At 68.5% G+C, this 56045-nt stretch carries 54 protein-coding genes (1 of these 54 running past the window's edge); 27 read left to right on the forward strand and 27 right to left on the reverse strand.

Going from position 1 to position 56045, the window contains the following annotated elements:
- The 14 genes from ACZ6SF_RS02135 to ACZ6SF_RS02200 form a co-directional block, all read left to right on the forward strand.
- Positions 1 to 548 carry the 3' portion of a helix-turn-helix transcriptional regulator gene (locus tag ACZ6SF_RS02135; protein WP_466059942.1) on the forward strand. The gene continues 319 nt to the left of window position 1, outside the view, so 548 of the gene's 867 nt are visible here — the last part of the coding sequence; the start codon falls outside the window, past its left edge; it ends in the stop codon at positions 546 to 548.
- Complete coding sequence (sufB, locus tag ACZ6SF_RS02140) at positions 545 to 1981, forward strand: Fe-S cluster assembly protein SufB (RefSeq protein WP_466059944.1); 1437 nt, start codon at positions 545 to 547, stop codon at positions 1979 to 1981. Before ACZ6SF_RS02135 ends, sufB begins: the two co-directional genes overlap by 4 nt.
- Positions 1981 to 3192 carry a Fe-S cluster assembly protein SufD gene (gene sufD, locus ACZ6SF_RS02145; RefSeq protein ID WP_466059946.1) on the forward strand — a complete coding sequence of 404 codons (1212 nt, stop codon included), beginning with the start codon at positions 1981 to 1983 and terminating at the stop codon, positions 3190 to 3192. Before sufB ends, sufD begins: the two co-directional genes overlap by 1 nt.
- Before the next feature lie 43 nt (positions 3193 to 3235).
- Entirely contained in the window at positions 3236 to 4006 is a 771-nt protein-coding gene (gene sufC, locus ACZ6SF_RS02150) for a Fe-S cluster assembly ATPase SufC (protein WP_449999997.1), read from the forward strand.
- A 1-nt stretch (position 4007) separates the two neighbouring features.
- Positions 4008 to 5261 carry a cysteine desulfurase gene (locus ACZ6SF_RS02155; protein ID WP_466059948.1) on the forward strand — a complete coding sequence of 418 codons (1254 nt, stop codon included), beginning with the start codon at positions 4008 to 4010 and terminating at the stop codon, positions 5259 to 5261.
- 3 nt (positions 5262 to 5264) lie between these two features.
- Positions 5265 to 5768: a Fe-S cluster assembly sulfur transfer protein SufU gene (gene sufU / locus ACZ6SF_RS02160; RefSeq protein WP_466059950.1), complete on the forward strand. Its 504-nt coding sequence runs from the start codon at positions 5265 to 5267 to the stop codon at positions 5766 to 5768.
- Positions 5765 to 6163 (forward strand): metal-sulfur cluster assembly factor, encoded by a 399-nt coding sequence (locus tag ACZ6SF_RS02165; RefSeq protein WP_466059952.1) that lies wholly within the window; start codon positions 5765 to 5767, stop codon positions 6161 to 6163. The genes sufU and ACZ6SF_RS02165 overlap by 4 nt, the downstream gene beginning before the upstream one ends.
- A gap of 820 nt (positions 6164 to 6983) precedes the next feature.
- The gene (locus tag ACZ6SF_RS02170) at positions 6984 to 8561 is read left to right on the forward strand and encodes an ATP-binding protein (RefSeq protein WP_466059954.1); all 1578 of its coding nucleotides are present in this window, start codon (positions 6984 to 6986) and stop codon (positions 8559 to 8561) included.
- A complete protein-coding gene (locus ACZ6SF_RS02175; protein WP_466059956.1) occupies positions 8561 to 8995 on the forward strand; it encodes a roadblock/LC7 domain-containing protein in 435 nt (144 codons plus the stop codon). The genes ACZ6SF_RS02170 and ACZ6SF_RS02175 overlap by 1 nt, the downstream gene beginning before the upstream one ends.
- Positions 8992 to 9339: a DUF742 domain-containing protein gene (locus tag ACZ6SF_RS02180; protein ID WP_466059958.1), complete on the forward strand. Its 348-nt coding sequence runs from the start codon at positions 8992 to 8994 to the stop codon at positions 9337 to 9339. Before ACZ6SF_RS02175 ends, ACZ6SF_RS02180 begins: the two co-directional genes overlap by 4 nt.
- The gene (locus ACZ6SF_RS02185) at positions 9314 to 9937 is read left to right on the forward strand and encodes a GTP-binding protein (RefSeq protein ID WP_449998283.1); all 624 of its coding nucleotides are present in this window, start codon (positions 9314 to 9316) and stop codon (positions 9935 to 9937) included. The genes ACZ6SF_RS02180 and ACZ6SF_RS02185 overlap by 26 nt, the downstream gene beginning before the upstream one ends.
- The gene (locus ACZ6SF_RS02190) at positions 9934 to 11202 is read left to right on the forward strand and encodes a cytochrome P450 (protein WP_466059960.1); all 1269 of its coding nucleotides are present in this window, start codon (positions 9934 to 9936) and stop codon (positions 11200 to 11202) included. Before ACZ6SF_RS02185 ends, ACZ6SF_RS02190 begins: the two co-directional genes overlap by 4 nt.
- An 11-nt stretch (positions 11203 to 11213) precedes the next feature.
- Entirely contained in the window at positions 11214 to 12434 is a 1221-nt protein-coding gene (locus tag ACZ6SF_RS02195; protein WP_466059962.1) for a cytochrome P450 family protein, read from the forward strand.
- A gap of 147 nt (positions 12435 to 12581) precedes the next feature.
- The gene (locus ACZ6SF_RS02200; RefSeq protein ID WP_466059964.1) at positions 12582 to 13847 is read left to right on the forward strand and encodes a cytochrome P450 family protein; all 1266 of its coding nucleotides are present in this window, start codon (positions 12582 to 12584) and stop codon (positions 13845 to 13847) included.
- 215 nt (positions 13848 to 14062) lie between these two features.
- On the opposite strand, the gene ACZ6SF_RS02205 is transcribed toward ACZ6SF_RS02200, so the two are convergent.
- From ACZ6SF_RS02205 to ACZ6SF_RS02240, 8 genes are all read right to left on the reverse strand, one after another.
- Positions 14063 to 15676 carry an ABC transporter permease gene (locus ACZ6SF_RS02205; RefSeq protein WP_466059966.1) on the reverse strand — a complete coding sequence of 538 codons (1614 nt, stop codon included), beginning with the start codon at positions 15674 to 15676 and terminating at the stop codon, positions 14063 to 14065.
- Complete coding sequence (locus ACZ6SF_RS02210; protein ID WP_466059968.1) at positions 15673 to 16584, reverse strand: ABC transporter ATP-binding protein; 912 nt, start codon at positions 16582 to 16584, stop codon at positions 15673 to 15675. The genes ACZ6SF_RS02205 and ACZ6SF_RS02210 overlap by 4 nt, the downstream gene beginning before the upstream one ends.
- Positions 16585 to 16656: 72 nt before the next feature.
- Positions 16657 to 17649, reverse strand: coding sequence for an Acg family FMN-binding oxidoreductase (locus tag ACZ6SF_RS02215; protein ID WP_466059970.1), 993 nt, complete (start codon positions 17647 to 17649; stop codon positions 16657 to 16659).
- Between the two features lie 68 nt (positions 17650 to 17717).
- A complete protein-coding gene (locus ACZ6SF_RS02220; RefSeq protein WP_466059972.1) occupies positions 17718 to 18758 on the reverse strand; it encodes a DUF8176 domain-containing protein in 1041 nt (346 codons plus the stop codon).
- 92 nt (positions 18759 to 18850) lie between these two features.
- Complete coding sequence (locus ACZ6SF_RS02225; protein ID WP_466059974.1) at positions 18851 to 19603, reverse strand: L,D-transpeptidase; 753 nt, start codon at positions 19601 to 19603, stop codon at positions 18851 to 18853.
- A gap of 118 nt (positions 19604 to 19721) precedes the next feature.
- Positions 19722 to 21836, reverse strand: coding sequence for an amylo-alpha-1,6-glucosidase (locus ACZ6SF_RS02230; RefSeq protein WP_466059976.1), 2115 nt, complete (start codon positions 21834 to 21836; stop codon positions 19722 to 19724).
- Positions 21833 to 22978 (reverse strand): glycosyltransferase family 4 protein, encoded by a 1146-nt coding sequence (locus ACZ6SF_RS02235; RefSeq protein ID WP_466061311.1) that lies wholly within the window; start codon positions 22976 to 22978, stop codon positions 21833 to 21835. The genes ACZ6SF_RS02230 and ACZ6SF_RS02235 overlap by 4 nt, the downstream gene beginning before the upstream one ends.
- A gap of 782 nt (positions 22979 to 23760) precedes the next feature.
- The gene (locus ACZ6SF_RS02240) at positions 23761 to 24420 is read right to left on the reverse strand and encodes a cyclodeaminase/cyclohydrolase family protein (protein WP_466059978.1); all 660 of its coding nucleotides are present in this window, start codon (positions 24418 to 24420) and stop codon (positions 23761 to 23763) included.
- 130 nt (positions 24421 to 24550) lie between these two features.
- On the opposite strand from ACZ6SF_RS02240, the gene ACZ6SF_RS02245 reads away from it, so the two are divergent.
- A complete protein-coding gene (locus tag ACZ6SF_RS02245) occupies positions 24551 to 25591 on the forward strand; it encodes an LLM class F420-dependent oxidoreductase (RefSeq protein WP_466059980.1) in 1041 nt (346 codons plus the stop codon).
- 73 nt (positions 25592 to 25664) lie between these two features.
- On the opposite strand, the gene ACZ6SF_RS02250 is transcribed toward ACZ6SF_RS02245, so the two are convergent.
- From ACZ6SF_RS02250 to mftR, 7 genes are all read right to left on the reverse strand, one after another.
- Positions 25665 to 26003 (reverse strand): STAS domain-containing protein, encoded by a 339-nt coding sequence (locus ACZ6SF_RS02250; protein ID WP_466059982.1) that lies wholly within the window; start codon positions 26001 to 26003, stop codon positions 25665 to 25667.
- 46 nt (positions 26004 to 26049) lie between these two features.
- Complete coding sequence (locus tag ACZ6SF_RS02255) at positions 26050 to 28389, reverse strand: SpoIIE family protein phosphatase (protein ID WP_466059984.1); 2340 nt, start codon at positions 28387 to 28389, stop codon at positions 26050 to 26052.
- Complete coding sequence (locus ACZ6SF_RS02260) at positions 28386 to 29057, reverse strand: SpoIIE family protein phosphatase (RefSeq protein WP_466059986.1); 672 nt, start codon at positions 29055 to 29057, stop codon at positions 28386 to 28388. Before ACZ6SF_RS02260 ends, ACZ6SF_RS02255 begins: the two co-directional genes overlap by 4 nt.
- Positions 29050 to 29475, reverse strand: coding sequence for an anti-sigma regulatory factor (locus ACZ6SF_RS02265; RefSeq protein WP_450002164.1), 426 nt, complete (start codon positions 29473 to 29475; stop codon positions 29050 to 29052). The genes ACZ6SF_RS02260 and ACZ6SF_RS02265 overlap by 8 nt, the downstream gene beginning before the upstream one ends.
- A complete protein-coding gene (locus ACZ6SF_RS02270; RefSeq protein WP_466059988.1) occupies positions 29453 to 29845 on the reverse strand; it encodes an STAS domain-containing protein in 393 nt (130 codons plus the stop codon). Before ACZ6SF_RS02270 ends, ACZ6SF_RS02265 begins: the two co-directional genes overlap by 23 nt.
- 11 nt (positions 29846 to 29856) lie before the next feature.
- Complete coding sequence (locus ACZ6SF_RS02275) at positions 29857 to 30756, reverse strand: STAS domain-containing protein (protein WP_466059990.1); 900 nt, start codon at positions 30754 to 30756, stop codon at positions 29857 to 29859.
- Between the two features lie 74 nt (positions 30757 to 30830).
- On the reverse strand, positions 30831 to 31490 hold the full coding sequence (gene mftR / locus ACZ6SF_RS02280) for a mycofactocin system transcriptional regulator (protein ID WP_466059992.1): 660 nt from the start codon (positions 31488 to 31490) through the stop codon (positions 30831 to 30833).
- Positions 31491 to 31557: 67 nt separating this feature from the next.
- Here mftR and mftE point away from each other — a divergent pair, with 67 nt between their 5' ends.
- The 3 genes from mftE (at position 31558) to ACZ6SF_RS02295 (ending at position 35421) form a co-directional block, all read left to right on the forward strand.
- Positions 31558 to 32256: a mycofactocin biosynthesis peptidyl-dipeptidase MftE gene (gene mftE, locus ACZ6SF_RS02285; protein ID WP_466061312.1), complete on the forward strand. Its 699-nt coding sequence runs from the start codon at positions 31558 to 31560 to the stop codon at positions 32254 to 32256.
- Positions 32253 to 33470, forward strand: a complete 1218-nt coding sequence (mftD, locus tag ACZ6SF_RS02290) for a pre-mycofactocin synthase MftD (RefSeq protein WP_466059994.1) — start codon at positions 32253 to 32255, stop codon at positions 33468 to 33470. The genes mftE and mftD overlap by 4 nt, the downstream gene beginning before the upstream one ends.
- A 274-nt stretch (positions 33471 to 33744) precedes the next feature.
- Positions 33745 to 35421: a fumarate hydratase gene (locus tag ACZ6SF_RS02295; RefSeq protein ID WP_466059996.1), complete on the forward strand. Its 1677-nt coding sequence runs from the start codon at positions 33745 to 33747 to the stop codon at positions 35419 to 35421.
- 49 nt (positions 35422 to 35470) lie between these two features.
- On the opposite strand, the gene rph is transcribed toward ACZ6SF_RS02295, so the two are convergent.
- Complete coding sequence (gene rph / locus ACZ6SF_RS02300) at positions 35471 to 38086, reverse strand: rifamycin-inactivating phosphotransferase (protein WP_466059998.1); 2616 nt, start codon at positions 38084 to 38086, stop codon at positions 35471 to 35473.
- A 163-nt stretch (positions 38087 to 38249) separates the two neighbouring features.
- Here rph and ACZ6SF_RS02305 point away from each other — a divergent pair, with 163 nt between their 5' ends.
- Together ACZ6SF_RS02305 and ACZ6SF_RS02310 are read left to right on the forward strand one after the other, a co-directional pair.
- The gene (locus ACZ6SF_RS02305) at positions 38250 to 38801 is read left to right on the forward strand and encodes a cysteine hydrolase family protein (protein ID WP_466060000.1); all 552 of its coding nucleotides are present in this window, start codon (positions 38250 to 38252) and stop codon (positions 38799 to 38801) included.
- 140 nt (positions 38802 to 38941) lie between these two features.
- Positions 38942 to 39379 (forward strand): hypothetical protein, encoded by a 438-nt coding sequence (locus tag ACZ6SF_RS02310; protein ID WP_466060002.1) that lies wholly within the window; start codon positions 38942 to 38944, stop codon positions 39377 to 39379.
- A gap of 15 nt (positions 39380 to 39394) precedes the next feature.
- Here ACZ6SF_RS02310 and ACZ6SF_RS02315 read toward each other — a convergent pair whose 3' ends face one another.
- From ACZ6SF_RS02315 to ACZ6SF_RS02325, 3 genes are read right to left on the reverse strand one after another with little or no spacing between them, the layout of a single operon-like run.
- A complete protein-coding gene (locus ACZ6SF_RS02315) occupies positions 39395 to 40084 on the reverse strand; it encodes an ATP-binding cassette domain-containing protein (protein ID WP_466060004.1) in 690 nt (229 codons plus the stop codon).
- Between the two features lie 57 nt (positions 40085 to 40141).
- Complete coding sequence (locus ACZ6SF_RS02320) at positions 40142 to 40528, reverse strand: ArsR/SmtB family transcription factor (RefSeq protein WP_466060006.1); 387 nt, start codon at positions 40526 to 40528, stop codon at positions 40142 to 40144.
- Positions 40525 to 41784 (reverse strand): MFS transporter, encoded by a 1260-nt coding sequence (locus tag ACZ6SF_RS02325; protein ID WP_466060008.1) that lies wholly within the window; start codon positions 41782 to 41784, stop codon positions 40525 to 40527. Before ACZ6SF_RS02325 ends, ACZ6SF_RS02320 begins: the two co-directional genes overlap by 4 nt.
- Positions 41785 to 41957: 173 nt before the next feature.
- Between ACZ6SF_RS02325 and ACZ6SF_RS02330 the strand changes: the two genes are divergently transcribed.
- Entirely contained in the window at positions 41958 to 42395 is a 438-nt protein-coding gene (locus ACZ6SF_RS02330) for a DoxX family protein (RefSeq protein WP_466060010.1), read from the forward strand.
- A gap of 345 nt (positions 42396 to 42740) precedes the next feature.
- A complete protein-coding gene (locus ACZ6SF_RS02335) occupies positions 42741 to 43184 on the forward strand; it encodes a hypothetical protein (protein WP_466060012.1) in 444 nt (147 codons plus the stop codon).
- A gap of 57 nt (positions 43185 to 43241) precedes the next feature.
- On the opposite strand, the gene ACZ6SF_RS02340 is transcribed toward ACZ6SF_RS02335, so the two are convergent.
- The 3 genes from ACZ6SF_RS02340 to ACZ6SF_RS02350 form a co-directional block, all read right to left on the reverse strand.
- The gene (locus ACZ6SF_RS02340; protein ID WP_466060014.1) at positions 43242 to 43844 is read right to left on the reverse strand and encodes a hypothetical protein; all 603 of its coding nucleotides are present in this window, start codon (positions 43842 to 43844) and stop codon (positions 43242 to 43244) included.
- Between the two features lie 75 nt (positions 43845 to 43919).
- A complete protein-coding gene (locus tag ACZ6SF_RS02345) occupies positions 43920 to 44570 on the reverse strand; it encodes a TetR/AcrR family transcriptional regulator (protein WP_466060016.1) in 651 nt (216 codons plus the stop codon).
- 77 nt (positions 44571 to 44647) lie between these two features.
- On the reverse strand, positions 44648 to 45181 hold the full coding sequence (locus ACZ6SF_RS02350; protein ID WP_466060018.1) for a DUF402 domain-containing protein: 534 nt from the start codon (positions 45179 to 45181) through the stop codon (positions 44648 to 44650).
- Between the two features lie 166 nt (positions 45182 to 45347).
- Here ACZ6SF_RS02350 and ACZ6SF_RS02355 point away from each other — a divergent pair, with 166 nt between their 5' ends.
- From ACZ6SF_RS02355 to ACZ6SF_RS02365, 3 genes are all read left to right on the forward strand, one after another.
- Entirely contained in the window at positions 45348 to 46553 is a 1206-nt protein-coding gene (locus ACZ6SF_RS02355; RefSeq protein WP_466060020.1) for a molybdopterin-binding protein, read from the forward strand.
- Positions 46554 to 46776: 223 nt separating this feature from the next.
- The gene (locus ACZ6SF_RS02360) at positions 46777 to 48234 is read left to right on the forward strand and encodes an aldehyde dehydrogenase family protein (protein WP_466060022.1); all 1458 of its coding nucleotides are present in this window, start codon (positions 46777 to 46779) and stop codon (positions 48232 to 48234) included.
- Between the two features lie 76 nt (positions 48235 to 48310).
- The gene (locus tag ACZ6SF_RS02365) at positions 48311 to 48655 is read left to right on the forward strand and encodes a hypothetical protein (RefSeq protein WP_466060024.1); all 345 of its coding nucleotides are present in this window, start codon (positions 48311 to 48313) and stop codon (positions 48653 to 48655) included.
- 36 nt (positions 48656 to 48691) lie between these two features.
- Here the strand turns inward: ACZ6SF_RS02365 and ACZ6SF_RS02370 are convergent, their stop codons facing one another.
- The 4 genes from ACZ6SF_RS02370 to ACZ6SF_RS02385 form a co-directional block, all read right to left on the reverse strand.
- Positions 48692 to 49423 carry a cation efflux transmembrane domain-containing protein gene (locus ACZ6SF_RS02370; RefSeq protein WP_466061313.1) on the reverse strand — a complete coding sequence of 244 codons (732 nt, stop codon included), beginning with the start codon at positions 49421 to 49423 and terminating at the stop codon, positions 48692 to 48694.
- The gene (locus tag ACZ6SF_RS02375) at positions 49423 to 49752 is read right to left on the reverse strand and encodes an ArsR/SmtB family transcription factor (protein WP_466060026.1); all 330 of its coding nucleotides are present in this window, start codon (positions 49750 to 49752) and stop codon (positions 49423 to 49425) included. The genes ACZ6SF_RS02370 and ACZ6SF_RS02375 overlap by 1 nt, the downstream gene beginning before the upstream one ends.
- Before the next feature lie 155 nt (positions 49753 to 49907).
- A complete protein-coding gene (gene hisD, locus ACZ6SF_RS02380) occupies positions 49908 to 51236 on the reverse strand; it encodes a histidinol dehydrogenase (RefSeq protein WP_466060028.1) in 1329 nt (442 codons plus the stop codon).
- 92 nt (positions 51237 to 51328) lie between these two features.
- Positions 51329 to 51907, reverse strand: a complete 579-nt coding sequence (locus ACZ6SF_RS02385) for a pyridoxamine 5'-phosphate oxidase family protein (protein ID WP_466060030.1) — start codon at positions 51905 to 51907, stop codon at positions 51329 to 51331.
- 215 nt (positions 51908 to 52122) lie between these two features.
- Between ACZ6SF_RS02385 and ACZ6SF_RS02390 the strand changes: the two genes are divergently transcribed.
- Entirely contained in the window at positions 52123 to 52530 is a 408-nt protein-coding gene (locus ACZ6SF_RS02390; RefSeq protein ID WP_466060032.1) for a YciI family protein, read from the forward strand.
- Entirely contained in the window at positions 52527 to 53672 is a 1146-nt protein-coding gene (locus ACZ6SF_RS02395; protein ID WP_466060034.1) for an RNA polymerase sigma factor, read from the forward strand. The genes ACZ6SF_RS02390 and ACZ6SF_RS02395 overlap by 4 nt, the downstream gene beginning before the upstream one ends.
- A gap of 42 nt (positions 53673 to 53714) precedes the next feature.
- Here ACZ6SF_RS02395 and ACZ6SF_RS02400 read toward each other — a convergent pair whose 3' ends face one another.
- A complete protein-coding gene (locus ACZ6SF_RS02400; RefSeq protein WP_466061314.1) occupies positions 53715 to 55976 on the reverse strand; it encodes a glycoside hydrolase family 3 C-terminal domain-containing protein in 2262 nt (753 codons plus the stop codon).
- Positions 55977 to 56045 lie beyond the last annotated feature (69 nt).

A 56045-nucleotide genomic window follows, 5' to 3' on the forward strand; every position in this document is an offset into this window, starting at 1 on the left:
GCCACGCCTACGACGATCTGGCGGGCGCGGCCATCCGGCAACTGCGGGAGATCGGCGGCGAGGACGCCGTCACCGCGTTCGCGCGGAAGCGGGCCCGGACACTGGTCGAGGGGATCGAGGCCTTGCCCGGCCGGAGCGACGAGCCCTCGGCCGACACCCCCGCGACGCGGGACGATACCGTTCGGTCCGAAACGGTGGCCAAGGCCGACGAGATCGCCACGGCGCTGTCGGACGCCGGATTCGCCGCGACCACCCGCCGGGTGGGCGCGGGCGTGCAGATCTGTCAGCATCACTGCCCGGTCTCGCATGTGGCCGAGGAATTCCCCGAGCTGTGCGAAGCCGAGCTCGAGGCCTTCCGGGAAGTGCTCGGCACCCATGTGCAGCGGCTGGCGACCATCGCCAACGGCGACTGTGCCTGCACCACCCATGTACCGCTGACCGTGCTCCCGACCCCGGAGCCCGGCACCCAACCGAACAACGCGTCACCCACCACCGCTGTGCAGCCCGCAGCGGACGTAACGAACGACTCCGGAAGGAGCGCCGAATGACGACCACCACCGACCAGGTGCCACAGCTGTCCCAGGAAGAGGCCATCGCCTCGCTGGGCAAGTACGGCTACGGCTGGGCCGACTCGGACGTGGCGGGAGCCAGCGCGCAGCGTGGTCTGTCCGAAGAGGTCGTTCGCGATATCTCGGACAAGAAGAACGAGCCGACCTGGATGCTGGAGAACCGGCTCAAGGCGCTGCGGATCTTCGATCGCAAGCCCATGCCCAACTGGGGTTCCAACCTCGAGGGCATCGATTTCGACAACATCAAGTACTTCGTGCGCTCCACCGAGAAGCAGGCCGCGAGCTGGGAAGACCTGCCCGAGGACATCAAGAACACCTACGACCGGCTGGGTATCCCGGAAGCGGAGAAGCAGCGGCTGGTCGCCGGTGTCGCCGCCCAGTACGAGTCGGAGGTCGTCTACCACCAGATCCGCGAGGATCTGGAGGCCCAGGGCGTGATCTTCCTCGATACCGATACCGGCCTGCGGGAGCACCCGGAGATCTTCCAGGAGTACTTCGGCAGCGTCATCCCGGCCGGGGACAACAAGTTCTCCGCGCTGAACACCGCCGTGTGGTCGGGTGGATCGTTCATCTACGTGCCGCCCGGGGTGCAGGTGGACATTCCGCTGCAGGCCTACTTCCGGATCAACACCGAGAACATGGGCCAGTTCGAGCGGACCCTGATCATCGTCGACGAGGATGCCTACGTGCACTACGTCGAGGGCTGCACCGCGCCGATCTACCAGTCCGATTCGCTGCATTCGGCCGTGGTCGAGATCATCGTGAAGAAGGGCGGCCGCTGCCGCTACACCACCATCCAGAACTGGTCGAACAACGTCTACAACCTGGTCACCAAGCGGGCCAAGGCCGAGGCGGGCGCGACCATGGAGTGGATCGACGGCAATATCGGCTCCAAGGTCACCATGAAGTACCCGGCCGTCTGGATGACCGGTGAGCATGCCAAGGGCGAAGTGCTCTCGGTGGCCTTCGCCGGCGAGGGGCAGCACCAGGACACCGGCGCCAAGATGGTGCACCTGGCTCCGCACACCTCCTCGACCATCGTGTCGAAATCGGTGGCGCGCGGCGGCGGCCGGGCCTCCTACCGCGGCCTGGTCCAGGTGAACAAGGGCGCGCACGGGTCCAAGTCGACGGTGAAATGCGATGCGCTGCTGGTCGACACCATCAGCCGCTCCGATACCTACCCCTACGTCGATATCCGCGAGGACGACGTGACTATGGGGCACGAGGCCACCGTCTCCAAGGTTTCCGAGGACCAGCTGTTCTACCTGATGAGCCGCGGCCTCACCGAGGACGAGGCGATGGCGATGGTGGTGCGCGGCTTCGTCGAGCCCATCGCCAAGGAACTCCCCATGGAGTACGCGCTGGAACTCAACCGCCTGATCGAACTGCAAATGGAAGGAGCCGTCGGCTAGTGAGCGGGCTTACGAGCGAACAGACGAGCACAGCCGCCGGGTCGAATATCGCCGAGGCCGCGGAGGCCCGTACCCCGGCGCTGAACAAGGGCGAGGTGTTCACCTCCTTCGATGTGAACGCCTTCGAGATCCCCTCCGGTAAGGACGAGGCGTGGCGGTTCACCCCGCTGCGCCGGCTGCGCGGCCTGCACAACGGCACCGCCACCGCCGACGGGCGGGCGGGTGTCGAGGTCGGGCGGGTCGACGGAGTCACCGTGGAGACGGTGGGCCGCGACGATTCCCGTCTGGGCGAAGGCGGCACCCCGTCCGATCGGGTGGCCGCCCAGGCCTATTCCGGGTTCGAGCAGGCGACGGTGATCTCGGTCGGCAAGGAGACCGAGGTGGCCGAACCGGTCGTCGTCCGGATCACCGGGCCGGGCGAGGGGAAGACCGCCTACGGTCATCTGCAGGTGCGACTGGCCGAATTCGCCGTCGCCACCGTGGTGATCGACCAGCGCGGGAGCGGAACCTACGCCGAGAACCTCGAATTCGTACTCGGCGACAGCGCCAAGCTGACCGTCGTGGCGGTACAGGACTGGGCCGACGATGTCGTGCACGCCACCGCCCACCACGCGCTCGTGGGCCGCGACGCGGTGCTGCGGCATACCGCGGTCACCCTCGGCGGCGATCTGGTCCGGCTCACCGGCAATGTCCGCTACGCGGGACCGGGCGGCGACGCCGAACTGCTCGGCCTGTACTTCGCCGACGCGGGCCAGCATTTCGAACAGCGCCTGCTGGTCGATCACGCGGTCCCGCACTGCAAGTCGAATGTTCTCTACAAGGGCGCGCTGCAGGGCGATCCGGATTCGCACAAGGGTGACGCCCGCACGGTCTGGGTCGGCGATGTGCTGATCCGGGCCGCGGCCGAGGGCACCGATACATTCGAGATCAACCGCAACCTGGTGCTCACCGACGGCGCCCGCGCCGATTCGGTGCCGAACCTGGAGATCGAGACCGGCGAGATCGTCGGCGCCGGCCACGCGTCGGCGACCGGCCGGTTCGACGACGAGCAGCTGTTCTATCTGCGCGCCCGCGGAATTCCGGAAGACGCCGCCCGCCGCCTGGTGGTGCGCGGGTTCTTCCACGAGATCATCCAGAAGATCGCGGTCCAAGAGGTCGCCGAGCGGTTGGAGGCGGCCATCGAGGCCGAACTCGCCGCCATCGGCGCCTGACCGAATCCACAGCCTCACAGCCACCGAAGGAATCCATCACGCCATGACCACCCTGGAAATCAAGGACCTGCACGCCGAGGTCAACACTCCGGACGGGGATACCGTCAAGATCCTCAACGGGGTGAACCTCACCGTGAAATCCGGCGAGACGCACGCCATCATGGGCCCCAACGGCTCCGGTAAGTCGACGCTGTCCTATGCCATCGCCGGACATCCCAAGTACACCGTCACCTCGGGTTCGATCACCCTCGACGGCGAGGACGTCTTGGAGATGTCGGTGGACGAGCGGGCGCGGGCGGGTCTGTTCCTGGCCATGCAGTACCCGATCGAGGTTCCCGGTGTCTCGATGTCGAACTTCCTGCGCACGGCCGCGACCGCGGTGCGTGGCGAGGCGCCCAAACTGCGGCACTGGGTCAAGGAGGTGAAGGAGTCGATGAACGAACTCGATATCGACGCCGCCTTCGCCGATCGCAGTGTGAACGAGGGTTTCTCCGGCGGTGAGAAGAAGCGCCACGAGATCCTGCAGCTGGGCCTGCTGAAGCCGAAGATCGCCATTCTCGACGAAACCGACTCCGGCCTCGACGTGGACGCGCTGCGCATCGTCTCCGAGGGCGTCAACCGCTACAAGGAGCGGGAGAACGGCGGGGTTCTGCTGATCACGCACTACACGCGCATCCTGCGCTATATCCAGCCGGAGTTCGTGCACGTGTTCGTGGGCGGGCGCATCGTCGCCGAGGGCGGCGCCGAACTCGCCGAGGAACTGGACGCGAACGGCTATGTGAAATTCACCCAGACGGCCGGAGCCGGAGCCTGAGATGACCGCGACCCTTCCCGCCTTCGATGTCGCCCGGATCCGGGCCGACTTCCCGATCCTGAACCGTACGGTCCGGGACGGGAAGCCGCTGGTGTACCTGGATTCCGGGGCCACCTCGCAGCGGCCGCTGGCGGTGCTGGACGCCGAACGTGAATTCCTGACCGAACGGAATTCGGCGGTGCACCGCGGCGCGCACCAGCTGGCCGAGGAGGCGACCGACGCCTACGAGGACGCCCGCGCCGAGATCGCCCGGTTCGTCGGTGTCGCCGCCGACGAGATCGTGTTCACCAAGAACGCCACCGAATCGCTGAACGTGGTGACCTACGCGTTCGCCGACGACCGGTTCCCGTATCACCTGGGTCCGGGCGACGAGATCGTCATCACCGAACTGGAACATCACGCGAATCTGGTGCCGTGGCAGGAACTGGCCCGCCGTACCGGGGCGACCCTGCGGTGGTACGGGGTGACCGACGACGGCCGTATCGACCTGGATTCGCTCGAGCTGACGCCGGCCACCAAGGTCGTGGCGTTCACCCATCAGTCCAATGTGACCGGTGCGGTGGCGCCGGTGACGGAACTGGTGGCCCGGGCCCGGGCCGTGGGCGCGCTGGTGGTGCTGGACGCCTGCCAGTCTGTACCGCATGCCGCGGTCGATTTCCGCGCGCTGGACGTGGATTTCGCCGCATTCTCCGGGCACAAGATGCTGGGCCCGTCCGGTGTCGGCGTGCTGTTCGGCAAGCGCGCGCTGCTCGCGGAGCTCCCGCCGTTCATCACCGGTGGTTCCATGATCGAGACGGTGACCATGGAGAAGACCACCTTCGCCCCGCCGCCGCAGCGGTTCGAGGCCGGAGTGCCGATGACCTCACAGGTCGTCGGGCTCGGCGCCGCGGTGCGGTACCTGCGGGGGATCGGGATGGACGCGGTGGCCGCGCACGAGCACACGCTGGTCGACGCGGCGCTCGCGGGCCTGGGCGAAATCCCCGGTATCCGTATCGTCGGGCCGACCGAGAACGTGGACCGCGGTGGCGCGGTGGCGTTCGTGGCCGACGGGATCCACGCGCACGACCTGGGGCAGATCCTGGACGACGAGGGAGTCGCGATCCGGGTCGGGCACCATTGCGCCTGGCCGCTGCACCGCCGCTTCGGGATCGCCGCGTCCGCGCGGGCCTCCTTCGCCCTGTACAACACCGTGGACGAGGTGGATCAACTGGTCGCCGCGGTGCGGAAGGCCCAGAGCTTCTTCGGGGTTGCCTAGAACATGCGCATGGAGCAGATGTACCAGGAAGTGATCCTGGACCATTACAAACATCCGCACAATCGCGGCCTCCGGGAGCCGTTCGGCGCGGAGGTGCACCACGTCAACCCCACCTGCGGCGACGAAGTGACGCTTCGGGTGCGGCTCGGCGCGGACGGCTCCGTCGAGGACGTGTCCTACGACGGGCAGGGCTGTTCGATCAGCCAGGCGTCGATCTCGGTACTCACCGATCAGGTCATCGGCCTGCCGCTTTCCGAAGCGCTGGCCGTGGTCGACTCGTTCAACGAGATGATCGGCAGCCGGGGTACCGTCGAAGGAGACGAGGACATCATCGGCGACGGGATCGCCTTCGCCGGTGTCGCGAAATACCCGGCCCGGGTGAAATGCGCGTTACTGGGCTGGATGGCTTTCAAGGACGCCGTCTTCCGGATCGACGGTGCGGCCGACGCCGTGGCCGCGGGCGCGGCATCCGATACCGAGCGAGCACGGAACGGGGAAACACCATGACCGATACTTCCGCCACCGAATCCACCCCGGCGGTCGCGCCGGACGATGCGGTGCCCGCCGAAACCGAACTGTCTGCCGAGGAACTCGAGCAGCTGGCCGATCTCGAAGAGGCGATGCGCGATGTCGTCGACCCCGAACTCGGTATCAACGTGGTCGATCTCGGCCTGGTGTACGGAATGCGGGTAGAGGAGACGACCGCGGTCCTGGATATGACCCTGACCTCGGCGGCCTGTCCGCTCACTGATGTGATCGAGGATCAGTCGCGCAACGCTCTGGTGCGCAGCGGCCTGGTCGACGATCTGAAGATCAACTGGGTCTGGATGCCGCCGTGGGGTCCCGACAAGATCACCGAGGACGGCCGGGAACAGTTGCGGGCCCTCGGTTTCACGGTCTAGCGGCAGGTCCGAAGGGCCTGATCTCACAATTGGCGACGGCGACCACTCGGTCGCCGTCGCATTTTGGTCTATACCCGAATTGGTCCGGGCGACCCGCGGTAACCGGTCCGGAGGTATGCACCGGTGGCGCCGTACGGTGAAACGGTCGTATTTCTTCCCGGTAATCGCGGTGCTTCGCGGGATTACCCGGATATTCGGGTTTCCCGTCAGTGGGATGGGTTCATATGCCCGCATTGTTGGATTTCGGGGGACGGGCGGAGCCGGTAAGCAGCGGCCGCAACGGCATTCGACCCTTCTGAATATCAATTTTTCCCGTCCGCCGCCAATCGCCGACCGATCGGTCCGTTTTCAGCGCTCCCTCGCTGGTGATAGGGGATGCGCTCGCGATGTGCGGTGCGGCACGCCCCGATGCATGTGCACCCGGAGCCGGGTGCGGCCGGCGTGATCTTCACCGTCGCAATGCCTTTCCGCATTACACGAGGTCGCGGACCTATCACGGATCGGTGACAATCGATTATCCGCCGTTATTGAGAGAGTTCACGACAATGCTGCTACTGTGATCGGGTCGTCGGGTTCCGGGCCATCGGAGGATGCGCTCCGATGGGCAGTGATCGGCCGAATGACTTGTCCCTTGGTTACTTTCGAGTAGGCGAAAGTAACCAAGGGATATGTCACCGACCGTAGCCGAGGTACCCGGCACGGAACCTCATCCGGCCAGGGGCGAACATGGTCGGCGTCGCGAGGAAGGCGAGACGAAGCGCCGTGGCCTGCCACGGCACCGCGTGGCGCACCTCGAGCCCCGTCAACGACGAGAAAGCTGATGAATCTGAATACCGCCGTGCTGCTTCCCTGGATCCTCGCCCCCATATTGGTGCTCGGCGTGGCGTGGTACGCCGTTCGGGCCGTGCGCGAACAACAGAAGCGACTCACCGTGCTCGAGCGCGAGCTGGCAGTCCGCGAGGATGCTCTCGAGCATCTCGCCGCCAGCACGCTACCGGCGCTGTCGGAGTCCGTGCGCCGGTTCGAACAGACCGCCGTCGGCCCGGAAGTCCCCCCGGGCCTGGAGAATTCGCGCTTCGCCCAATGCCTGCGCTGGATCATCGACCGGGTCGCCGAAGATCTGCGTACCGTCCAGAACGAGACCCGTGAATCCGTCACCCGGGAGACCGAGGACCAGCTCCGCACCGCCGTGTCCACGGCGGAGCGCGCGGTCCGGGACGAGGCCGAATCCGGTAAGGAACGCGCCGAAACGCTGTCGCGTGAGGCGACCAGCGCCGCGGTCCGGTCGTTCGGTACCTCCGTGGTGAGCCTGGGCGCCGACGTCAGCCAGGTGGTCAGCTCCGCGCTGCGTGAGCACCGCGACGACCGGGTCTACGAAACTCTCATCCGCATCGACCACACCGTTCAGCAGATGATCCGCCAGGCGCAGTCCTACGTGATCGTCTGTGGTGGCCTGCCCGGCCGGCGGTGGCCCGCCCAGTCGCTGACCGACGTGGTCGGCGGCGCTACCGGCCGTGTGCGCGACTACCTTCGCGTCCGGCCCTCCCAGCTCGACCGCATCGTCATCAGCCGTGCGGTGGAACCGCTGGTCCACACCCTGGCCTCGCTCATCGACAACGCGCTGCGTTACTCGCCGCCGACCTCCTTCGTCGATGTCACGTTCCAGGAAGGCCATCACGGGGTGACCGTGATCGTCGACGACGCGGGCGTGCGGATGAACGCCGAGCAGATGGAGGAGGCGCGGCAGGTCCTCGCCAACGAACGCTCGGTCGACATCCACCAGCTCGGCCCCGCCCCGAAGGTCGGCTTCCCCGGTATCGCCGCGCTCGCCCGCCGCTACGGGTTCACCGTCTACATCGACGGCCCCAACGCGTACGGCGGTATGCGTGCCATGGTCTACATCCCGGAGGCCCTGCTGGTCGCTCCCAAGACCAACCAGGAGAACGACGTTTTGCCCAATGGTGGACAAGCTCCGCGTGAACTCGCCGCGGTACCCGGCGGTCAGGCATCCTCGGTATCGGCCGGCACCGGAAACGCACTGACCGGTTCGGCCCCCTCGGCGGGCGGAGCCCATTCCGCCGTCACCACCGGGGCGCACGCCGCGGTTCCGGCGGAGGCCGAGGCGACGGTGTCGAGCGACCGGTTATCGCCCGCAACGGCTTCCGCCGATCAGTACGAGGACGAGCAGCGGACGACGGTCCACGACATCACCAGCGGCGGGCTGCCCAGACGCCGGCGGCGCGCGGCAGCGGTGCCCGCGGATATCAACGACCGCGTAGCCGATCCGTCCAGGACAGAACCGGGCCAGGCCCGTCCCGATATCGCCGCCGCCTGGCAGAGCGGCTCCAAGAGCGGCCGTGCCGCCGCATCCGAACACACCGAAGGGATGACATCCTGATGGGTTCACCGAGGACAGTGGTATCCGACAGCACCAACAAACTGGGCTGGTTACTGGACGATCTCGAGGTTCCCGGCGTCCGATTCGCCGTCCTGTTGTCCGAGGACGGGCTGCGCATCGCGCATTCGGCGGGGATCGCGAAGGACGATGCCGAACGGTTCGCGGCCGCGGCTTCGGGCCTGCGCTCGCTCGGAAAGGCGCTCGGCGAATTCTGCGGCAGCAACGGAAACGATGTGCGGCAGAACATGACCGAATACGACCAGGGCATGATCATGATCACGGCCGCGGGCGAGGGCGCGCTCCTGGGCGTGGCGACCATGACCGATATCGATGTGGGTCTCATCGCGCACCGGATGAACGAACTGGCGGGGCGGGTAGGTCACGAGCTCGGTAGCGAGCCCCGCAGAGGCGCACACGGCGGCGATCTGGCATGAGCCGGTCGCGGCGTGATCCAGACCTGGTCCGTGCGTACGTGCGGACCGGCGGGCGCTCCCGTCCGACTCGCGATCTGGGCCTGGTGACCCTGGTCGTCGCCCTCGGCGACCCGTCACCCGGCGCCACCCCGGACGCGCGCCGGGTGATCGACGTCTGCGCCCGGGGTGCCCTGTCCATTGCCGAGGTCGCCGCGTATCTCGACCTCCCGCCCTCGGTCGTGACGATCGTCGTCTCCGACCTGCTGGACAGCGGACACCTCAATATCCCGACCCCGGCGGAGATAATGCCGGAGATCGCCCTGCTCGAGGAGGTACTCAATGGGCTCCGTGCTCTCCCGGCCTGATCGGTCCGCGGATTACGGTCGCGCGGTCGACTATGTGCCGGAGACGGTGACCCGATCGGTGAAATTGCTGGTGGCCGGTAATTTCGGCGTCGGCAAGACCACCTTCGTGAGCAGTGTTTCCGAGATCAAACCCTTGCGGACCGAGGAGACCATCACCGAGGCCAGCGTCGGTATCGACGATCTGGGCGGACTGGGGTCGAAGACGACGACCACGGTGGCGATGGACTTCGGCCGTATCACGCTCAACCCCGAACTGGCGCTGTACCTCTTCGGAACCCCGGGCCAGCAGCGGTTCATCCCGCTGTGGGAGGAACTGGCCAAGGGCGCGCTCGGCGCCCTGGTGCTGGTCGACACCCGGCGTATCGAGAAGGCCGATGAGGTGCTCGCTACGCTGGAGGAGCGTGGTGTGCCCTATGCGGTCGGAGTCAACGAGTTCGAAGGATCGAATCGCTACCCACTGTCGGAGGTCCGGGAAGCCCTGGATCTCACCGATGACACTCCACTCATCGCGCTCGACGCGCGTGACCGGCGAACCTGCATACAGTCGCTGATCACGCTCGTCGAATATTTGTTCCACCGATTGGAGTCTCGTCTTTGACCACGCAGTTCTCTCCGGTTCCGCAGCAACAACCCCCTTTCGCCGGCTGTCCGGTGGTCGGGGAACCCACCGGAGGCGTCGGCCCCCGCTTCAGCCTGTTCTCGGAAGAATTCGCCGATGATCCGCATCGCGCCTATTCCGCGATGCGCAGCCGTTACGGGTCGCTGGTCCCCATCGACCTGGCGCCCGATGTGCCCGCGACACTGGTGATCGGCTACGACGCGGCCGTCCGAATTCTCAACGATCCGGATCGTTTCCCGGCCGACCCGCGTACCTGGCAGACCAGCATCCCGGCCGATTCACCGGTCAAACCGATGATGGAGTGGTACCCGAACGCGCTGCGTAACAGTGGTGAGCTGCATCAGCGTTACCGCCAGGCCTATGTGCACGCGATCGACGGGATCGATCTGCACGAGTTGAATCAGACCGTGGAGAGCATCGCGCTTCCGCTGATCAACACCTTCTGCGAATCCGGCAAGGCCGATCTCGTCACCCAGTACGCGTTCCCCCTGGTTTTCGAGGTGCTCAACCGGATGGTCGGGTGTACCCCGGAGCTGGGGGAGCGCGTCGCGAACGGAATGGCCGCGCTGTTCGACACCGTCAACGCCGAATGGGGGATGACCCATCTGAGCGAGGCGCTGATGGAACTCATCTTCCAGAAGCGCTCCGATCCCGGTGACGACGTCACCTCGCGGCTGGTGCATCATCCGGCCAAACTCGACGACGAGGAGCTGCTGTCCAATCTGATCAGCTTCTACGGCGCGGGTGTCGAGCCGCAGCAGAACCTGATCAACAACACCCTGCTGCTGATGATGACCGACGACCGGTTCGGCGGAAATATGCTGGGCGGCAGCCTGTCGACCCGCGACGCGCTGGACGAGGTGCTGTTCAACGACCCGCCGATGGCGAACTTCTGCACCACCTATCCGCGGCAGCCGATCCTGGTCGAGAACACCTGGCTGCCCGCGCATCAGCCGGTGGTGATCAGCCTGGCCGCGTGTAACAACGATCCGGTGATCCGGGGCGGCGATCACACCGGCAACCGTTCACATCTGGCGTGGAGTATCGGACCGCATACCTGTCCGGCCCAGTCGCCGGCCTTCGTGGTGGTCCAGGGCGCGATCGATCTGCTGCTCGATACGCTGCCGGAATTGGAGCTGGCGACGCCGGTCGAGGAACTCGCTTGGCGGCCGGGGCCTTTCCACCGGGCACTGGCGGCGCTACCGGTCGCATTCCCGCCCTCTCCGCCGTTCACTATTGTCTAAGGAGACACTCGTTGGAACGCGAATCCATCGTCCTGGATATGGCCGGGGCCGATATCCAGGGGGAATCGGTACGGTTGCGGGCCCAGGGCCCGGTGGCGCCGGTGGAGTTGCCCGGAGGTGTGCCGGCCTGGTCGGTCACCGACGCGGCGGTACTGAAGAGCCTGCTGACCGATCCGCGCGTCTCGAAGGATCCGCGGCAGCACTGGGCGGCGTTCCGCAACGGTGAGATCACCGAGGACTGGCCGCTGCTGCCGTGGATCGCGGTGGAGAACATGTTCACCGCCTACGGCGCCGACCATCGGCGGCTGCGCAAACTCGTCTCGCCCGCGTTCACCCACCGCCGGACGGCGGCGCTGCGGTCCCGGGTCGAGTCGCTGGTGGCGGAACTGCTGGACGCGCTGGCCGCCGCGCCCGCCGGCTCAGTCGTCGATCTGCGTGAGGGATTCGCCTATCCCGTGCCGATCCAGGTGATCACCGAACTGCTCGGCGTCCCGGAATCGCTGGGTGCCCCGCTGCGAGTGTGTGTCGACCGGTACTTCGACACCACACTCGACGACACCGCCGCGCAGGCCAATTACGTCGAAATGTTCGGCCTGGTGTCCGAGCTCGTCGCATTCCGCCGGGCGAATCCGGGTGACGACATCACCAGCGTGATGATCACCAACCGCGACGAGGACGGGTCGCAGCTGACCGAGGAACAGATCGTGAACACGTTGATGCTGACCATCAACGCCGGGCACGAGACGACGGTCAACCTGCTGGATCAGGCGATCGTCGCGCTGCTCACCCATCCGCAGCAGCGGTCGGCGGCCCTGGCGGGCCGGGTGAGCTGGTCCGAGGTGGTCGAGGAGACGCTGCGTTTCGAAGCGCCGGTCGCTCATATTCCGCTGCGCTACGCGGTGGAGGACATCGATATCGAGGGCGGCCCGCGAATCGGCAAGGGCGAGGCGATCCTGGCCTCCTACGCCGCGGCGGGCCGGGATCCGAAGGTGCACGGCGCCACCACCGATACTTTCGATATCACCCGGCCGAACAAGGATCACATCTCCTTCGGGCACGGTGCGCACCACTGCATCGGGGCCCCGCTGGCGCGAATGGAGGGCGAGATCGCCCTGCCCGCCCTGTTCGGGCGGTTTCCCGAGATGCGGCTGGCGGTCGAGGTGAGCGAGCTGCGGCCGGTGGTGAGTTTCGTGTCCAACGGTCATCAGGAATTGCCTGTGTACCTGGGCTGAACCCGGTACCCTGGGGAATTCCGGTCTACTACAACTTCATTGCTGATGGCTCGTCGCGGACGTCGCTGAGCGGGATGTATGGGTCGGCGGATAGGTCTGCGAGAACGCACTATTCGCCGATTCATACGAACCTCGGAGTGTGATGTCTTGACCACAGCGCAACCTGCTCAGCTGGAACTGCCCGACCAGCGCGTGATTGTCCACGGTTCGCCGGTGGACACATCCGGGCCGCATATCCCTCTGTACACAGAGGATTTCGCGGCCGATCCGCACCGGGCGTATCGCGAGATGCGCCGGCGGTTCGGCTCCCTGGCGCCGGTGGAACTTTCCCCCGGCGTTCCCGCCACCCTGGTGATCGGCTACCACACCGCGGTCCGCATCCTCAATGATCAGGAGCATTTCCCCGCCGATCCGCGGATGTGGCAGCGCGGCATATCCGAGGACTGCCCGGTGCTGCCGATGATGGAGTACCGGCCCAATCCACTGCGGACCGTGGGCAACGACCGGCTGCGCTACCGGTCGGCGGCGGTAGCGGCCATCGACGGGGTCGATATGCACGAACTGCATGCCGTGATCGAGGAGATCTCGATTACCCTGATCAACTCCTTCTGCGCGGACGGGCACTGCGATGTGGTGGGCCAGTACGCCTCACCGCTCATCTTCGCGGTACTCAACGCGATGCTCGGCTGCCCGCCCGAACTGGGCCATCGCGCGGCGCGCGGGCTGGCGGCCATGTTCGATACGGTCGGCGCCGCCGAGGGGAACGTCGCCCAGGCCGATGCGCTGCTCGAACTGGCGCGGCTCAAACGCGTGCAGCCGGGGTCCGATATCACCACCCGCCTGGTCCGCCATCATGCCCAGCTCACCGATGAGGAGACCCGTCAGCAGCTGGCGCTGCTGTACGGCGCGGGCACCGAGCCGCCGCAGAATCTGATCGCGAATACGTTGCTGCTGATGCTGACCGATGAGCGGTTCGCGGCGACCGTGCTCGACGGCAGTCTGTCGACGCGGGACGCGTTGGACGAGGTGCTGTTCAGTGATCCGCCGCTGGCGAACTACTGCATCAGCTACCCCCGGCAGCCCATGCTCATCGACGGTATCTGGTTGCCCGCGCATCAGCCCGTCGTGATCAGCATGGCGGCCTGCAACAACGATCCCGCCATCAAATCCGGTGGTCTGACCGACAACCGGTCGCATCTCGCGTTCAGCGTCGGCCCGCACGGGTGCCCCGCCCGGTCGGTCGCGCTGCTGATCGTGCAGGACGCCCTCGATCAGTTGCTGGACGCGATACCGGAAATGACGCTGGCGGTGCCCTCCTCGGAACTGCGCTGGCGTCCCGGCCCCTTCCACCGGGCGCTGGTATCGCTGCCGGTGACCTTCCCGGAGAGCCGGCCCATCCGCAGCGGGCGCTGAGAACCCGGGCCGGCCGATACGCGGACGGGCCGGAGGTGCTCGCGCCGTCACGCCGCCCGGAAATCCGCGGCGACGACCGGTCGCCTCTGGCGTTCGGCGCGGGACCGCACGCGTGCCCGGCCCGGCCGGCCGCGGTGATGATCGTGCAACGGTCTCCCTTCCGGTGACTTTTCCGCCCGGCCCACCGCTGAGTGCGGGTGGTATCGGGTAGGCGCTCAGTTGGTCTGCAGATCGCGGCGGCGGAAACCGAAGGCGCCGGCGGCGCAGAGCAGCAGCGCCACACCGGCGGTGAGGAGTACGGGCACCGCGTCGAAGGGTTGCGCGGGTACCAGCGGGATATTGTCGAACGGTGACAGGCTCATCAGCCACCCCGGGAACTTCAGCGTCGCCCCGAACATGAGTACCACCACGCAGAAGGCCATCCCCAGCCACGCCGCCGAGGTGATCTGCGGTGCGAACCCGAACAGGAAGAGCGTCACCCCGCCCAGTACCCAGACCGCGGGCAGATAGGCCAGGGCGGCGCCGGTGAGGGTGATCGGCTGCGAGAGGTCACCGGTGATCAGTCCGTAGGTGATCCCCATCCCGAACCCGCTCACTGCTACCACCACGGCCGAACCGGCCAGCATGATCACCGCGTGCCCGGCCAGCCAGCGCAGCCGCGGGAGCCGGGTCGACAGCAGCGGCTCCGCGTGCCCGGCCGATTCCTCGCCGCGGGGACGCAGGCCGGCGGAGATCGTATAGGCGGAGCCGATGATCGCCAGAATCGCCACCGCCATCGCGTAGAACGCGTCGACCATACTGCCCATGTTCTGGCCGAGAACCTGATCCAGGTCGATATCGCCGAGCAGATCGTCCACATCGTCGCCGATCGTGCCGAAGGACATCCCGCCGAAGAACATCCCGAGCGCCCATCCGATCAGCAGGCCCCGTTGCAGGCGCCACGCCAATCCGAAGGTGCCGTGCAGGGATTCGGGGGCACGCGCGGGCCCCGGACGCGGCGGGACCAGGCCGGCTCCGAAATCCCGCCGGTCGAGGACCCGGGCCGCGGCCACTCCGATCACGGCGGCCGCCACCAGGGACAACAGGGCCGGCCACCAGACCTCGTGGTCGTATGGGCGCATCGCCTGCCCCCACCCCAGCGGCGAGAACCACGACAGCACGCCGTTGCCGACATCGCCGACCGCGCGCAGCAGATACGAGACGGCCAGTGCGGCGCCGGTGACGGCGTAGCAACTCCGGGTGCCCGAGGTGATCTGGGCGGCCAGCAGCGCGATCGCGCCGAATACCAGGCCCGCGCAGGTGGCCCCGACGCCGAGCGCGATCGATCCGGCGGCGGGCAGGCCGTATCCGGTCAGGCTGCCCGCGATGGCCAGTCCGAGCAGGATATTCGCGGTCACCGTGACCAGAGTCGCCGCCATTGGTGGTGCGTACCGGCCCACCGCCGCCGAACGGATGAGTTCGTCGCGGCCGGATTCCTCGTTCGCACGGGTGTGCCGGCCGATGAGGAACATACTCATCAGCCCGGCCACGATCATGCCGAACGCACTGGACTGGAACGCGACCTGACCGGCCACGGTGTCGAGCACCCGCGGCGGGCCGGCCATCGCGATCATGGCCGCGTTCCCGGACATACTGCGCGCCAGCGCATCCAGATCGGCCTGTTCGGGATAGGCCGCGTCGAGCGCGACCGCCTGCGACCAATAGATCATGGTGCCGCCCACGATCCAGGCCACCAGGGGAAAACGTTCACGGCGTAGCGCGAAGCGGGTGAGCGTGCCGGTACCGGTGAAGGTGCCGGCGTACCGGCCGCGTGGTCGCAGCGTGGTCACGATTCGGGTACCCCCGCGGCGGCGAGTTCGTCACCGTAGTGCCGGAGGAACAGTTCCTCCAGGGTCGGCGGCTGACTGGTGAGGGTGCGGATACCGAAGGAGGTGAGATGTTCCACGGCCGCGCCCAGTTCGACGGTGTCGACCTGGAACCGGACCCGGGTGCCGTCGGCGATCAGGTCGTGGACACCGCGCAGCTCGTCCATACCTGTTGCCGGGAGCCGGGTTTCGGCGTCGATCGAGGTGCGGGTCAGATGCCGCAGATCGGCCAGGGTCCCGGTTTCGACCGCGCGCCCGTGCCGGATGATGGTCAGCCGGTCGCACAGTGCCTCGACCTGCGCGAGGATATGGCTGGACAGCAGGACGGTGCGACCGTCGCGACGGATCTCCTCCACGTACTCCTGGAAAACCGCCTCCATCAACGGATCCAGGCCGGAGGTGGGCTCGTCGAACAGCAGCAGTTCCACATCGGAGGCCAGCGCCGCCACCAGCGCGACCTTCTGCCGGTTGCCCTTGGAATAGGTGCGGCCCTTCTTCGTCGGATCCAGATCGAAGCGTTCGAGCAGATCGGCGCGTCTGGTTTCGTCCAGGCCGCCGCGTAAGCGTCCGAGCAGGTCGATCACTTCGCCGCCGGTGAGACCGGGCCACAGACTGACGTCACCGGGGACGTAGGCGAGCCGGCGGTGCAATTCCGCGGCGCCGGACCACGGGTCGCCGCCGAGCAACCGGACCGTACCGGCGTCGGCGCGCAGCAGACCCAGCAGCACGCGGATGGTGGTGGACTTCCCGGCGCCGTTGGGTCCCAGGAAACCGTGCACCTCACCGGCGGCCACCTGGAGATCGAGTCCGTCGAGAGCGCGGGTGCGGCCGAAGGTCTTCACCAGACCGGAGATATCGATCGCGGCAGTCATGGGGGAACAGTAGTCCGATTCCGGTGGGGCCGGGGCCGTTCTCGCGTGGGTCGCCGCCGGGGCGCGGGGTGTTCAGCGCTCGCGGTGCAGTTCCAGGAAATCACCCACCGGGCGGCGCGGAGTGGGCGGTTGCGCGGACGATGTGGGCGCTGTGCCCACCCGGATCACCACCTGCGGCAGCGCGGGCGCGGTCAGCAGGTTGGCGATGGTGCGGCGACTCACCGGGACCTCGGTGATATGGGTGAGCGGGCAGGTGGCCAGCCCGGCCGCTGTGCACGCCAGCAGGACCGCCGACAGGGTTTCGCCCGTGCGCAGCCAGTCCAGGGGAGTGTCGGCAGCCGACCCCAGTACCAGCAATCGCGAGGCATCGGTCAGTTCCCCGCGCCGCAGCGAGGGCGGGGCGGCCGGGAAGGCCCGGCCCACGCCGACCTGCGCGAGTTCGGCGGCCGAGACCAGCGCGGAGAGCGGCACGCCGTCGGCGGGGGAGTCGTTACCGGCCCACCAGTGCAGTTCGTTCAGATACTGCGGGTCGTATTCGCGCAGCGCCGCGGATTGCGCCGAGGCCGCCGCCAGGCGTAACCGAGCGGAGTCGGCGAGCACCTCCAGCACGATGTCGTGCGCGGTGGCCGTGGTCGCCAGCGCGGGCGCCACCCGCTCCCAGTCCCGGGGCGGCAGCATCGGCAACCGGTCGGTGTAGCGGCGGTCGATGGCGGCCGCCCGTTCCCGCACGGTGTCGGAGACGGCGCGGGCGGGTGCGAACTCGATGCCGGCGAGATGGTCGGGGGAGGTATCGGGCAGTCGCGTCACCTCGGTATCCCAACCGGCCGCGGCGAACGCCGTCCGGACATGGTCCAGCATGGCGCCGCAGCTGATGACGAGCTGGCGGCCCTGCGGATCGGCCGAGGACAGGCGACGGCTGGTGTCGCGGTACAGCTGGAGCCGGTGCCCGTCGAAGACCCAGCGCCACGGCTGGGTGTTGTGGACCGAGGGCGCGCGGCGGGCCAGCGACAACGCGGCCTGCACCGTGGGATGGTCGGGAACCCGGACCGTGCCGATGGCGTCCATCTTCCGAGTCTGCTCCCGACCGCGGCCACCGACCACCCGCCCCGGCGGTACGGACCGAATCGTGGCGGTCACGGCATGGGGCCGATACCCGTGATCAAGGTCCGGTCACCGATTCGCATCGTCGTCACCAGTTGCGGGTTGTAGCCCAGGGGCGCCGAACCGGGCCGGTACTCGGTGACCGTCACGGTGTACTGGCCGACGAAGGCGCCCGGCGCGATCTGGACGCAATGGGTGGTCCCGGCCGGGATACCGTCGATCCCCTGCTGGATATCGGGGGCGGCCGGGACCGCGGCGTCGGGTGCGACCAGGGCCCGCGCCTGATCTCCGGACCGCGCGACGTAGTAGGCGTGCTGGAACCCGAAGATGGCGTCGGGACCGGAATCGTCGCTGCCCGGGCCGTTGCCCTGCACGGTGTTGCCGGCGCGCTGGGCGGGGCAGTGCGGATCGGCCGCCGCGGTCGCGGGCGCGGCGGCGCTCGGTGCCGCGGTGGCCGGAGCCGGGGGGTCACCACCGCCGACCACCGCGAACTGGACGTACGCGGCCGCGGCCAGTGCGGCCACGCCCGCGATTCCGAGGAGTACCGGAATCCAGCGGATACCCCCGCCCGAGGTGCCGCCCGCGGGCGCGGGCACCGGGCCGGTGCGGGTCGGAACCGTCCGGCGCGCCCGCAGGCGCTGCCGGGCCGTGGTCGGTTCCCCGGCCGCCGGGGGATCGGGTTCCTCGGCCCGCTGCGCGGCGGCGGGCTCGGGGACCGGCGGGGGGTCGTACTCGGTATCGGGTGCGGCCGCCGGTGCGGGCGCCCGATCCGGCCCGGCGGGGGACCGGTCGCCGGGCCCGTCCGGATGCCCGTGCGCCACCCAGTCCGCCCAGTCGCCCTCGTAGTGCTCCGGGGAACCGACCGGTGGATGCGGCGGCCGCAGCACCGGTATGGGCTCCGTGGGCATCGACTCGTCGCCGGTACCCGGCCCGCCGTGCGACGGCAGATACAGCTCCGGCCGCCACGATTGCGGATCCGGGTCGCCGGGACGCGGCCCGGATGACGGCGGACGGACGGGGTCGGTGGGAGAGCCGTCCGCCCCGGCGCCCCGGTTCGACGGTGGTCGATCCATGGCGCGGCCCCCTTCGTCGTTCGCTACGCGCGCTCGTACTCCACCGTTCTAGTGGATCACGGACGACTACGCAGTGCGGGGTCGGCGGACGGTCACCAGTGGACGGTCACCGGATCGCCGATCCCGACGTTCTCGTAGTACCAGGACGCGTCGGCGGGCGCGAGGTTGATACAGCCGTGGCTGACATTGGAATTGCCCTGGGCATCCACCGACCAGGGCGCGGAGTGGACGAAGACGCCGCCCCAGGTGAGCCGTTCCGCCCATTCGCCGTCGATCAGGTACCCCTCCGCGGAATCCAGGGGGATACCGATGGTGCGGGAATCGAAGATGATGTTGCGGAACTTCTCCAGCACCGGGAACGTGCCCACCGGGGTTTCCCAGCCGGGCTTACCCATCGAGGCCGGCATGGTGCGCACCACTTGGCCGCCCATACTGACCGTGAACGTATGCGTGGACATATTCGCGTCGGCGACCACGCCGCCGTTGGTCTGGAACTGGGTGCGGCGCTCCCCGAAGTTCACCGTGAGAGTCGTGTTCGCCGGCAGGAAACCGGTCGGAGTCCAGGTCAGCTCCCGGTCGCCGCGCCAGGAGTACGAACCGGGCAGCGGATCACCGGCGGTCACCGACAGCGACCGCTCGGCGCTTTCCCGGTCGGTGACCGCGGACGAGAACCGGACGGTAACGGGATGGGCGATACCGACCATCGCGCCCTCGGCGGGGGTTACGGCGGAGACGGGCGCGGCGCCGGATTCCCCGATCGACATCGCGTTCGCCCCGGCTGGGACGACCACTAGCGAGAGGGCGACCGCGATCGCCAGAAACAGATGCCGGGCAACAGTATTCATGGTTCCACCCCTTACGGACGACTGGTGGACAGACGTCCATCCTAAGGGGCCATGATCAACTCAACCACCCAAGATATCGTCCCGGCACCGCTTTGCGACGTTGACACACCGGGGGTCACTATTCGGTGACGAGTTTCCAATCGTCGGGCAGGCCGTGGACGTGCATGGTTGTGCCCTCCGCGTGGATGCTCACCGTCGCCGGGCCGAGCCGCAGATCGGTGAGGCCCACCTTGCCCCATTCCCGCGGCAGTTGCGGGGTCACTCGCAGGACGCGGTGCGGGGCGCAGGGCGACAGGCCCAGGAACGAGCGCACCAGCAGCAGCGGCGCCGCGCTGGCCCACGCCTGCGGGGAGCAGGAGGTCGGGTAGGGGACCGGGGAGCGGAACTCGGTGCGGGCGAATCCGCAGAACAACTCCGGCAGCCGGCCACCGAACTCACCGGCGGCGTCGAGCAGGCCGGTGGTGAGCCGTTCGGCCAATTCGCTCGCGCCCGCGATATGGCGGTACCGCAGCAGCCCCGCAACCGCGATGGCGGTGTCGTGCGGCCAGATCGACCCGTTGTGGTAGCTCATCGGGTTGAACGCGCCCATCGTGGCGGCCAGGGTCCGGAGACCGAAACCGCTGTCCATCGCGACGTCGGCGAGGCGCTCGATCAGTTCCGCGGCCCGTTCGTCGGAGACGATCCCGGTCCACAGGCACTGGGCGGCATTACTGGTCAGTGCGTCCACCTGGTTCTTCTGGCCGTCCAGGGCCACCGCGTACCAGCCGTTCTTCTCCACCCAGAAGGCCTCGTCGAACCGGGCCTTGAGAGTCTCGGCCTGTTCGCGCAGCCGGGCCGCGGTACCCGCGTCGCCGAAGTGTTCGGCCAGCTGGGCGCGGGCCAGCCGGGCCGCGTACACGTAGCCCTGCACCTCGCACAGGGCGATCGAGGGTTCGGCCAGATGCCCGGTGACATCGTTGATGGCGTCGAAACTGTCCTTCCAGCCCTGGTTTGCCAGCCCCCGATCGGTTTTCCGGCGGTATTCGACGAATCCGTCGCCGTCGGCGTCACCGTATTCGTCGATCCAGGCCAGTGCGGCGTCGGCGGCCGGAAGCAATTCGCGCACCACCGAATCCCCGGCGCCCCAGCGCCAGCATTCGGCCAGCAGCATGACGAACAGCGGGGTCGCGTCGACCGACCCGTAGTACACGGTGCCGCCGAGGACCTGCCCGCTGGCCGGCCCGTGCCGCATTTCGTGCATGATGCGGCCCGGCTCCTCCTCGGTGATCGGATTGACCTTGGTGCCCTGCAGATCCGCCAGCCGCCGCAGCGTGCCCACGGCCAGCGCGGAATCCAGCGGCAGCGCCATCCACGACGTGAGCAGGCTGTCACGGCCGAACAGTGCCATGAACCAGGGCGCCCCGGCGGCCACGTAGGCGGGGGCGCCGTCGACGCTGCCGTCGATGCGCAGCGCGCCCAGATCGCTCTCGGTGCGCTGCAATACCTCCGAGAGCGCCGGATCGGTGGCGGTGAGGTCGGTGGCGGTGGCCCGCCACGCCTTGAGCCGGCTGATCGGGCTGTCCTCGTCGTCGCCGACGGCCATCTGCACCCGCCGGTGCGCGAGCACCGGCTGGGCCAGGACCTCGGTATCCCAGCGGCCGCGGGCCGGCACCACCACCTGCCAGGTGATGGTGCCGGGCAGCATGACCGCCCCGGCCGTGGCGCTGATGGTGAGACCGCGGCCGGGTTCGTTGTGATCGGTCAGATGCAGATCGCCGTCCACGGCGTTGTGCTCCGCGCCGCCGCCGTGGTTGCGGCCCTCCTTGACCGCGAACAGATCCGCGAAATCGGAGTCGACGAACAAGGTGATGGTCATCGCCGTGTCCTCGTGACCGAGGTTGTGCACGGTGATGGCCTCCTTGAGGCCGTTACCGATGAGCCGGCGCCGCACCACCAGCACAGTGCTGTCGGCGACCCCGGCCCGCGGCGGTTTACGCAGGATGAACCGGCCCTTGAACGCTTCCGGCGTGAGCACCGTGAGATGTTCGGCGGGCTGGCCGTCCAGCCGCAGCTCCCAGCGGGAGATCACCCGGGAATCGCGATAGAACAGGCCCTGCGAGGTGCCGGAATGGATATCGCCGAGGGGGTCGGACAAGCAGAAGGTGCTCGCCTCGACCAGGGTGACCGTCCCGCCGCCGCCGTTGACGGCGGCGGGCTGGCCGGAGTTGAGAATTCTCGGCGGCGGTACGCTCATGCCCTGCTCCATACCGGTGTCGTGCCGGCGTCGCTGCGGATCGCGGGTACCGCGGCGCGGCGGATACCGGCGGCGGTCGATATCTGGCCCCTGCTGTGGGACTCGTCCCACGCATCGAGTATGCGGTAATAGGCGGCCTCGTATCCGGCGCCGAGCCCATCCACCCCGAAATAATCCTCGACACGCCGACGGCACGCGTGCGGATCGAGTTCGCTCGCCCGGGCGATAGCGGCCGGCAGCTCATCGGGATGATCGCAGATGATGCCCGTGACGCCGTCTTCGACGACCTCCTCGACCGCCCCGCCGCGCAGCGCCACCACCGGGGTGCCGCAGGCCATGGCCTCGATCATCACGATGCCGAACGGCTCCTCCCACTGGATCGGGAAGAGCAGGCAGCGCGCGCCCGCGAGCAACTCCCGTTTCGCCACCGCGTCCGCTTCCCCGAAGACGTGGTCGGTATCGGTGAGCAGGGGCTCGATCTCCTGCGCGAAGAAGGCCTTCTCCGGCGGCTCATTGCATTTACCGGCAAGGATCAGCTTGATACCGGCCTCGTGGGCGGCGCGCAGGGCGAGCTGCGGACCCTTGTAGGAGGCGTACCGGCCGAGGAACAGCGCGTAGTCCTGTTTCTCGGTGCGGAACGGCCATTCACTGGGGCGCAGCGCGTTGTGCACGCGGCCGATCCAGTTGAAGCTCGGGGCGAGTTCGCGCTGGCGGTCGCTGATCGCGACCAGGCGGGTGTGCTCGTCGAGAGCCCCGTAGTACTCCCACATATCGTTGTCGACCGGCCCGTGCACGGTGACCGCGGTCGGAATACCCAGGTTCTCGTAGGCCGGGGCATTCAGGGGGCCGGCGAAAGTATGGTCGTGGATGATGTCGATATGCCGGGAGCGGGCCAGTTTCTCGACCATGCGCCGCACCTTGAGCGCATTGACGACCTCCGGGAACGGGTCGCCCAGCCGGTCGGCCTGGGTGGTCTCCCAGACCGGTACGAATTCCGCCTCGGTGCCGGGCTTTCCGGCGCCCAGTAGCGTCACCCGATGTCCCCGCGCGACCAGGGTGTCGGCCAGTTCGGCCACCACGGCCTCGACACCGCCGTAACCGGCCGGGGGCACGTCGAAGTACGGCGGCGCGACCAGCACGATGTTGAGGGGGTGGTTACGTCCGGCTCCGCCGAACCGGGCGTGCCGCGGTTTTCGCGCCGGAGTATCGGATTCGACTTCGGTATTCGTGAATATTGTGCTCAACTCTTCCTCCTCGATTAGTGGCCGCGCGCACGTGCGACTATCGCCGCCCGGCCAAGGGGTGGAGCCGATCGAGAAACCATTCGCTGGGAGAGCGGTGGTGCTATGAGAAGTGCGCCGGAATTCTCCGGCAGCCAGAAAAGACGCACGGGCGAAGGGCGGAACGTGCCCGCCGTGCGGGAATCAATCGCCGCGCCGGGCCCGGTGGCCCGGCGAAATGCCGAACGCGGGACGGTCCGGTGGTGCGGCTATCGCCAAAGTGAGTCCGGCCCGTCTGCGGACCAGGCATTCGGGAGAACAGAGCCAGTGGATATCGAAGGCGCGTCTGGCCTGACCAGGCGTCAGCGCACCGGGATCCGCCGAACAGTCGGCGATATTCGATACGACTCCGTGTTCGGTGATGACATCGATACCCGGCTCAGGGGCTTCCGCCGTAACCGGCGCCGATGTGTACCCGATCCTCACCGTTACCTCCTGCACTCGTCGAGCTGGAGCAAACAGTTGCCCGGCCGCCGGTGCCCCGCCGGCCGGTCTAGCCGATTGTGCCTGGGTCGAGCGGTGGAGCAGTGCGAATATCAGGAACGCCCATCATTCTACGCGTGCTCCGTTGTCCATCCGATCTCGAATAATCGCAGTTCGGCATATAACTGGTTAATTCGTACCTGCTGATATGTGCATCCGAATCATCCGCGGACGGCGCGTAATACCTCTTGATGCAGGGAATCCGCCCGGGCGGTGATTTGCTCGATCCGGCCCAGTGTCCCGGTGAATGCGGCGGCGCGTTCCACCGGTAGCGAGGCCAGATTGATCTCTATATTGAGCTGGGAGGTCACCGCGGCGGCCCGGGCGGCCGCGCCCGCGGCGCCGATATCGGTGACAACATTCGTATTTCCGATCGGCAGCAATTCGGTTGCCAGGATCAGGATTCCGTCGGCCTCGTCGACCACCGCGGCCGGTACCCGGGCGGCCTCCATCAGGGCCTCCTCGACGGCCGCCGCCCGGCGCGCCTTCTCCTCGTCGGTCTCCCTGGGCAGTTTGTAGGCGGCGCCGACCGCGGTGAAGGCCGCCGCGTCGGCGTCGGCCAGCGCCAGCGACCGCTCCCGCGCGATATCCGCGGATTCGATGATCCGGTCGATCACCGGCCGGTGCTCGGCGTCCTTGGCGCGGGTGGTGTACCGCGCGACCATCGCGACCAGTGCCGCGCCCTGCGCCGCGTGCAGCGCGGCGACCGCGCCGCCACCCGGTGCGGGGACCTTCGCCGCGAGTTCGCCCAGGTACTCGCCGATCGGTGAACCGCCGAACCCGGAGGCGGTGTGCTGTGGCGATTGGGTGGGCTGCGACACGATTCGGCCTTTCTCGATCACAATTGCTCAAAGTTAGCTGTGCTACCGGTGGAGCTTTCGCTCTCAACCTACCCCGTCGCCCGGCGTGGCCGGTGCGGGGCCACCCCGTAGCCGGGATTATGTTGAGGGCATGCGGATCGGATTGAGTATCAACTATTCGGGCGGCTTCACCGAGGCGGCGGCCGAAGTGGCCGATTTGGAACGGGCGGGCCTGGACATCGTGTTCGTGCCCGAGGCGTACTCGTTCGACGCGGTGAGCGCCCTGGGCTACCTCGCCGCCAAGACCACCCGGTTGCAGCTGGCCTCGGGGATCATGCAGCTCTACACCCGGACCCCCACGCTGACCGCGATGACCGCCGCGGGGCTGGATTTCGTCTCCGACGGCCGGTTCGTACTGGGTCTGGGCGCCTCGGGCCCGCAGGTCATCGAGGGCTTCCACGGTGTGCCCTACGACGCGCCCATCGGACGGACCCGCGAACTCGTGGAAATCTGCCGCAAGGTCTGGCGCCGGGAGCGGCTGGAATACCAGGGCAAGTACTACCGGATCCCGCTGCCCGAGGGGGAGGGCACCGGTCTGGGTAAACCCCTCAAACTCATCAACCACCCGGTGCGGGAACGTGTCCCGGTCCTGCTGGCCGCGCTGGGCCCGAAGAACGTCCAGCTGGCCGCGGAGATCGCCGAGGGCTGGCAGCCGATCTTCTTCCTGCCCGAACGTGCCGACGAGGTGTTCGGCGACGCCCTGCGGGCCGGGAAACAGCAGCGTGATCCGGAGCTGGGCCCGCTCGACGTGTACGCCGGTCCGGCGCTGGCCATCGGCGAGGACGTGGAACCGCTGCTCGGATTCGTCAAACCGATGCTGGCGCTCTATATCGGCGGTATGGGCGCCAAGGGCAAGAACTTCTACCACACCCTGGCGACCCGGTACGGCTACGGCGCCGAGGCCGACCGGATCCAGGAGCTGTACCTGGCCGGCAAGAAGGACGAGGCCACCGCGGTGGTCCCCGACGCCCTGGTTCGCGATATCTCGCTCATCGGCCCGGCCGGTTTCGTCAAGGAGCGGGTCGCCGCGTTCGCCGAGGCCGGGGTCACGGTACTCAATGTGGCGCCGCTGGCCGCCACTCCCGCCGACCGGGTGAAACTGATCGAGCAGTTCCGGGCGATCTGCGACTGATCCCCGGCGCGGAGCCTACGACAACGGGCCCGGCAGCGAATCGCTGCCGGGCCCGTTGTCGTAGGGCTGCCGGTTATTCGCCCCGGAAACTCGCCAGTGCGGCGTCCAGGGTGGCGTGCAATGCGAAGACCTGGTCCAGGGCCGTCATCTTGAGCTGCCGGCTGGTGGCCGGCCCCTCGGCGACGAGGGCGATGGTGGTCTTGTCCCCGGCGCGCTGGTGCGCGGAGACCAGGGCGGCCATCCCGGCCGAGGCCAGGAAGCTCACGGCCGCCAGATCCACCACCAGACCGGCGGGGCCGGCGTCGAGCGCGGTATCGATCGCGGTCTCCAGGGCGGGGGCCGTGGCGAGATCGACCTCCCCGGTAACCGTGAGCACCGTGACGCCGTCGTGGTCGGCGACCGAGGTCGTCATCGTATCCGTGAGCGGGTTCGCGTCTGGAGGAGTATTGGTCACGTCTTCACAATCTGCCATGAGTCCCTCGATCTCGCTGCATCGTATTCCCGCCGGCGCGGTTGTTCGTCCCGCGCAGGGCGCTGGCCACCGGGAACGTGATCGCCGGAAGGGTCACCGACATCCGCACCCTGGTTCCGGGCCCGGGATGGTCTATTTCGAGTTCTTCGGTGAGTGCCCGCATCATATCGATCCCCCGGCCGCGGGGGCCCGGATCGGCCGGCCGGGGTCGCCAGGTCCCGGTATCCGTGGTTTCGATGACCACCTGGTCACCGACGCATTCGGCGGTGAGCACGACCCGTTCGGTGTCGGCGCCGCCCTGTCGATACGCGTGTTCGATACTGTTGCTGCACGCCTCGTTGGTCGCCGCGACCAGATCCGAGGTCAGGTTGTGCGGGACCGCCGCGGCGGACAGCCACGCTGTCAGGGTACGGCGCAGCATGGCCAGCCGGTCCGGCCGGGCCGGGACGTCCAGGCGCAGCGGCGCGGGCGGCTGCCGGTAGACGACCATCGCGATATCGTCGTCGTAGCCGCCTTCGGGGCGCAGCGCCGACAGCACCGAATCGGCGACCTCACGGGGGAGTTTCTCGGCTGTATCCGCGAGGATCGCGGCGATTTTCGCGAACCCCTCGTCGATATCCTCGCCGCGGCGTTCCACCAGCCCGTCGGTGAAGAGCACCAGGGTCGAGCCCGGCGGCAGGGGTGTGGTCGCCTCCGGTCGCCGCGGGGTGTCGAACGTCGCCAGCGGTACCGATCTGCCGCCCTCGAGCAACCGCCCGGTCTTGTCGACATCGGCCAGGATCGGCGGCATATGACCGGCGTTGCTGTAGCGCACCAGCCCGCGTACCGGGTCCAGGACCGCCGCGCAGACCGTGGTGCACAGCGCGCCGGGGATCCGGGCCGCCACCGGATCGAGTTCGGTGAGCAACTGCGCCGGTCCGGCGCCGCGCAGCAGCAGGGCGCGCGCGGCGGTCCGCAACTGGCCCATCACCACCGCCGCCGAGAGCCCGCGTCCCACACAGTCGCCGACCACGACGCCGATGGTGCCGTCGGGGAGCGGGACCACGTCGTACCAGTCGCCACCGATCTCCAGTGGCGGCAACGCGGGCTCGTAGTGCACCGAGAACCGGGGCGGCAGTTCGATGGGCCCGAGCATGGCCCGCTGCAGGGTCAGGGAGGTGGAGCGGGCCTGATCGAAGTTGCGGGCGCGCTGTACGGCCAGGCTCAGGTGGCCGATGAGCAGCGAGAACAGCGTCCAATCGGCGGCATCGACCACGCGCGGCACCGGGAATCGCAGCCACAGCGCGGTATCGCCGGTTTCGCCCAGCGGCGCGACGATACCCTCGGCGCTGTCCGCGCCACCCTCCGGAACCGCCAGCAGCGTCCGGCCCGGCCGCAACCGGGCGCGTTTCAGAATGGCCTCGGTGGCCGGTTCGAGCCGGTGCGCGGCCGTATCGGTCTCCGGGGTACCGGCCGGCGGAGTCCCGGAGATGTACACCTCGGGCGCCCCGTGCCCCGGCCACACCGCGACCACGGCCGTTTCCGCGGCCACCGTACGCCGCAGTTCGTCCAGGCCGACCTCGAGCACTTCGGCCACGGTGGTGGCGGCGGCCAAGGCGGTGGCGAGTCGGTTGGCGGCCTGATCCCGGGCCTGGGCGTCGTGTTCGGCGGTGACATCGCGGACCGTGCCGACGAAGATGTGCTCCTCGCCGTCGGGTTTCACCAGGGCACTGGTGCTCACCCCGATCCAGCGCCGCCGGCCGTCCCGGTGCTGGATGGGCACCACGAAACGGGATGCCTCGGTGCCCAGATCGGGGTAGCGGGGTCCTTCCGGAATCGCCCACGGATGGGGGAGCGGATAGGGCACGCCCGTCGCTCCGTAGCCGGTGAGCTCGCCGAACGCCTTGTTGACCTCGATGAGGGTGCCGCGGGCGTCGGCCACGAAGAAACCGTCCTGCAGCGATTCGACCAGCGCGGTCCGGAACTCGTCGCGGCCGGCCAGATCATCGGCGCGGGACCGCTGCTGTTCGTAGCGCCGGGTGCCGTCGAGGTAGCCGCGGGTCGCCACGTCCAGGGTGATCAGCGTCTGCAGCAGGAATTCCAGGGCGTGTTCGGTGAGCGGGCCGTCGGCGGCCGCGGTGGCGCCGGCCGGTGCCGTCGCTTCGGCCTGGACCTGTTTCACCACCCGGAAATGGTGTTCGGTGAGGTCGAGCAGGCTGATGCCTTCCACCAGCGCCCGCCGGCCCAGTTCGTGGCCCTCGACGAGGCCGTCACCCTCCGGATCGGCGAGATGACGGCGCAGGGCGTCGGCATAGGCGTCCAGGAACGCCGCCAGCGTCGCGCTCATTGCCGGTTCCTGCGCATCAGCACGTCTCTGCGCCGGACGCGGGTGCCGCCGGTGACGGCGCCGCGCACGCGGGCGGCCAGTACCAGGGCGTCGTCGGTCTTCTTGGCGTGCTCGGCGAGCAGCCCCCTGGCGATATCGACGGTGGACTTCGCCAGATCGATATCGGCTTCCGGGTCCACCTCCACCCCGTCGGTGGACATCAGCAGCAGATCACCCGGGCGCACCGGCACGGTTTGCGGCTGCAGGGTCGAGGGCAGGCGGTATCCGACGATGCCGCCGCTCTGCAGGACCACCGCGCTCACCTGCGGACCGGTGGGCCCCACCGTGATCAGCTGGGCGTCCACATTGCCGACGCCCAGCCACTGCGTCTCCTCGGCACCGAACAGGGCCAGCGAGACGGCGGCGCCGCGGGTATCCGACATCGCCCGATGACACAGCACCATCAGCACGTCCAGGGGTTCGGCATGGTTCTCGGTCAGTACCCGGGTGGCCCGATCCACCGCCGCCGCGGCGGCGGTGCCGTGCCCGAGCCCGTCGAGGACCGCGAACAACACCCGGTCGGAACCGGTGTCCAGTACGAGGCAGCGGTCACCCGAGACATCCTGTCCGGGGAGGGCGCGGCCGGCCGTGGCCCATTCGATCCGGCCGATGGACCCGTCCTCATGCACCGGAGGGTACCCACTTCCACATTTCGACCAGTGTTCCCTGGCCGGGTGCGGATTCGATGGCCATACCGTCCATCAGCCGCTTCGCGCCGGGCAGGCCGAGACCGAGTCCCAATCCGGTCGAATAACCGTCCTCCATGGCCCGGGCGATATCGATGATTCCCGGTCCCTGGTCCTTGGCCTGAACGACGAGAGCGCGACGGCCGTCGCGCTCGGCTACCTGCAGCCGGATCTCTCCGTTGTTCGCGTAACTGGTGATATTCCGCGCGACCTCGGAGATCGCCGTGGAGATCATGGTTCGGTCGGTGAGGGTGAAGCCGAGTTCCTCGGCCAGGTCCCGCCCCGCCTGACGTGCGGTCACGATGTCGTTCGACATCGTGACCGCGATTACCACCTGTTCAGCGGCCACTGTCACGACCATCCCGGCGCCTGTGCCGGGCCGAAGCCTTTCGGTTCAGCCAAGCCAAGCCCTCCTCGAGGTCCAGTGCAGTGTGCATATCCTCAAAGGTGAGGCCGAGCTGCACCATAGCGAAGGCGACCTCGGGCTGCAGGCCGACGATAACGGTTTCCGCGCCGCGCAGCTGCGTCATATGGGCGATGGTCCGCAACGACCGTGCGGCAAAGGAATCCATCACATCGATGGCGGTGACGTCGACGATGATTCCCTGCGCACGATACTTGCTGACCTGATTCATCAAGTCGTCCTGTAGTCGCTCGGTGTCCGCGTCGGTCAGCGCCGACTGCACTGATGCGATCAGATACGTACCCTGTTTGAGGATTGGTACCGGCATATCGTTCCGACTTATCGCGGATCGCGTTCGCTGCGCTCGGTCGCGCGGGATACCTCGTATCCCAGCAACCGTTCCGCCTCTTCGATTCCGCCCTGCAGGTCGCCGACCGCGTTCACCTTCGACAGATCCAGTCCGATGGTCACCAGCGTCAGCGCGATATCGGAGGACAGGCCGGTCATGATGACGCTCGCGCCCATCAGCCCGGAGGCGTCGACCGTCTGAACCAGGTGGTTCGCCACCGTGGAATCGATATCGGGCACACCGGTTATATCGATCACGACCACTTTGGCGCGGTTGTTCCGTATCGCCCGCAGCAACTGCTCGGTGAGCTGGCGCGCGCGCTGGCTGTCCAGTACGCCGATCATCGGGAGGATCAGCAGCTGCTCCCGGACCTGTAGTACCGGAGTGGACAGCTCACGAATCGCTTCCTGCTGCTGCCGGATGACGCGCTCACGCTCTTGGACGAAGGAGACGCCGACGGTATTGGCGATCCGGTTCGCGGCCGGTTCGTAGGCATCGAGGACGGCGTTGAGTAATTCGAAGTTGGATTGATATTTCTCGAACAGCGATCGGGCCAGCACATCGCGCAGCAGCAGCACCATGCCGAGGATTTCGTCGGTTTCGACTCCTCTCGGGATGATGCGCTCGGAGAGGTCGCGCGCGTAGGCCTGCAGCGCTTCGACACTGCCGGTTTCGAGCACCTCGACGTAGTAGTCGTAGGTGGAGGTCGCCTCGGAGAAGACTTCCTCGGGCGTCATCGCGGTGAGCAGCCGCGCCTCACTGATCCGCCGGGCCCACTCCTCGCGCAGCGCCGTGCGGTTCTGGCGCAGATGCTCGACGAGCTGTGGCAGGAGTTTATCGACAGGCCGGGCCAATGAGTCCGCCGAAAGGCTCGTGGACACCTCGGACATGTGACTTGTGCCCCTTTCGACGGCGGTCCGGTACATCGTAGTTATTTCGGCGGTCGTGCCGATACCGAGCCTAGTCATACCCTCGGGCCCGCGTCGCCGAAACCTGCCGCTCGAGTTTGCCGCCCAGCTGCCCGGTGACCGTCCGGGGGCGCCTCGAAGCCGCGCTCGAGCCCGGCGAGGGCGTGATCGAGGTACACGGTGAGATCGGCGTCCGCCCGCGCCTGCCAGGCGTCGAAGGCCGCCCGCGCCGCCGCGAGGGTCGTCCGGCCCACGGCCATCGGGATCAAGGCGTCTGTGGGTTCGCCGAGCCGGGTCGCGGCGAATTCGCCCACCGCCCGTTCCCAGGCGTCGTAGTGGGCTCCCGCGGTGGCCGCCAGCGCCGGGACGGAGGCGACCAGTTTCATCCGGATCCGCAGTTCGGGTACGTCCTCGGCGCGATACCGGTTGGCGTTCACCACGACTCGCCGCACCGCCGCCATCATCGGCTCGGAGTCGGGGACGGTCGCGAAGGCGGCCCGCAGCGCGGTCACCTCGTCGTCGAACGAGTACCACAGCACCTCCGCCTTGCCGGGGAAATAGCGGAAGAACGTCCGTCCGCTGATACCCGCCGCGGCGGCGATCTGTTCGACGGTGGTCTCGTCGAAACCCTGCTCGCTGAACAACCGCATGGCGATGAGTTCGAGCTCCCGCTTCGTGGTGCCGCGCGGGCGCCCCCGGGAATGCTGTGCAGTCACGGGGGGATTATCCGCCACCGCCGACGCACTTGATTATGTCAGTCACTGACGTTAATGTCGGCCCATGATGGTGGCGGACCTCACATGGCCGGAAGTGGGCGCACTCCGGGGCGCCGGGCCGGTGCTGGCGGTGCCGGTCGGATCGACCGAGCAGCACGGCCCGCACCTGCCGCTGTCGACCGATACCGATCTCGCCGTCGCCCTGGCCACCGGACTGGCCGCGAGCCGCCCCGAGGTGCTCGTCGCGCCGGCGGTGGCCTACGGCGCCAGCGGTGAGCACAGCGGATTCCCCGGAACCCTCTCGATCGGCCAGGAGGCGCTCGAATTCCTGATCGTCGAATTGTGCCGGTCGGCGACCGACACCTTCGACCGGATCGTGCTGGTCAACGGTCACGGCGGCAATGTCGAGGCGCTGCGGCGCGCGGTCGGCCGGTTGCGTGCGGAATCGCGCGACGTCCGCCTCCATCTGCCGCGCTACCGCGGTGACGCCCACGCGGGCCGTACCGAAACCTCCCTGCAACTGGGTCTGGCGCCGGAACGTGTGCGCACCGGCCGTATCCGGCCCGGCGATACCCGGCCGCTGGCCGAGATCCTGCCCGAACTCCGTGCGGGCGGGGTGCGGGCGGTCAGCGCCGACGGGGTGCTCGGCGACCCCACCGGCGCGTCCGCCGCCGAGGGCGCCGGGCTACTCGCCGAACTCATCTCCCAACTGTCCGAACAGGTCCGGCAATGGTGGCCGGAACCAGTGGAAAGGATCCGACCATGAACCCGTGGTTCGAAACCGTGGCCGAAGCGCACCGGCGCGCCAAGAAACGCCTGCCGAAATCGGTGTACGGCGCCTTGGTCGCCGGCTCCGAACGTGGTCAGACCATCGACGACAACCAGGCGGCCTTCGCCGAACTCGGTTTCGCCCCGCACGCGGCGGGTCCGATCGGCGAACGCGACCAGTCGACCAGCGTGATGGGTCAGCAGATCTCCATGCCGGTGATCATCTCGCCCACCGGTGTCCAGGCCGTCCACCCCGACGGTGAGGTCGCCGTCGCGCGGGCCGCCGCCGCCCGCGGTACCGCCATGGGATTGTCGTCGTTCGCGAGCAAACCCGTCGAAGAGGTGGTCGCGGCCAATCCGTCCACCTTCTTCCAGCTCTACTGGTGCGGCAGCAAGGACGATATCGCCGGGCGGATGGCCCGGGCGAAGGCCGCGGGCGCGGTGGGGCTCATCCTCACTCTCGACTGGTCGTTCTCGCACGGCCGCGACTGGGGCAGCCCGGTGATCCCGGAAAAGCTGGATCTGAAGACGATGGCGAGCTTCGCGCCGCAGGTGATCACCAAACCGCGGTGGCTCACCACCTATCTGAAGTCGGGTTCCCTGCCCGACCTCACCGCCCCCAATATGGCCCTCGGTGACGCCCCCGCGCCCGGTTTCTTCGGCGCGTACGGCGAATGGATGGGTACGCCGGCGCCGGATTGGTCCGATGTCGCCTGGGTGTGCGAACAGTGGGACGGTCCGGTGATGCTCAAGGGCGTCATGCGGGTGGACGACGCGCGCCGCGCCGTCGATGCCGGCGTCGCCGCCATCTCGGTGTCCAATCACGGGGGCAACAACCTCGACGGCACCCCCGCCTCCATCCGGGCGCTGCCGGTGGTCGCCGGTGCGGTGGGGCACGAGATCGAGGTCGTGCTGGACGGTGGTATCCGGCGCGGTAGCGATGTGGTCAAGGCGGTGGCACTCGGCGCCCGCGCGGTCATGATCGGCCGTGCCTACCTGTGGGGCCTGGCGGCCAACGGCCAGGCCGGTGTGGAGAACGTCCTGGACATCCTGCGCGGTGGTATCGACTCCGCCCTGCTCGGGCTGCGAAAGACGAGTATCGGCGAACTGGACCGCTCCGACATCGTGATCCCGGAGGGTTTCGAACGACGGCTCGGCGTCGACGCGGGCGCGCAGCTGCGGGTGCCGGATTCGGCGGCCGAGGCGGTATGACCCCCTCCTGATCCGTCGCGGTATCGCGCGGCCGGTCTCCCGAATCGGGTGACCGGCCGCGCTCCGGACGCCGCCGTGCGATGTCGTCCGCACCGCGGTACCGGAATCGGTGACCGCCCCGGGCGGCGTCCGCCGGGTTACGATTTAGGTTTGCCTAACTGCAGGTGAGGCCGTCGGCCCTCGCTACGCTCATAGCGTTCGACCCCCGGCGCAGTGGCCCTCACCGCGGCTGCGCCTGTTCGACCCGCAGCCCACCTCCAAAGGAGTGCGATCGGTGACCGCGCCCGAGTTCCGCTATTCAGACCTGCTCCCGATCGGCGCCGACGACACCCCGTACCGGCTGCTCACCACCGAGGGCGTCAGCACCTTCGAATCCGGCGGCCGGACCTTCCTGCAGGTCGAGCCCGAGGTGCTGCGGATGCTGACCGCCGAGGCGATGCACGACATCAGCCACTATCTGCGGCCCGCCCATCTCTCGCAGCTGCGCAGTATCATCGACGATCCCGAGGCCAGCGGAAACGACCGTTTCGTCGCACTGGACCTGCTGAAGAACGTCAACATCTCCGCCGGCGGCATCCTGCCCATGTGCCAGGACACCGGCACGGCCATCGTGATGGGTAAGAAATCCGAGGGCGTGCTCACCGGCGTCGACGATGCCGAATGGATCAGCCGCGGCGTGTTCGACGCCTACACCAAGCTGAATCTGCGCTATTCGCAGCTCGCGCCCCTGACCATGTGGGACGAGAAGAACACCGGATCCAATCTCCCCGCGCAGGTCGAGCTGTACTCCGCGCCCGGCGATCCGGTGAAGCCGTCCTACAAGTTCCTCTATATGGCCAAGGGCGGCGGATCGGCCAACAAATCGTTCCTGTACCAGGAGACGAAGGCGGTTCTGAACCCCACCCGGATGCTGGAGTTCCTGGACGAGAAGATCCGTTCGCTGGGTACCGCGGCCTGCCCGCCCTATCACCTCGCCGTGGTGATCGGCGGCACCAGCGCCGAATTCGCGCTCAAAACGGCCAAGTACGCGTCGGCGCACTATCTCGACAACCTGCCCACCGAGGGTTCGATGGCCGGGCACGCCTTCCGCGACCTGGAACTCGAGCAGAGAGTCTTCGAACTCACCCAGTCCTTCGGGATCGGCGCGCAGTTCGGCGGTAAGTACTTCTGCCACGATGTCCGGGTGGTGCGGCTGCCCCGCCACGGCGCCAGCTGCCCGGTGGCGCTGGCGGTCTCCTGCTCCGCCGACCGGCAGGCGCTGGCCAAGATCACCCCCGAGGGTGTGTTCCTGGAACAGCTCGAGCGCGAACCCGCGCAGTACCTGCCCGAACAGACCGACGCCATCCTCGGCGGCGATGTCGTGCAGGTCGATCTGAACCGGCCGATGGACGAGATCCGCGCGGAACTGTCGAAATATCCGGTCAAGACCCGGCTCTCGCTCTCGGGGCCGCTGGTGGTGGCCCGCGACATCGCCCACGCCAAGATCAAGGAACGCCTCGACGCGGGCGAGGAGATGCCGCAGTACCTGCGCGATATGGCCGTCTACTACGCCGGCCCCGCCAAAACCCCCGACGGCTACGCGTCCGGTTCCTTCGGCCCCACCACCGCGGGCCGGATGGACTCCTATGTCGACCAGTTCCAGGCGGCCGGCGGATCACATGTGATGCTGGCCAAGGGCAACCGCTCCGCCCAGGTCACCAAGGCCTGCAAGGAACACGGCGGCTTCTACCTCGGATCCATCGGCGGTCCGGCCGCCCGGCTCGCGCTGGACTGCATCAAATCGGTCGAGGTCCTCGAATACCCGGAGCTGGGTATGGAGGCGGTCTGGAAGATCGAGGTCGAGGATTTCCCGGCGTTCATCGTGGTGGACGACAAGGGCAACGATTTCTTCGCCGAAACCCAGAAGCCGATCGCGCTCCGGGTGCGGACGCGTTCCAAGGAACGCGTCTGACCCGTCTCCCGGCGTGATCCGGCGGACGCGGATCGACCGCGGTCCTGCCCTATCCGGCCGCGGGCAGGATCTCCACGTACCCGTCGGTTCCGTTCACCCGGATCCGCTGACCGTCGCGGATGAGCCCGGTCGCGTGCTCGACGCCCACGATGGCGGGTAGTCCGTACTCACGGGCGATCACCGCGCCGTGGGTCATCGTGCCACCCACCTCCGTCACCAGGCCCGCGATCGCGACGAACAGCGGGGTCCAGCTCGGATCGGTGTAGGCGGTGACGAGGATGTCGCCGGCTTCGAGATCGGCCTGCGCCATATCCGAGACGACGCGGGCCCGGCCCTCGACGATGCCCGCGGATACCGCCATTCCGGCCAGGGCCCCGGCGGGGAGGTCGGTGCGCCGGTAGTCACCGGCGAAGGTCTCACCGTCGGAGGTGAGGACCCGCGGCGGCGTGAGCGCCCGGTAGAGGGAGAACTCGGCTTTCCGCTGCGAGATCAGCTCGTCGCGGGCTCGGCGGGTGCGCACCAGATCGTGCAGTTCGTCGACGGTGAGGTAGAAGATGTCCTCCCGGTGGCGCAGCGCCCCGTCCGTCACGAGGCGCCCGGCCTCGCGCAGCAGCGCCTGTTTGTACAAGAAGTAGCGGCTGACGATGCCGTACTTCGGATACTCCCGGTACCCGGAGAAGGTCCGGAGGCGGTCGATCATGCGGGCCGTCTCATCGGCTTTCGACTCTCCATCCGGTAGCGCACGCAGGCGCGTGAGAAGTTCTTCTTCCTTCTCCCGGGCCTCGCGCAGACCTTTCTCGAAACGTCGCCGGGCGGCGCCCGGTTCGAAGCTCTCGATATTGCCGAGAATCGTCGGAACGAGAGCCGCGGGACGTTCGCTCCAGCGCGGCCGGGTGATGTCGATCTCGCCGGCGCAGCGCATCCCGTACCGGTCGAGGTAGGACTCGAGCGCCGCCCGGGTCTCGGGACCGCCTGGCAACGGCGCCAGCTCGTCGAGAAAACTCCGGTCCTCGTAGCCCGCGTCCTCGACGTGCCGCAGGAAGGCGGTCACCTCCGGATACGGCCGGATCACATCGGCGACGTCCAGCAGTGCCAGGCCCATTTCCGAGGTGATGTTGTGCGGAACCGATTGCGCGAGCGTATCTGCGGCGTTCTTCTCACCCAGCCACTCCCGCATATGCTCGTTGAGCCACCAGGCGGGCTCCATCCCCGCCATGATCACCTGGTAGCTGCGCGGATCGGACATGAGCCGCTGCATCTCCGGAAAATCGGCCAGGATGAAGTCGAGCAGTTCCGGCCCGGTCCTGTTCTCGATATCGCGGGCGAGCGCCGCGACGGAGGCCCGGTTGTCGGCGATCAGTTCGGTGACGATCGCCGGATCGGTCGCTATCGGGGTGGCGCCACCACCGGCCGACGGCGTGGCGGAAGGTTCGTCCGGTACCGGCGCGAGGAAATCCGCACGTTCGAGGACGGTGCGCAACGCGTCCCCGATGAGCGGATCCGATGTGCCGAGTGCCTCCACCACGGCCCGGCGACCGGCGGGCGAGGCCAGCCGTTCGGTGACATCCACGAACAGGCGGGCGCCCGCGTGGCGCATCGGCGCCCGGCTCGTCAGCTGCCACACCGAGATTCCGAGAGGTTTGATCGGGTCGGTCATCATCTGCTGGTGGCCGACTGAGACGTATACGCGGTTCGCGTCGTCGGCGGCCGCGGGAATGGGGAACAGGGTGGTGACCGGCCGGCTCTGCACAATGCGGAAACCGTCGTCGGCCAGACACCATTCGATGTCCTGGGGACTACCGAAATGCGCTTCGATGCGGCGGCCCAGCCGGGCGAGCTCCAGGATCAGCTCGTCGGTCAGCACCGGCCGGTGCCGGCGGTCGGCCTCGACCTCTCGCAGGCGGGTGCCGCCCGCCGGGTCCGGTACGACGGCGACCTTCTCGGTGGCCACGGTCCGCTCGGTGACGACGCCGTCGCGCACCTTGTAGACGTCCGCGTTCACCAGACCGGAGACCATCGCCTCGCCGAGACCGAAACCGGCGTCCACGGATACGACCTTCCGGTTGGAGGTCACGGGGTCGGCGGTGACCAGGATCCCCGCCGCCTCCGGTACGACCATCCGCTGCACGACCACACCCATCAGCACCTTCCGGTGATCGAACCCGTTGCGCAGGCGGTAGGTGACGGCGCGCTCGGTGAACAGCGAAGCCCAGCACCGGCCGATATGCCGGAGCACCGCCTCGGTTCCCACCACGTTCAGATAGGTGTCCTGCTGACCCGCGAACGAGGCGGTCGGCAGATCCTCGGCCGTCGCGCTGGACCGGACGGCATAGGCGTCGTGGGCGCCGAACCGGCGGAGGGCGCCGCTGACCTCCGCCGCGACCTCATCGGGAACGCCGGCTGTCTCGATCGCCTCCCGGATCCGCGCACTCGTCGCACCGATCGCCTCCCGATCCTCCGGTTCGAGGCGCGACAGCCGGTCGAGTAATTCGTCGATCCCCGGGACGGCGGCGAGGGCCGGCCGGAACGCGGCCGTCGTCACGCAGAAACCGTCCGGTACCCGGACACCCTCGATCCGGAACAATTCACCGAGGTTCGCGCCTTTCCCGCCGACCTCGTGGATCTGCGTCCGGTCGATCTCCCGCAAACCCGGCACGAATCCCATTCCGCCCTCCTGACCTCTTGTTTCCTCGTCAGTCGGCGATTATGGACCACAATCGGGAAACTCATGAGGACCGTCGATCGTGTATAACCTGAAAGGGGGAGCGGAACCCGGGGTCGGTCCCGGGATATCCCACGAACGTCCGGATTCCGGCAGGATCGGCCGTATGCCGATAACCGAGCTCCCCGTCACCAGCGCTCTCCTCGTGGTCGATATGCAATCGGGAACACTGCCCAACGCGCGTGCCGTCCCCGCCGATCGGCTGCTCGACCGGGTCTCGTTCCTGCTCGACGGATTCCGCCGGGCCGGTCGCACTGTCGTGTACCTGCTCGCCACCGGTACCCCCGACGGCCGCACCACCTACGCCGAGACGGGCCGGAGCTGGGATGCGGAACAGACCGTCATCCCGCCGGAGGTCGCGCCCACCGGGACCGAGCCGGTGCTGCGCCGACGGGCCTGGAGCGGTTTCGCCGGCACCGATCTCGAACAGCGACTACGCGGCGACGGGATCACCACGGTCGTCGTCACGGGACTGGCGACGACCTTCGGCGTGGAATCGACCGCACGCACTGCCTATGACCTGGGTTTCGATATCGTCGTGGCCGCCGACGCCGTCTCCGACCCGGACCCGGCCGGTCACGAGAGGTCGTTGACCCGCGTCTTCCCGGTGCTGGGCCGGGTCGCCACGGCCGGCGAGATCGCCGCATCGATCGCCTGACCGGCCAGGAAGCGGTCACGGCAGGACACCCGTCGACCCGGGCTCCCGGGTAATCGCCTCCCGGGCGTCGGCGTAAAAGCCCGACCGGGCGCGTTTTGACTACTACAATTGGTCGTAGTACGAAACGATGGGAGGGGTTCATGATCGACAAGACCGCGGGAGTGCCCGGGGATTCCGGGTCACCGAACACCGTATTGCGCTGGACGACCGTTGTCTTCGCGATCGCGCTGGCCGTCCACGCCGCCGACCATTTCCGCCGCGGGATGGATACGGTGTCGATGCTCGTCATGACCCTCGGCGTCGTTCAGATGGTGTTGGCGATCGCGACCATCGTGCTGGTGTTCACCGGCCATCGGTGGGCGCCGGCCGCGGCCGTCACGGTCGGTTTCGTCAGCGCGTTCGGCTTCATCCTGGTCCACGTGTTCCCGGACTGGTTCGGACCGCTGAGCGACAGTTTCATCGACCCGCCGGCCTCGGCGCGGGTCACGGGATTCTCCTGGTTCGCCGCGATATTCGAGATCCTGGCGGATTTCGCGATCGGCTTCGCCGGCCTGCGCGCCCGGAAAACCTGGCCGTAGGGATACGCGGCCGCCTCAGGGCCATCGGAAATACATCCCGACCCGCGGATCGGTGGAGGCCGAGAGCTCCGATGGCGTCCCGTCGGCGATCACGCGGCCGTTGCTCATGATCACCATGCGGTCCGCGAAACCGGTGCCGGTGAGCAGGGGGACATCGTGGGTCACGACGAGGAGGGCCGCGCCCGAATCCGCGTATTCGCGCAGCGATTTCCACACCCCGAAGGCGTTGGCCTGATCCAGGGACGAGGTCGGGCCGTCCGCGATCAGCACCTCCGGGCCGGTGAGAAGGGCGGCGGCGACGGCGGCGCGCTGGATCTGGCCCGCCGAATGGTGCCGCGGCAGAAGGTCCCGGGCGTCGAGCGGGTAGCAGGCGGCCGCGCAGGCCTGCTCGACCGTCCGGGATCGGTACCGCTGTTCCAGATCCCGGAGTTGGGCGCCGACGGTGCGGTCCCGGGCGAAGGCGTCGATACCGTCCTGCGGTACGTAGCCGACACTGCCGTCGATCAGCACTTCCCCGGTGGCGCGGGCGGATTCCGGCAGGCGGCCGGTCAAGGCGTAGGCGAGCATGGTCTTGCCGGCGCCGGGCCCGCCGAGTACGGCCGTGACCTGCCCCGGCGCGACCGTCAGGTCCACCTCCGCGAGAACGGTCCCACTCCAGCGGTCGGTCTCGATATCGACGGTCAGAGAGCGCAGTTCGGCGGCCACGGCTCCAGTGTCGTCGCGGCCGGAATCGGTGTGGTGACCGGGCCCGGTTGCTCGGCGCTATTCGTGTGGGGGTTCGCCGGTGATGATGTGGTCGGCGTGGTTGAGTCCTTCGCGGAGCAGCCGGGTGAGGTGCCCGCCGGGGAGGCGGTAGATGACGCGGCGGCCTTCTCTGCGGGTGTCGACCAGGCCGGTGAAACGGAGTTTGGCCAGGTGCTGGCTGACGGCGGTGCGGGAGGCGCCGCAGGCCTCGACGAGGGCGGTGACATCGGCTTCGCCGTGGGTGAGGAGCCAGAGTATGTGCAGCCGGGTGGGATCGGACAGCATCGCGAATACGCTGGTGGCCGCTTCGAGATGGGCGGGGTCCGGAGCGATCGGATGGATGAGGCTGGGCGCGGTGGTGGTGTGTTCGTCCGCGTGTTCGGCCATCGTCGTCACCGCTTTCATCCGGCCGCCACCAATTCGGGCGCGACCGGCGTCGAGGCAGGCCAGAGGCGAGCGGCGGTGATAGCTGCGAGTGTAGCGATCGCGGTCAGAATCGCCGCCGCGGTCGTAGGGCCGGCGTGCGTGCCGATCCATCCGGCGATCGGATAGGTGAGCAGGAAGCAGCCGTGGGAGAGGGAGAACTGCGCGGTGAACACCGTCGGCCGCTCGTGTTCACGGGTTCGGTAGCGCAGCAGCCGGGCGGTGGGGGTGTTGATCATCGACGTCGCGGCGCCGAGGGCGAACCAGGCCGCGGTGATGACCGCCCAGCCGATCGCCGGGCCGGCGGCCGGGAGCGCGGTGGTTGTGGCGAGGGCGGCGGGAACGACCCAGGCGCCGGTCATCATCACCGTACGGTCCGGCAGGCCGGTGAGAATCCGCGGCAGCGCCAGTGCCGTCGATATCGAACCGGCGCCGAAAACCGCCAGGACGATCGCCACGCCGGAGTTCGAGCCGCCCAGGATGTCCCGGACGTAGACGACACTGTCGACCAGCACGAGTGCGGTTCCGGCCGCGACGACCAGATGCAACGCCGGCAGCCCGCGTAACACCGGCCGCGACCCCAGGATGCGGACCCCGGAGAGGATCCGGGCGGTCCACGGCGTGGAGTCCGCCGCGGCCGGTGGGACCGGGAGCGGGGTGGTCGCGACGAGCAGCGCCGAGGCCAGGAACCCGGCCGTGGTGCCGGCGAACAGCCAGTGGTATCCCAGCACGGTCAGCGCCGCGGCGGCCAGCAGTGGTGAGAGCACCGCTTCCAGGTCGTAGGCCAGTCGTGACAGCGACAGTGCGCGGGTGTAATCGCGCTCGTCCGGCAGCACCGACGGGATTACCGCTTGGAACGCGGGCGTGAATGTCGCCGAGGCGGCCTGCAGGACGAAGATCAGGATGTAGATCTGCCAGATCTGATCCACCAGTGGCAGTCCCACCGCGATCGTGGCGCGGAGGAGATCCGCGCCGACCAGCACGGCCCGCCTCGGTAGACGTCCGGTGATCGCGGCGGCGACCGGCGCCACCGCGACGTAGGCGACCATCTTGACGGCCAGAGCCGTGCCCAGTACCGCGCCGGCGTCCGCTCCGGCCAGGTCGTATGCCAGTAATCCCAGTGCGACGGTCAGCAATCCGGTGCCGGTCAAGGCCACCACCTGGGCGCCGAACAGTCTGCGGAACACCGGATGAACCACTACGTCCAGCACGATCACACGTCCTTCGAGCGAGTTCACGAACACGATCAGGGTAGTCTATATGTGCGCAATTGAGCACATATAGACTTATTGCGCGGAGTTCCCAGGAGGTCCGGGAAAGTTTCGCGGCCGGCGATTAGTACTCCGGTGCTGCGCCGTCTTATCGGTTGAACGCGCTACCAACCCGGCGCGACCGACCCGAAGGACCGGATATGACCACCGCCAACCCCACCGCCGGCTACTCCGACACCACCGCCTACCGTCCCGGTAAGGCCCGTAACCGTGTCCTGTGGACCCTGCAGATCCTGCTGGGCCTGTTCTTCCTCATCGCTTCGGGCGGGCCGAAGCTCGTGATGCCGAACTCGCTGACCGAGAACGCTCCAGAGAATCTGACGATCCCGTTCGGGTTGCTGATCTTCATCGGGATCGTGGAGGTCGCGGGCGGTATCGCGCTGATGGTGCCGCGCCTGAGTGCCCTGGCCGCCGCGGGGCTGTCGGTGCTCACGGTGCTGGCCGCGGGGACGCAGGCTTTCCTGGCCGGTGAGCCGGCGATGGCGATCTTCCCGCTGGTGCTGGCGGTGATCTTCGCCTGGATCGCCTACGAGCGGCGTGCCACGGTCACCGATCTGCGTACCTCGCTGTCGCGGTGACGATTCGCTGAGTACGGGCGGCGGCCGGTGGGTTATCCCACCGGTCGCCGGTCGTGCGTTCCCGGATCGGTTGCCTGTCGGGTTGGCGGCAACCGATCACGCGGCCATCCGGTCCGTCGCGCGCGGCGCCGGGTGGCCGTTTTCGCGGCCGAACGGCCGGGGGGTGTCGCGGGAGCGTTCCGGTGCGGTATCGCGCTGCCGTGTGTCGATGAACACTCCCTCTTCGGTGCGGACTCGGCAGGAGATCGCGTGTATCGTGTGGACAGCTGTCCATACACCTGTTTGGATTCGAGGTCTCGATATGCCGCACATCGCCCCGCAAGCGGAAACCGGGACGCAGGGCTGATGCCCGAGCCGCCATCGCAGGCCGTCGAGACGGGCCTCATCGATCGGCTCCTGGCCGCCGCGGCGGTCGTCGCGACGCGTCACGGTCTCGCGGGCCTGACCCTCCCGGCCACCGCGACCGAGGCACGGCTGCCGCTGGCGACGGCGACGGTCTGTTTCGCCTCCACGGAGCATCTGGTCGCCGAACTGTTCTGCCGCAAACTCGCGGCCACGCCGTCATCCGATCTCGAATACGGCCATATCGTCGGCCTTCGAGGCGCTATCGACGACGAGGTCCGTCGCCGCGTACATGCCGCCGTCGGACCGGAGAGCGGTGCGGATATCACAGAAGTGCTCGAGGTGATCTACGCCGGTTCGCTCCTCGACGCGGCCCTGGGCGCCGCGGGACGCCCGGGAGCCGGCGGTTCGGCGCACGATATCGTCCGTCGCATTCTCACCCGTTGATCACGAATCCCTGTGCCGGGACAGGGTTTCCGGGCCGTGTGGTGCGGCGGGCGGAGCTCAGGAAGCGGGGCCGAGATCGGCGACCACCGGCGGCCACCAGGCGGCGCCGCTGCGGAAACTCTCGACAGAGCCGACATCCGAAGCGGCGGTGCGGGTTCCGGCGGCGGTCAGCGCCTGTGCCTTGAACGCGCGCGCCGCGGCGCTGAGCCGGTGCACCACCGGGTCCACCCGGTAGCCCGGCGCCTGCGGCCAGCCCTCGCCCCACCCCACGACCTGCAGTCCGCCGTCGTCCAGTGCCGCGTGCAAACCCTTGCTCATCCGCGCGTCCCGTTCCAGGACGCCGGTGGCGACAGCGAGGGTATGGGGTTGCCGGTTCGATCCGCCGGAATCGAGTACGTCGCGCAGATCCAGCATCCGTGCGCCGAGGATGCGCAGCGGCCTGTCGTCGGAGGGATCGGCGACCAGCACCGCCACATCCCAACCCGCGACCGCCCGGTCGAACAACCATCCGCCCGCGTGCTCCACGACATCGCCGATACTGCGCGCGACGATATCGAGCCGGTAGCGTTCGTCGCCCCATTCGAACCGCAGGCGCGAGGTGGCCAGTTTGTGCACGGGCCGAACGTCTCGATCAGCGGAATCGAACGGTCGAGTGTCCATGAGAACTCCAATCGGTGACGGCCGCGGCGGGCCGCGAAGATATTGCCGCGGCAGGCCGCGAGGGCTGTGCCGCGGTCATCGGGTGTCCGGCGCCAGGTAGAGGCCGGTGATCGCATCCACCAGCCGGGCGGCCGTCCGGTCCCAGCTCGCGAGCGGATCCGTTTGCTCGGCGGCCAGCGCCCGCTCGTGTTCGGCACAGCTGTGCACGATCAGCAGGCTCGCCATCAGATTTCGTTCCCGCCGCACGTCGGCCGGGAGGTGATCCGTGCAGCGGTGTACTCCCGCGATCACCGATTGCAGGGCGCGCGAGGACAGTGATTCGTCGGTGAGCAGGTGCCGGTAGGCGGGATCGGGCATCAACTGGGCGATGAAACGCGCGTACCAGCTCGGGCGCCCCAGTGCGCCGAGGTGCTCGGTCACCGGCCGGACCAGGCATTCCACCCAATCGCGCACCTCGGGAGAAGCTCCGACCCGGGCCACCCGCTCCCGGCACAGCACTTCGGTATGCGCCTGATGCTTGCGCACGATCGCCAGGACCAGCTCGGATTTGGCGCCGAAGTGATAACCCACCGCGGCATTGTTCCCCTGCCCCGCGGACTCGCTCACCTGGCGATTCGACACCGCGTTCACACCGCGCTCGGCGAAGAGGCGCTCGGCCGCGGCCAGGATCGCCTCGCGGGTGGCGTTGACCCGCACCGCTCGGGCGGACGTGTTCTCGGCGGTCATCGTTGCTCCTCGGTGCCCTGTCCCGACAGCAAACACCCCGGCTCTTTTGAAGTCAAGCGACTGACTTAAAAGCCGCGTCAGGCTCCCGGCCGCCAGCCCCGCCACCGCGGAATCCACCAGCAGTCACCGCGGTCCAGTGCGGAAGCGACGCGCTCCGCCGCACGCCACACCGAATCGGCCTGCGCGGTGGTGAGCCGGCCTTCGGACACCTGCTTCGCGACGTCCGCGCGGTCCTTCCACTCCCATTTCCCGTTCCGGATCACGATGTCGAGGCCGTGATCATCGGTGTCGAAACCGTCCGCGCCGCGGCGGTAGGGCATTTCGAAGTTGATGTACCAGCGGTCGAACCGGCCGTGAACGAAGAACGCCCACACCGAATAGGCGTCGCCGGCCCGGTACAGCTGCAACACACCGGAGCCGATCCATCGACTCTGCCCCGACCACGGATGGGCGCCGAAGGGATGCGGCGGAAAAGTGAACGGTGTGCCTTCTTCGATCCAGACTGCGAGGACATCGTCGTCGGCGATCACTCGCACCGGCATCGTCATCCAGACATCTCCGTGCAGTACTTCACGTCGCTGCACCGTGGATCCGACCACGAACCTGGGCATGGGATCACGGTAGCTCCCGGCCGTGCCGCGTAGGCCCGACTGCACCGTCGCGGCCGCGCTCGGGTGAGCGGTTGGTGACTGCCGCGACATTGCGGAGAGCATCGCCCGTCATATCCGCCCATGAGGATCGGAGGGTTCGATTCGTCCGCGATTCAGGGAGGCATCGGTGTCCGGTGCGGTGACGCAGGCGGTATCGGCTGCCCCGGTGACGGTGGCGCGGATACCGGAGATTCTGACGGCGGGAATCGAGCCGCTGGGGGTGTGTTCGCGGGCCGCCGGGGCAGCGGTGGAGGCGACGCTGGCCGTGGATCTGGTCGCGTCCGTGGCGTTGCCGCGGGTGGATACCGCCGCGATGGACGGTTACGCGGTCGCGGGCGAGGGTCCGTGGGTGTTGCGGTCGGAGGTTCTGCCGGCCGGGCGGGTGAGCGGCCGGATCCTCGTCTCGGGGGCGGCGGTACGGATCGCGACCGGGGCCCCGACTCCGCGCGGTACGACCGCGGTGCTGCGTGAGGAGAGGGTGCGGGTACAACGCACCGGTGGGCGGGCGCTGGTGGTACGGGATCCCGGCGCTGCCGTCGGAGACGACACCCGCCGGGCGGGCGAGCACTGGCGGGCCGGGCAGGTGCTGGCGCCGGCCGGGACCCGGGTATGCCCGGCGGTGGTGTCGGCGGCGGCGAGCGCGGAGGCCGGCCGTCTGCTGGTGCGGGGGCCGGTTCGCGCGGACGTGGTGCTCACCGGGGACGAGATCCGGCTCGACGGGCAACCGCTGCGGGCGGGACAGACCCGCGACAGCCTCGCGGCGGCACTGCCGCGGTACCTGGGCGGTGTCGATATCGGTTGTGAGCACGTCTGGCATGTGCGCGACAGCCCGGAACTGCTCGAAACCTGGCTGCGCGCACCGCGGGAGGTGGAAGTCGTGGTGATGATCGGGGCCACCGGTCGCGGCGCCGCCGATCATCTGCGTGCGGTGCTCACCCGGATCGGGGCGCGGGTGCTGTTCGACGGCGTCCGGATGCGCCCGGGAGGTTCGCAGCTGGTCGCGGTGCTGCCGGACGGGCGGGTGCTGTTGGCGCTGCCGGGTAATCCCCTTGCCGCGGTCGCCGCACTACTGGTCACCGGACCGGCGATCGTGGACGCGTGCACGGCCCGGTCGCCGCGGTCGCGGTGGTGGGGCCGGATCACCGGTACCGCGGTGAGCGCGGGGATCACCCGGGTGGTGCCGGTCCGGCAGCTGCCCGGCGGCGTATGGCAGAGCGCCGGCGCGGTCCAGACACCGCATCTGGCCGGGTTGATCGGTGTCGAGGCCTTGGCCCTGCTCGAGCCCGGGGGCGAGCGAAGCGGTCTGGTGGAGTTGCTGGCGCTGCCGCGCTGACGACGCCGGGACGGCCGGTGACCCGTCTATGCCGCCGAGCCCTCGGGGAATTCTCATTTCCCTCTGAGGAGAGTGCTATTCTCGCACTGTTGACCCGCATATGCGGAGAAACAGGCAACGAACATACGCGGATGCGGATCTATCGGGTGACGATTGCCGCGCTTTCGGAACCGGGCTGGATCCAGGCCGGTTCCGGGCCGCGAGAACGCGAGGAGCGAGAGCCATGTCGGTGCAGACAGTGTTGGACCAGATTCGCGAACGTCCCGGTACCGGGGAGGTGATCCCGATCATCGATCCGGTCACCGAGCAGCAGATCACCGAGTTCACCGATTGCGGCCCCGAAGCCGTCGACGCCGCGGTCGCCCGGGCCAAGGAGGCCTCCGCATCCGAGGTCTGGAAGGGCCTGGCCGGTCACCAGCGCGCCAAGGTGCTGTGGAAGGTCGCCGATCTCATCGACGAGAACGCGGGCCTGCTGGCCGAACTCGAATCGCTGAACGCCGGTATCCCCGAGGCCCAGGCGCAGATCATCGTCGGGGTGGGCTCGGAGTGGTTCCGCTACTACGCCGGCTGGTGCACCAAGATCGACGGTATCGCCCACGACGTGAACACCGGCGGGCTCACCGGCGTCGCCTCGCATATGCACGCCTACAGCATCAAAGAGCCCTACGACGTGGTCGGGCTGATATTCCCGTGGAACGGGCCGGTCTTCAATTTCTGCGCCAAACTCGCCCCCGCGCTGGCGGCCGGATGCAGCAGCGTGGTGAAACCCGCCGAGGAGACCCCGCTCTCGGCGGTGGTGCTGGACCGCATCCTCACCGAGGGCGGCGTTCCGGACGGCGTGGTCAACCTGCTCACCGGTTACGGGCACACCGCCGGCGCCGCGATCACCGCCCACCCGGACGTGGACAAGGTCGCCTTCACCGGGTCCACCGAGGTGGGCCGGGAAATCGTCAAGGCTTCGGCGGCGAGCAACCTGAACAAGGTCACCCTCGAACTCGGCGGTAAATCGCCGGTGCTGATCTTCGACGACGCCGACCTCGATATGGCTGTCACCATGGCCGGATTCGGTACCTTCATCCACTCCGGCCAGGCCTGTGTCTGCGGCTCACGGATCCTCGTCCAGCGCGGCGTCTACGAACGTGTCGTGGAAGGTATCGCCAACCTGGGCGACAACCTGAAACTCGGCGGACCGAAGGAGGCCGACAGCATGATCGGCCCGCTGATCAGCGCCAAACAGCTGAACCGGGTTCTCGGGTACATCGATCAGGGCAAGAACGACGGCGTCGAATACGTCACCGGTGGGCACCGTGTCGACCGCACCGGATATTTCGTCCAGCCCACCGTCGCCACCAATGTCGACCCCGAGACCAGCCGGCTGTTCCAGGAAGAAATCTTCGGACCGGTCGTGACCGTTCTGCCCTTCGACACCGAAGAGGAAGCCGTCGCGCTGGCGAACAACAGCACCTACGGGCTCGCCGCGACGGTCTGGACCAAGGACCTCGGCCGCGCCCACCGCCTCGCCAAGAAACTCCAGGCCGGAACCGTATCGCTGAACTGCCAGATGGTCTTCGACCATTCCGTACCCTTCGGCGGCTACAAACAGTCCGGGTGGGGCCACGAATCCGGCCGCGCCGGAATCGAAACCTACCTCCAGAACAAATACGTCTGGGCCCAGATGTAGGTCGCGTTCTCGACACCGGCCCGGCGGCCCCGGCCCATCGGTGTCGGCCGATGGGCCGCGGGCCTATCGTCGAGATATGACGACCACACCGGATCGAGACGGCTGGGTACCCGAGGCGTGCACGCTTCCGACGGCCGCGCAGCCCCTCCGGGTCGGCGAGTTCGATCGGTTCTTCGCCGACTCGGTGCGGGCCCTCCGCCGGTCCGGTCCGGCCCGGCTGGAACTCGTCGTGGCCGCCGAGGCCGAACCGGTCGCGCGGGATCTGGCCGCCCGGGAGTCGGAGTGCTGTTCGTTCTTCACCTTCGATTTCGGTTCCACCGGTGAAGGTCTGGTGATGACGGTCGGTGTGCCCGACGCCTACCTCGACGTCCTCGATGCCTTCGCCGCGCGGGTGCGGCTCGCCGTCGACAGTGCGCGGTGACCGGCGGAACTCACGGCGCGGCCGGATGCCGTTACCTCAGCGAGCCTTTCCGGCGGTGTCGCCGCAGCAGTCGCAGGAATCGTCCTCGATGGCGGCGTCGCCGGTGAACGCGGCGGGGGACGGGCAGCAGGTATCGCCTTTCCAGGCGTCGCGGCCTTCCTTCACCGCGATCGCCGCGATGATCAGGGCGGCGATCGGGTCGGCCCACGACCACCCGAAAACGCTGTTGAGCAGCAACCCGGCGAGCAGCACCGCGGAAAGGTAGGTGCACAGCAGGGTTTGCTTCGAATCGGCCACCGCGGACGCGGAGCCGAGTTCGCGGCCCGCGCGGCGCTGCGCGGCCGAGAGTACCGGCATGATCACCAGACTCGCCGCGGCCAAGGCGATCCCGACGGTGGAATGCCGGGCCGCGCCGAGCCCTGCCAGGGCCCGGACCGAATCCACGCTGACATAGAGGGCCAGGGCGAAGAACGAGAACGCGATGATACGCAGCGCGATCTTCTCCCGTGCCGCCGGATTCCGGCCGGCGAACTGCCACGCGACCGCCGCGGCCGAGGACACCTCGATCACCGAATCGAGACCGAACCCGATCAGCGCGGTCGAGGACACCCGCGCGCCTTCGGCGAGCGCGATGATCGCCTCGAGCACGTTGTAGGTGATTGTCGCCGCGACGAACCAGCGGATCCGCCGGGTCAGCACTGCTTTTCGCGCCGGATCCGGATCGGCTGTCACCGTGGACGGAAACGAGGGCATACCGAACGAGGCCATCAGCAGCAGCCCTCGGTCTCGGACTCCGGGCAGCACGCCGGGTCCACCGCCAGTACCAGGCCCAGCAGGTCGCCCAGCGCCGCGGCGATGCGGGTATCGGCGAGTTCGTACCGGCTGCGCCGGCCTTCGGCCACCGCGACCACCAGACCGCAGCCGCGCAGGCAGGCGAGGTGGTTGGACAGGATCTGGCGGCTCACCCCGATCTGTTCGGCCAGATCCGAGGGATACCCGGGCTGTTGCCGCAGGCTCAGCAGGATCCGGGTACGGGTCGGATCCGACAGGGCGTGCCCGAAACGGGCGAGGGCATCGGTGTGGACAGCGGTCTCCATCCACAGAACGGTACATCAGAATCTGTATTCAGAAAATGATGAACCTTCAAGGCGTGCGTGGCCCGCACCGGACCACGGCAGCCCTGACGGGCGCGCACCCCCTCACCTGTGCAGGGGAGGGGGTGCGCAGCGGGGCTCGTCGGCCGGAGGCCGGGTCAGGCCTCGTCGTTCCGGTAGGCGTCGAGCCGGATGGTGGCGGTCGCTTCGTGGGCGGCCATACCTTCGTATCGGGAGATGGTCTCGACCGCGCCGGCGGCTTCGGGCGTGGCCGACTTCTCGACCCGCTGATAGGTCAGCGGTTTGAGGAAGCGTGACACCGACAGTCCCGCACTGTGTTTGGCGCCGCCGGCGGTGGGCAGCACATGGTTGGTGCCGGCCATACCCTTGTCGGAATAGGCGACCGTGCTCCAGCGGCCCAGGAAGATCGAGCCGTAGTTGTGCAGGGCGTTGTGGTAGTACTCGTCGTCGGCGGTCTGGATCTCGAGGTGTTCGGGGGCCAGATCGTCCATCAGGGCGACGGCGGTCGCGGGGTCCTCGGCCCAGGTGACCGAACCGTAGTCGCGCCAGGCGGGGCCGGCGATATCCCGGGTCTTCAGGGTCTCGAGCTGTGCGTCGGCCGCGGCGATGACGGCTTCACCCAGCTGTCGTGAGGTGGTGACCAGGGCGGCGGGGGATTCGGTGCCGTGCTCGGCCTGGCCGAGGAGATCGGCGGCGACGACGGCCGGGTCGGCGGTCTCGTCGGCGATCACCGCGACCTCCGAGGGGCCCGCGAGCAGATCGATCGCGACCTTCCCGAACAGCTGCCGTTTGGCTTCGGCCACATAGGCGTTGCCGGCGCCGACGAGCATATCCACCTCGGGTTCGCCGAGCAGGCCGAACGCCATCGCGGCCAGCGCCTGCACACCGCCGAGTACGTACACCCGGTCGGCGCCGGAGAGATGGCAGGAGTAGAGGACCGCGGGGTCGGCGGTGCCGTCGCGGCGCGGGGGAGTGCAGGCGAGCACGGTCGGCACCCCGGCGACCTTGGCGACCCCCACGGTCATGAATGCCCCGGCCAGCAGCGGGAACCGCCCGGCGGGGACGTAGGCGCCGACCCGGGTGATCGGTACGTAACGCACACCGGTGACCAGGCCCGGCGCCAGCTGGGTTTCGAAATCGACGAGATGCGAACGGGTTTCGCGCGCGAAGGCGCTGGTGCGCTCGTGGCCGAGTTCGAGGGCCGCGCGCAGCTCGGGCGATAGCGAATCCCCGGCTCGAGCTAGGTCGGCGGCGCCGAGTTCGACCTGAGCGGATTCGAAACCGTCGAGTGCGCGGGCATAGGACAGCACCGCGTCGAACCCGCCCTTCTCGATCGCCGACAGCATCTCGGAGACGGTTTCGATGACCTTCGGGTCGCGCTGGGCGGCCGGGCGGTCGAGGCCGGGGCGCTTGAGGATCTGGAAGGAGCCGTCGAGTTCGGCGAGGCGGGCGGGGGTGAACTTCATGGTCTCGACGCTATGGTCCGGATGGGCAATGGACAACCCGTTGAGATCCTGCCCAAGGCGCAGGGAAACCCTGTGTAGGTTGCCGGTGCGCGTTATTGTCCGACCGAGCCGGGCAGGGGGTGCCCCGGGTCGAGGGCGGGCAGGCCGTCGATGCTGTGCCCGTTGTCGCCGGCGATCCGCTGCGCGTACTTCTCCGCGGGCACCCGGGCGTGATGGGTGTCGAGGACCGGGCGTTCGCCGACGAGCTCGTAGTAGGGAACCGAGTATCCGCACGAATCCGCGATGCGGTCGACCTCGACCACGATCGCCATCCGGACACCGGGGTGTTCGGTGCCGAAATGCTGCCGCAGGCGGTCGAACTCCGATTCGTCGGGCCGGACGGCGCGACCGGTGCCGAACAGGCGCAGGATCCGCGAATTCCGCGTGAACGAGCAGAACATGATGGTGATGCGGCCGTTGTCGCGCAGATGCGCGATGGTTTCGACGCCGCTGCCGAACAGGTCGAGGTAGGCGACGGTGTGATCGTCGAGGACGGCGAAGGTATCGCGATAGCCCTTCGGTGACAGGTTCACATGGCCGCCCTCCGACGGCGCGGTGGCGACGAAGAACATCGCCTGCTTCCCGATGAAATCGCGCAACGACTCGTCGAGCTGCGGAAACACCTTCGCCACAGGACACCTCTTCCCTGGTCGGCCCGATAGGGATCCGGTATCGAACCTAGCCCGCACACCGCGCCGGGGCATCGAGAAAATCGCCACAGCGCGGCCCGGCCGGCGCTGGAAAATAATCTCGAATTCGGCATGCTGTGGATGTCGAGAACCGGGTGCGGGCTCCGTCCCAGGGATGAGAGCGGCCGGGAGGGCCGCGACGACGAAGGAGAATCGCCATGAAATACCTGATGCTCAAGCATTACCGCGGTGGCCCCACCCCCGTCGGCGATTTCGTGCCGATGGATCGCTGGACGCCGGCGGAGGTCGACGCCCATGTGCAGTACATGCGGGACTTCGCGGACAAACTGAAGGAGAACGGTGAGTTCGTGGACGAGCGGGCGCTGGCGCCGGAGGGCACCTTCGTGCGGGGCGACGGCGCCGGGCGCCCGCCGGTGACCGACGGGCCGTTCGCCGAGACCAAGGATCTCATCGCGGGGTGGATGGTGATCGACGTGGAGTCCTGGGATCGGGCCCTCGAACTGGCGGCGGAGTTGTCCGCCGCGCCCGGGTACCGCGGCGAACCGATCTATGAATGGCTCGAGGTCCGGCCGCTGCTCTCCGAGACGCTCTCGGCGGAAGAGTGAACGACGCACTGCTGCGGGAGCTGGTGCCCGCGGTGCTGGCGGTTCTCGTCCGGCGCGGAGCGGACTTCGCGTCGGCCGAGGACGCCGTCCAGGAAGCGCTGATCCGGGCGCTGGAAACCTGGCCGCAGGATCCGCCGCGGGATCCGTTGGGCTGGCTGGTGACGGCGGCCTGGCGCCGGTTCCTGGACGCCGCCCGCGCCGAGACCTCCCGGCGCGGGCGGGAGGTCTCGGTCGAGGTGGAGCCGCCGCCCGGCCCGGTGCCCGCCACCGACGACACGCTGTGGCTCTACTTCCTGTGCGCGCATCCGTCCCTCGCTCCGGCGTCGGCCGTCGCGCTGACCCTGAGGGCGGTCGGCGGGCTGACCACCCGGCAGATCGCCACGGCCTACCTGGTTCCCGAAGCGACCATGGCACAGCGGATCAGCCGGGCCAAACGGCGGCTCGCGGGTCTGCCGCTGGACCGGCCGGGTGATCCGGCGACCGTGCTCCGCGTGCTCTACCTGGTGTTCAACGAGGGCTACAGCGGAGACGTGGACCTGGCGGCCGAGGCGATCCGGCTCACGCGCCACCTCGCCGCCGCCACCGATGACCCCGAGGTCGCGGGACTGCTCGCGCTCATGCTGCTGCATCACGCCCGCCGGGCCTCACGCACCGGTCCCGGCGGGCGGCTGATACCGCTGGGCGCGCAGGACCGCACCCGCTGGGATACCGCGCTGATCGCCGAGGGGGTGACGATCCTGCAGACCGCCCTGGCCCGGGACCGGCTCGGTGAATACCAGGCGCAGGCCGCCATCGCGGCCCTGCACGCCGATGCCCCGGCCGCCGCGGAAACCGATTGGGTGCAGATCGTCGAGTGGTACGACGAACTGCTGGAACTGACCGGCAGTCCCGTGGTGCGGCTGAACCGGGCCGTGGCGGTGGGCGAGGCGGACGGACCGCGGGCGGGGCTCGCGGCGCTGACCGAAGTGGATTCCGGCCTGCCCCGGTACCCGGCGGTCCGGGCCTATCTGCTGGAGCGCGCCGGCGATCTCGGCGCGGCCGCGGAGTCGTATGCCGAAGCCGCCCGGGCCGCGACGAGTGTGCCCGAACGCGATCACCTCATGCGCGAGGCGGCGCGCGTCGGGCAGTTGTCGCGGCCGTGACCCGGGCACAGCCGGCCCTCGTCCCGCGGTATCCGGCAGCGGTTACGACGGGTGGCCCGGTTCTTCGGTGTCCGCGGCGGCCAGCAGTTTCCGGAGATCCTCGTCGGCCATACCGAAACCGGCCAGCCGGTCGAGCGGAATGGAGCCGATCATCCGCATCATATCGACGCCCAGCGCCTCGCCGTCACCCATCCGGCCGGCCATTTCGCCGAACAACTCCGCCAGCGCGGCAGCGGTTTTCGGGTCCGCGAGTGCTTCGCCGAGCGTGGATCGCGCGGTGATCGGGATCCGGAATTCGTCGCCGGTCACCGTGACGGTTCCGGAGCCGCGCAGGTCGCGGCTCGAGGCGCCGATGTGGACCCGGTAGTCACCGCCTTCGACGATCCACCGGTCGGCGCGGGTCTCCCAGTAGGCGAGATCCTCGCGCGCGATATCGATGGTGACCCACTCACCGGTCCCGGGTGCCAGCTCACCGGTGGCGGCGAAACCCTTGAGCTCCAGCGGCGGGCGGATCACCGGCGAACCGGGCATCGAGGTGTAGACCTGCACGATCTCGCGACCACCGCGGGCGCCGGTATTGGTGACCCGAACCCGCACCCGGATACCGGAATCGTCCGTGGTGAGTTCCGGATCGGAGTAGTCGAAGGTGGTGTAGGACAGCCCGTGCCCGAACGGATAGCACACGTCCATCTCGCGGGCGTCGTACCAGCGGTAACCGATATGGATGCCTTCGCCGTAGCGGATATGGGAGTTCTCGCCGGGGAAGTCCGGGTACGCGGGCACGTCCTGCAGCCGGACCGGCACCGTCTCGCCCAGCCGGCCCGAGGGGTTCACGACCCCGAACAGCACATCGGCGATCGCGCCGCCACCGGCCTGACCCATCAGGGCGGCGTCGAGGACGGCCGGCGCGAGGCCGGCGACCGGAGCGAGCCGCAGCACCCCGCCGTGCGCGAGGACCACCACCGTGCGCGGCTGTGCCCGCACGATATCGGCGAGCAGGACGAGCTGGTCGGCGGGCAACTCGATATCGTCGCGGTCGAAACCCTCCGATTCCTGCGACGGAGCCAAGCCCAGGAACACCACCGCGGTGTCGGCGCCCGCCGCGGCTTCCGCGGCTTCCGATCGCAGCGCGTCCGGGTCGCCGGAGCCGTCGGTGGTGAACCCACGGGCGAACGTGACAGTCTCCTCGCCCGCGAGGGCACGGATCTCCGCCAGCGGGATATCGAGCGAGGTCGGGTTCACATGCGAGCTGCCGCCGCCCTGGTATCGCGGCGACTCGGCGAATTCACCGATGACGGCCACTCGGCGCCCGGGGGTCAGCGGCAGCACATCGCCGGAGTTGCGGAGCAGGACGACACAGCGGCCCGCCACCTCACGGGCGAGTGCATGGTGTTCGGCCGGATCCGGCGGCGGCCCGGCCCGCTTCCGCCCGGCCACCGCTTTGGCGGCGAGCGCGGCCATCCCGGCGGCGGCGCGGTCGACAGCGGACTCGGCGAGGGCGCCGGCCTCGAGCGCCGCGGCCACCTGCGCGTCGCCGCGGCCCGAATCGCCCGGCATCTGCAGATCCAGTCCGGCGGCCACGGAGGCGACGCGATCGGCGACCGCGCCCCAGTCGCTGACCACCACCCCGTCGAAACCCCACTCGTCGCGCAACACCTCGGTGAGCAGCCAGTGGTTCGCCGCGGCGGGCACGCCGTTGATCCGGTTGTAGGAGCACATCACCGTCCACGGCCGGGCGGTGCGCACGATATGGGAGAAGGCGCGCAGGTAGATCTCGCGCAGCGGCCGCGGATCGATATCGGAGCTGGATCGCATCCGGTCGTGCTCGCAGTTGTTGGCCGCGAAGTGTTTCAGCGATGCCCCCACGCCGGTGCTCTGCAGACCCTCGACCCAGGCGGCGCCCAGCCGGCCGGTGTGCACGGGGTCCTCCGAGTAGTACTCGAAGGACCGGCCGCCGCGCGGATCGCGTTTGATGTTGATACCCGGCCCGAGCAGGACATCGACGCCGAGCGCCCGGGCTTCGCGTCCGAGCGCCACGCCCACCCGGCGCACCAGATCGGGGTCCCAGCACTGTCCCAGCCCGACCGCGGGCGGGAAACAGGTCGCGGGTTCGCTCCCGGAGAGTCCGAGATGGTCGGTGGCGCCGGTCTGTCTGCGGACGCCGTGCGGGCCGTCGGTCATGGTCAGGGCGGGCACCGTCCCGACCGCCTTGGTGGTCCAGAAATCCGCGCCGCTTCCGAGGGCGATCCGCTCGGTTCGGCTCCCCTCGGCCTGTCCTGCCGGTACCGGTCCCGGGTTGTCCATATCGTCTCCCTGTCCGCTGGTCACATCGTTGTGCGAGACGCCGCCTGCCAAAACCGTATGTTATTCGGT

The sequence above is a fragment of the Nocardia sp. NPDC049935 genome (genome assembly GCF_055586645.1).

What these genes read in the sequence shown, in the direction of transcription:
- ACZ6SF_RS02345 (WP_466060016.1), bottom strand. Translation starts at nt 44,570, where the DNA reads ATGACCGCCGAGAACACGTCCGCCCGAGCGGTGCGGGTCAACGCCACC.
- mftE (WP_466061312.1), top strand. Translation starts at nt 31,558, where the DNA reads ATGGTGGCGGACCTCACATGGCCGGAAGTGGGCGCACTCCGGGGCGCC.
- ACZ6SF_RS02230 (WP_466059976.1), bottom strand. Translation starts at nt 21,836, where the DNA reads ATGAGCGTACCGCCGCCGAGAATTCTCAACTCCGGCCAGCCCGCCGCC.
- ACZ6SF_RS02210 (WP_466059968.1), bottom strand. Translation starts at nt 16,584, where the DNA reads ATGACTGCCGCGATCGATATCTCCGGTCTGGTGAAGACCTTCGGCCGC.
- ACZ6SF_RS02310 (WP_466060002.1), top strand. Translation starts at nt 38,942, where the DNA reads ATGATCGACAAGACCGCGGGAGTGCCCGGGGATTCCGGGTCACCGAAC.
- ACZ6SF_RS02175 (WP_466059956.1), top strand. Translation starts at nt 8,561, where the DNA reads ATGGGTTCACCGAGGACAGTGGTATCCGACAGCACCAACAAACTGGGC.
- ACZ6SF_RS02265 (WP_450002164.1), bottom strand. Translation starts at nt 29,475, where the DNA reads ATGGTCGTGACAGTGGCCGCTGAACAGGTGGTAATCGCGGTCACGATG.
- ACZ6SF_RS02340 (WP_466060014.1), bottom strand. Translation starts at nt 43,844, where the DNA reads ATGGACACTCGACCGTTCGATTCCGCTGATCGAGACGTTCGGCCCGTG.
- ACZ6SF_RS02170 (WP_466059954.1), top strand. Translation starts at nt 6,984, where the DNA reads ATGAATCTGAATACCGCCGTGCTGCTTCCCTGGATCCTCGCCCCCATA.
- hisD (WP_466060028.1), bottom strand. Translation starts at nt 51,236, where the DNA reads ATGAAGTTCACCCCCGCCCGCCTCGCCGAACTCGACGGCTCCTTCCAG.
- ACZ6SF_RS02185 (WP_449998283.1), top strand. Translation starts at nt 9,314, where the DNA reads ATGGGCTCCGTGCTCTCCCGGCCTGATCGGTCCGCGGATTACGGTCGC.
- rph (WP_466059998.1), bottom strand. Translation starts at nt 38,086, where the DNA reads ATGGGATTCGTGCCGGGTTTGCGGGAGATCGACCGGACGCAGATCCAC.
- ACZ6SF_RS02155 (WP_466059948.1), top strand. Translation starts at nt 4,008, where the DNA reads ATGACCGCGACCCTTCCCGCCTTCGATGTCGCCCGGATCCGGGCCGAC.
- sufB (WP_466059944.1), top strand. Translation starts at nt 545, where the DNA reads ATGACGACCACCACCGACCAGGTGCCACAGCTGTCCCAGGAAGAGGCC.
- ACZ6SF_RS02320 (WP_466060006.1), bottom strand. Translation starts at nt 40,528, where the DNA reads ATGAAAGCGGTGACGACGATGGCCGAACACGCGGACGAACACACCACC.
- ACZ6SF_RS02350 (WP_466060018.1), bottom strand. Translation starts at nt 45,181, where the DNA reads ATGCCCAGGTTCGTGGTCGGATCCACGGTGCAGCGACGTGAAGTACTG.
- sufC (WP_449999997.1), top strand. Translation starts at nt 3,236, where the DNA reads ATGACCACCCTGGAAATCAAGGACCTGCACGCCGAGGTCAACACTCCG.
- ACZ6SF_RS02365 (WP_466060024.1), top strand. Translation starts at nt 48,311, where the DNA reads ATGACGACCACACCGGATCGAGACGGCTGGGTACCCGAGGCGTGCACG.
- ACZ6SF_RS02215 (WP_466059970.1), bottom strand. Translation starts at nt 17,649, where the DNA reads ATGGACGCCATCGGCACGGTCCGGGTTCCCGACCATCCCACGGTGCAG.
- ACZ6SF_RS02180 (WP_466059958.1), top strand. Translation starts at nt 8,992, where the DNA reads ATGAGCCGGTCGCGGCGTGATCCAGACCTGGTCCGTGCGTACGTGCGG.
- ACZ6SF_RS02335 (WP_466060012.1), top strand. Translation starts at nt 42,741, where the DNA reads ATGCCCGAGCCGCCATCGCAGGCCGTCGAGACGGGCCTCATCGATCGG.
- ACZ6SF_RS02220 (WP_466059972.1), bottom strand. Translation starts at nt 18,758, where the DNA reads ATGGATCGACCACCGTCGAACCGGGGCGCCGGGGCGGACGGCTCTCCC.
- ACZ6SF_RS02225 (WP_466059974.1), bottom strand. Translation starts at nt 19,603, where the DNA reads ATGAATACTGTTGCCCGGCATCTGTTTCTGGCGATCGCGGTCGCCCTC.
- ACZ6SF_RS02370 (WP_466061313.1), bottom strand. Translation starts at nt 49,423, where the DNA reads ATGGCCTCGTTCGGTATGCCCTCGTTTCCGTCCACGGTGACAGCCGAT.
- sufU (WP_466059950.1), top strand. Translation starts at nt 5,265, where the DNA reads ATGCGCATGGAGCAGATGTACCAGGAAGTGATCCTGGACCATTACAAA.
- ACZ6SF_RS02330 (WP_466060010.1), top strand. Translation starts at nt 41,958, where the DNA reads ATGACCACCGCCAACCCCACCGCCGGCTACTCCGACACCACCGCCTAC.
- ACZ6SF_RS02360 (WP_466060022.1), top strand. Translation starts at nt 46,777, where the DNA reads ATGTCGGTGCAGACAGTGTTGGACCAGATTCGCGAACGTCCCGGTACC.
- ACZ6SF_RS02375 (WP_466060026.1), bottom strand. Translation starts at nt 49,752, where the DNA reads ATGGAGACCGCTGTCCACACCGATGCCCTCGCCCGTTTCGGGCACGCC.
- ACZ6SF_RS02390 (WP_466060032.1), top strand. Translation starts at nt 52,123, where the DNA reads ATGAAATACCTGATGCTCAAGCATTACCGCGGTGGCCCCACCCCCGTC.
- ACZ6SF_RS02245 (WP_466059980.1), top strand. Translation starts at nt 24,551, where the DNA reads ATGCGGATCGGATTGAGTATCAACTATTCGGGCGGCTTCACCGAGGCG.
- ACZ6SF_RS02255 (WP_466059984.1), bottom strand. Translation starts at nt 28,389, where the DNA reads ATGAGCGCGACGCTGGCGGCGTTCCTGGACGCCTATGCCGACGCCCTG.
- ACZ6SF_RS02250 (WP_466059982.1), bottom strand. Translation starts at nt 26,003, where the DNA reads ATGACGACCTCGGTCGCCGACCACGACGGCGTCACGGTGCTCACGGTT.
- ACZ6SF_RS02275 (WP_466059990.1), bottom strand. Translation starts at nt 30,756, where the DNA reads ATGTCCGAGGTGTCCACGAGCCTTTCGGCGGACTCATTGGCCCGGCCT.
- ACZ6SF_RS02400 (WP_466061314.1), bottom strand. Translation starts at nt 55,976, where the DNA reads ATGGACAACCCGGGACCGGTACCGGCAGGACAGGCCGAGGGGAGCCGA.
- ACZ6SF_RS02305 (WP_466060000.1), top strand. Translation starts at nt 38,250, where the DNA reads ATGCCGATAACCGAGCTCCCCGTCACCAGCGCTCTCCTCGTGGTCGAT.
- ACZ6SF_RS02165 (WP_466059952.1), top strand. Translation starts at nt 5,765, where the DNA reads ATGACCGATACTTCCGCCACCGAATCCACCCCGGCGGTCGCGCCGGAC.
- ACZ6SF_RS02270 (WP_466059988.1), bottom strand. Translation starts at nt 29,845, where the DNA reads ATGCCGGTACCAATCCTCAAACAGGGTACGTATCTGATCGCATCAGTG.
- mftD (WP_466059994.1), top strand. Translation starts at nt 32,253, where the DNA reads ATGAACCCGTGGTTCGAAACCGTGGCCGAAGCGCACCGGCGCGCCAAG.